The following is a 57,671-nucleotide window of genomic DNA, read 5'->3' as shown; positions in this document are numbered from 1 at the left end:
GACGGCTAATGCCGAGGCATTCTCCTATTATGCCGCCTTTGGCGCTATCTTCATGATGGGCGTTAACCTTTTCTTCAGTCTTGAATTCGGCTTGGCATTGGTCTCATCGGGGCTGATCTTCGCTTTTTTTCTGCTGTCGCTGACGGAATTTCACTACAGTGCCGCCTACTGCCTGGCCTTCACCACCTTCTATCTCTGCTGTTTCGTGTTCACCTCCTATGTGAACTGGAAACTGAACAAGGAACGTTTCAACGTCTTCCTCAATGCCAGGGAAGCGGAGCTGCAGCAGCGCCAGGCGACCGAACGCGGCGAGGCGCTTCTGCGGCTTTCCATTACCGATTCCCTGACCGGAATGGAGAACCGAAGAGCCGCCGATATAAGACTGAAACAGTTTTGGGATCGCTGGCGCGAGAAGGGTGCGGCATTCGCCATCCTGCTGGTCGATGTCGACTTCTTTAAGAAGTACAATGATTATTACGGCCATCAAGAGGGTGATCACTGCCTTGTGACGGTTGCCAATGCGCTGTCGAACATCGTCGCTCCACTCGGGGCGACTGTCGGACGTTATGGCGGTGAGGAATTCATCGTTATCCTCGATCTGGAGAGCAGTTCGGATGCGCTGGCTCTGGCGGATGCCATCTGTCAGGGGATCGAAGCTCTCGATATCGTCCATGCACAGCGTCTGGATGGCTTCCGGCATGTCACGGTGAGCGTCGGGGCGACCATTACGAGAGACGTCGCCGGCGCGAAGCTGGAGAACGTGATCAACGAGGCCGACCGTGCGCTGTATTCGGCAAAGGCGAGCGGCCGCAATTGCGCGCGGATATTCGATCCGAACGAGCTGCCCGGCGGCGATGCGAGCGAGAATATCGCAGCCATTCTGAAGATCGCCATCCAGCAGAACCTCGTCTCGCTGGTCTATCAGCCGATCCAATATCTCCAGACCGGAGAGATCGGCGCCTATGAAGCACTGATGCGCCTGCAGTTGCTCGATGGGTCGAATGCTTCTCCGGCGGTCTTTATCCCGATAGCGGAGCGCACCGGCGCCATCATGGAGCTCGGCTATTGGGCGATCAGACGGGCCTGCTGCGATTTACTTACCCGCGACATTGTCGACACGGTCAGCATCAATGTCTCCCCGATCCAGCTGCGGGCTCCTGGCTTCGCCGCGCAGGTGGCCGCTATTCTGGCGGAAACGGGCGTTTCGGGTCACAGGGTGGCGTTCGAGATCACCGAGGGCGTCGATATGGAGATACGCCCCGATGTCCTCGACAGCATTCAGGATCTGAAGAAGCTCGGTATCAAATTCTGGCTGGATGATTTCGGCACAGGTTTTGCCGGGCTGTCATGGCTTCGCCTGATGGAGTTCGAAACCGTCAAGATCGACAAATCCTTCCTGCATGACGCGGCAAGCAACGATGGCGCGAAGATCCTTCTTGAAGACATCATCGGTCTGGTGCGCAATCGTGGCCATCGCATCCTGGTCGAGGGCGTGGAGGACGAGGAGCAGCTCACTCTGGTTAAATCCTTTGGCATCGATGCCGTTCAGGGGTACCATATCGGCCGTCCGGCACCGGCACTCAAGCATCCGATTACGATGATGCATACGGGTCGCCGTCGTCTGCAGGCATCGGCCTGAAGAGCAGACCATCTCCAGGTCCAGGGTGATGAGAATGGCAAGCGTCGATCTGTCCGAGATCTACCGAGGCTATATTGCCTGCCTGAACAAGCAGGATTGGTCGAATCTCGGCAAATTCGTCCATGAAGACGTGCACTACAATGGCGGCTATATCGGCCTATCAGGCTATCGGCAAATGCTCGAAGGCGATTTTCGCGCCATTCCCGCTCTTCATTTCGATATCACTCTACTGATCTGCGAACCGCCACGCGTCGCAAGCCGCCTGCAATTTGATTGTAGGCCGACGGGAATGCTGTTCGGTATGGCGGTGAACGGCAGAAGAGTGCGGTTTGCCGAGAATGTCTTCTATGAGTTTCTGGACGGGCGGATCCGGAACGTCTGGTCTGTCATCGACAAAGCCGCAATCGCAGCCCAGCTCTAGGACTTCTTCCCAAGGCGCAACGCCATGAAGCCTGCCACGAACGCCGCGAGGCCGCTTGCGATAATCGGGCCGGAATAGCTTCCGGTATGGTCGAAAATAAAGCCTGCTGCAGTCGGCCCGATCAGGGCTGCTATACCCACGGCCGAATAGAGATATCCTATAACGGCACCAATTTGGCGTGTGCCGAACAGGTCGGCGGCGACAGCCGGATAAAGGCCGACGCACCCGCCATAGCTCGTGCCGAAGATCAGCGCGAACAAGGTCAGCTGGATCATGCCTGATGCTGACGCCCATATGGCAAAGGAGGCAGCGACTGCAAGGGTAAGCGATGCCAGCAGTTGCCGGCGGCCGAAACGATCTCCTAGGCCTGCCAGAAAGAAGCGGCCGATGACGTTGCCGACACCGATAACGCTGACAAGGGCGGTTCCGTCCTGAATGGAAAGACCCATGTCGCGGGCGGCGGCCACGATATGGACGTAAGGGATGAAGGTGCACAAAGAGGACAGGAGAAGCACGATATAGAAAAGCCAGAACCGTCCGTCGCGCCATACTGCGGGGAGCGCATGGTTGCCTGCGTGAGCCAGGGACGGGATCGTATTGTCTCGGCGCTTGCGGACAAGCAGTGCCGCCGGCACGCCAAAAACCGCGAAGATGCAGGCAAGCCCAAGGAAACATCCCCGCCAGCCGATGAAGGGAAGAGCCTGGCCGCTGGCAAAGGGCAGGATCAAGGTGCCAAGGCCAATCCCGGCCGTCGCGATGCCCGACGCCTGGCTTCGTTTGTGGATAAACCAAGATTGCACTGCTCCAATCGCCGGAACATATGACAGGCCGATCCCAAACCCGACGCCGAAGCCATACCAGATATAGAGTGCGGTCAGAGATCCGGCACGACTGGCGCCGATATAGCCAACGATCATTGCTCCTAGTCCCAGAAGAACCAGGCTGCGCGGCGACCATCTCTCGGCGAGAGGCCCGGCAATCGCGCCGAGCGAGTAGAAGAGAAATGCGGAAATGGAGAAGACGAGGGCGATCTCGCCGCGAGACGCGCTAAACTCCGCAGCAAGCCCCGGCAAGGTGGCGGAGAAGGAGTAGGCGGCTCCGAACGTCACGGCCGTCAGCACATGGGTAGCGGCAACGACCTTCCATCCGTCCCGCGTATCGGCTTCTTCATGGTCACGCGAAAGGGCAAGGTCGGACATTATCGGGCTCGGCAAAAGATCGTGCTGCCGGTCAATATGGCCCAAGGGGCCACGCTCGAAAAATGAATAGTGCTAATGGCACTATTCATTTCTCTTGATCCATCCCGCAGTTAATGGACAGGGCTATTCGCGAATTGCCTGCGAGGCGGCCAGATCGGTCTCGATGAAGATGCAGGATCGATCGGCCGTTTGAAGAAGCGTATCGGCGACACTTCCGTAGGACAGGCTGCCACTGGCTCGCTTGCTGACGCCAAGCACGATCAGATTATAGCCGCCGCTGCGCGCATGGCGCAGGATCGAGAGTTCCGGAGATGGTCCCTGCTGGACGACCTTCTCGACCTCGACGCCATAGTAACCCGCGATCGCGCCGACCTTGTTGAGAACATCCCATTGGTCATTGCCTCGGTCGCTGATGCGCGGAATAGCTCTGACCTGCCGTGGTTCAACGATCAGCAGCAGGGTGCAATGGGCTCTCGCCGCCTTCGCAATCGCAAGCCCGAATTCGGCTGCCCGGATGGAGCGTTCGGTGCCGCTGACCGGCAGCAGGATCCTCAGGCCTTGAGGGCGTTCGGGAAGCATACCGCGCGCTGTCACGATGGCCGAGGTTCCCTGGAAGGCGGAGGTCATGATTTGCAGGGCTGCGCTGAAACGCCCGTCTTCGCCCATCGAGGGTTCGATGCCCGTGAAGAGGAGATCGTGGCCGGTGCCCGAGACATCTTCGAGTATGGTTTCCAGAGTGTCGTTCTTTTCCCTAACCGTAACATGGATATCGCTTTCGCTGGCCATATCCTGCTTCGGCGAAGCCGACGCAAGCAGATCGGTCGCGCATTGCCTCAAATCGTCGGCGACGGCTCGACCTTGCGACGCTGCGACTACCGTCGTCGTACCATTTGGATCGTTTGTCGCGTCGCCGGGTTCCCGGATATCCAGGACGGTGACAGGCATCTTGCGCGTCACGGCGAAGAAGGCGGCGATCCACGTGGCGAGGCGGCTGCTTTGCGAGCCGTCCACGGTCAACAGGATGCGTTCGAAATTTCCGAGGAAGCTTTCGCTTTCGAATTCTTCACGTTCGAGCCGGTCACGTTCCTCTTCGCGCAGTGGCAGGCGGGCAAGCGCCCAACGAAGCGTTGGCGGCATCGCCATGGTGGTGATGACGGCCATGGCGACAATGATGGAGAAGAGTTTCTCGTCCAATACGCCGACGGACAGGCCTATGGTCGCGACGATGACTTCCGTCGATCCTCTGGCGTTCATGCCGCAGCCGAGCGCCAGGGCCTCGGATGCCGAATAGCCGCCAAATTTGGCGGCGGCAAAAGCGCCTCCGAACTTGCCGATGCTGGCTATGACGACGACAGCAGCCGTCAGCAGCAAGATGGAGGGATCGGCAAGCACGGTGAGATCGGTCTGCAGGCCGGTCAGTCCGAAGAAGACCGGCATGAACAGTGCCGTCGTCAAGCCGCGAAGCTGCACGTCGATCTGTCGGGTAAGGATCGGAGACTCTCCGACGAGAATGCCGGCGACGAAGGCGCCGAGCACGGTATGGACACCGATGAGATTGGTGATGATCGCCATCCCGCCCATGATCGCAATGATGGCGCTGAGCACGGGCAGGTCGCTGCGAAAATTGTCGTTGGTCCAGCGGATGATCTCGAACACGATCCGCCGCCCGACGGTAAAGCTCACGGCCATGAAGGCCAGCGTACCGATCACGCTGGTTGCCAGCGTCGTGAGATCGACGGTCCCTTTTTCCGCAAGGCCAAAGGTTATGGCGATGATGACCCATCCAACCGTATCGTCGATGATGGCGGAGGCGACGATCAGCTGGCCGATGTTCCGGCGCATGAAGTCCATCTCGCGCACAACGGAAGCGACGATCTTCACCGAAGAGATGGAAAGCGCAGTACCAAGAAAGAGAGATGTGACCAGCCGTTTTTCGGGATCAGGAAGAAAGGCGTCCGGGATGAGCTCGCCGAGTGCGAAGCCGGCCGCAAAGGGAATGACGATGCCCGTCAGGGAGACGCCGGCTGCGGATTTGCGCAGGCGTTTTGCAAGGCCGAGATCGGTCTCCATGCCCGCGAGCAGCAGGAGAAAGAGGATGCCGAGCTGACCGATCGCATCGGCCATGCTCTTCTGTGCTTCATCCGAAGGAAAAAGGCTCGCCTGCGCATGCGGGAAGATCAGGCCGAAGAAGGAGGGGCCGAGAATGATGCCGGCAATGATCTGACCCATGATCGACGGCTGGCCGATGCGCACCATCAATTCGCCGAGCAATCTGCCCGATACGACAAGCAGAATGATCTGGACCAGAAACAGCCCTTCCGAAGGGTGGCTCGCCTTCTGCCCTTCGGCGGCGAAGGCGGATTGCGCAATCGACAGCAACAGGGTGATGGCAATGAGAATGATAAGGGCGCTTGGCGGAAATGATTTTAAGACATTCTGGCGTGACGGCATGGACTGATCCCACTGAGCAGCAGGAAAAACGCGCCAGAGCCTTTGCCGTTCCAGATTTTATCGTTGGCTGCAGCCTTCAATAACCCGGCGTCGGGTTTCAGCCGTGAGCATGGTCCGCCGCTCATGTGGCGACGGACCCTGGCTGGTCGGAACGATCAGACCCGTTCCAGCGCGATGGCAATCCCCTGGCCGACGCCGATGCACATGGTCGACAGCGAATAGCGGCCGCCGGTTTCCTTCAGTTCCAGAGCCGCGGTGCCGGTGATGCGGGCGCCCGACATGCCAAGGGGATGGCCGAGCGCAATGGCGCCACCGTTGCGATTGACGCGGGCGTCGTCATCGGCAATTCCGAGTTCACGCAGCACGGCAAGTCCTTGCGAGGCGAAGGCCTCGTTGAGTTCAATGACATCGAACTGTTCCTGGCGTAGGCCGAGCCGGGCCATCAGCTTGCGCGATGCGGGAACCGGGCCGATGCCCATGATGCGCGGGGGCACGCCCGCGGCCGCGCCGCCGAGGATACGGGCGATCGGCGTCAGACCATATTTTTTCGCTGCCGCTTCGGAGGCGATGATGAGTGCGGCAGCGCCATCATTGACGCCGGAGGCGTTGCCGGCTGTCACCGTGCCGCCTTCCTTCTTGAAGGGCGTGCCGAGCTTGGCAAGCGCTTCCATCGAGGTTGCACGCGGATGCTCATCCTTGCCGACGATAACGGGTTCGCCCTTGCGCTGCGGGATCGTGACGGGGGTGATCTCTTTTGCGAGCCGACCGTTTTCCTGAGCCGCGGCTGCCTTTGCCTGCGAGCGGACGGCAAAGGCGTCCTGATCCTCGCGGCTGACCTTATAATCTTCGGCGACGTTCTCGCCGGTCTCCGGCATGGAGTCGACGCCATACTGCTTCTTCATGATGGGATTGATGAACCGCCAGCCGATGGTGGTGTCATAGATCTCGGCATTGCGCGAAAAGGCGCTCTCGGCCTTGGGAATGACGAAGGGTGCTCGCGACATGCTTTCGACGCCACCTGCGATCATCAATTCAGCTTCGCCGGCGCGGATGGCACGGGCAGCAGCAATGATGGCATCCATGCCCGAGCCGCAGAGCCGATTGATCGTTGTGCCCGGCGCCGAGATCGGCAGGCCGGCAAGCAGGCTTGCCATGCGCGCGACATTGCGATTGTCCTCACCGGCCTGGTTGGCGCAGCCATAGATCACGTCGTCGACAGCTTCCCAATCGACCGAGCCGTTGCGCTCGATCAGCGCCTTTAGCGGCACCGCGCCGAGGTCATCAGCACGAACAGAGGACAGCGATCCGCCGAAGCGGCCGATCGGGGTGCGGATATAGTCACAGATGAAGGCTTCGGTCATGGTCTTCTCCCTACTGCGAGTCGCGCAAAATCTACGGCGATTACGATAACGACTTGCGAATTATTATAAGCTTAAAGCATATCGGGCGAACCTGAAAGATGGCAGCGCGCTTTAAAGCGTCGGCACGACGAGGTCGGCAACGGGGCGGTCTGTATGCAACGGCGCACCGGTCATCGCCTGCAGTTCGTCCATCGTCATCGCAGCGAGCTTTTCGCGCACGACGAAACCCTCCTTGGCAATGTCGATGACTGCATGGCTCGTATAGATGCGGGTGATGCAGCCGACACCAGTCAGCGGGAACGTGCAGGCCTCCACCAGTTTCGGCTTGCCGTCCTTGGTCACATGCTCGGTGATGACGAAAACCTGCTTGGCGCCGTGCACCAGGTCCATGGCGCCGCCGACGGCAGGCACGCCCTTCGAGCCGACGCGCCAGTTGGCGAGGTCGCCATTCTGCGCCACCTGATAGGCGCCGAGGATCGCGATATCGAGATGGCCGCCGCGCACCATGGCGAAGCTATCGGCGTGATGGAAGAAGGAGGCGCCCGGCTTCAGCGTGACGGCCTTCTTGCCGGCGTTGATCAGATCCCAATCTTCCTCGCCTTCCGCCGGCGGCTCGCCGAAATTCAGGATGCCGTTTTCGGTGTGGAAGATTGCCTGACGACCTGGAGGCTGGTAGCGGGCGACCATTTCCGGAAAACCGATGCCGAGGTTCACATAGGCGCCATCTTCGATATCCTGAGCCGCCCGCCAGGCGATCTGGGCATTAGAGAGCTTGATGTCTTCGCGTGTGTCGATGGTCATACGTATGCCACTCCGGCTCGAATGAGATTTTCTTCCTGTTGGGGATCAGCGACTTCCACGACGCCGTTGACGAAGATGCCGGGGGTAATGATGTGCTCCGGATCGAGCTCGCCGGCGGCAACGATTTTCGAGACCTGCGCGATCGTCCTGGTCGCGGCCATGCACATCAGCGGATTAAAATTGCGGCCTGCCTTGTTGTAGATGAGATTGCCCTGCACATCGCCGACTTCAGCCTTGACGATGGCGAAATCGGCCTTGAGCCAGCGCTCCTGAACATAATGACGGCCGTCGAATTCCGCGATGACCTTGCCGTTGGCGAGTTCGGTGCCGTAGGCGGTCGGCGTATAAAAAGCCGGGATGCCGGCGCCGCCGGCACGGATGCGTTCAGCGAGGGTCCCTTGAGGCACCAGCTCCAGCTCGATTTCGCCGGCCAGATAGCGGTCGGTGAAGGCGCGCGGATCGGATGAGCGTGGGAAGGAGCAGATCATCTTCCTGACCATGCCCGCGTCGATCATCGCCGCGATGCCGATCCGTCCGTTGCCGGCATTGTTGTTGATGACGGTCAGGTTTTTTGGGCCCTTGTCTATCAGCGCATGGATGAGTTCGATCGGCGCCCCGGAGCCGCCGAATCCGCCGATCATGACGGTGGCGCCGTCGCCGATGTCGGAGACGGCGGCTGCCGTGCTCGCAATTGTCTTGTCCATGCGGATTCTCCCATTTGCCATCGCCGGCGGATTAAGACGATCCGTCCTCTTCTTTCGAATAGATCAGCATGGGCTGGGCGGCAATCATTTTGTGCGTTATTTGACATTTGTTCATATATCGCACAAAATAAAGCCAAAATTGAGGATCTGAAATGCGCGAAACGGATTTCGTCAGCGGCTTTGCCAAGGGATTGAAAGTCATCGAGGCCTTCGGCGAGACGCGGCAGCGCCTGACGATCGCCGAAGCATCGAAGCTGACCGGGCTCGATCGCGCCACCGTTCGCCGCTCGCTGCTGACACTCTCCGAACTCGGCTATGCTGTTTATGACGGAAAATTCTTCACGCTGACGCCGAAGATCCTTCGGCTCGGCCATGCCTATCTTGCCGCAACGCCGCTGCCGATCATCATCCAGCCGTATCTCGATCGGCTGGCCGAGCGCGCCGGGCAGAACGCTTCGGCCTCGGTGCTCGACGGGACGGAAGTCGTCTATATCGCCCGCGCCTCCCAGCGCCGGGTGATGTCGATCAACCTGACGCCGGGCAGCCGCCTTCCAGCCTTCTGCGCTTCAATGGGCCGTGTTCTGCTGGCCGCTTTGCCGGAAAGCGAGGCGCGCGCGGTGCTTGGGCGGACCGATCTCAAGGCGAACACGCCGAATACCAAGACCGATCCCGAGGAGTTGATCGCCGAGTTCCGCCGGGTGCGGGAACAGGGCTATGCCGTCATCGACCAGGAGCTGGAAATCGGCCTTTGCTCGATCGCCGTGCCGGTGGAAAACGATCGCGGCCAGACCGTGGCGGCGATCAATATCGGGGCTCCAGCCGCTTATGTCGCCGCTGCCGAGATGGCGGAGCGGTTTCTGCCGCTACTGAAGGAAACGCAGAAGGCGCTGCGGCTGGTGCTGCCGTAGTCTTTGAGGCTTAGGGGCCATCCTCGTCCTTCGATAAGCTCAGGATGAGGATGGAGCAAGCGCGAAGGGATAGAGCAAGCAGTGCTTTTGCCGCCGCTTACGGTCCTTGACGATGGTGGCGGAGCGAGAAGACCAGCCCCATGGTGAGGAGGCCCAAAGGGCCGTCTCGAACCACGAGGGCGGGTGATCGCCTGATTTTTTCGCTCAGATTGCCATGCTCACATCCCCAGCCTCTCCCGCTCCCCGATGCGCCAAGCCCGCGGCGTTTCACCCGTCTGCTTGACGAAGAAGCGTGAGAAATAGGCGGGATCGGCAAAGCCGAGGCGATAGCTGATTTCCTGGACGGTCGCGAAGGTGAAGACCAGTTCGCGCTTGGCCTCATCCAGCAGCTTGCGTGAAATCAGTTCATGCGCGCCGTGTCCCGTCCGGCTGCGCACGATGCGGCTGAGATGGGCAGGGGAAATGCCGAGGCTTTCAGCATAGAAGGCGGCCGGCTTGTGCGAGCGGAAGTGGCGCTGGATGAGGCCTTGCAGCATCTCCATGCGGCGCTCGCTCTCGTCGCCCGGATTGGAGCCTTCATCGGCCTTTTGGGCAATCCGGGCCGTCAGCAGCAATGTGGATGTCAGATAGGCTTCGAGCAGATCGTTGCGGCCGTTGCGGTGGCTGGCAAATTCCTCGCCCAGGCGTCTCAGCGTGCTGGCGACGTGGGCCGCGTCGTCGTCGCGGGTGTCGAGCAAGGTCAGATGCGGATCGGCAAGCCATGCTCCGAGCCTGCTGCGATCGCCGGGAGACACCTTCAGATGCGAGATCAGCACCGTGATGACAAAGCCGTCTATATCGCGCGAAAACCGGAAGCCGTGATTGAGGTGCGGCGGCACGGTAATAACGGCGGGTGGCGTGATGGCATGGGAAATTCCGTCAAAGACGGCATCGCCCGAGCCGGCATCTATGTACAAGATCTGGAAAAAGCTCTCATGCCGATGTGGACGGATTTCCCAGTGATGGAGGCTGCTGCGGGAGGGGATCGTCTCGCAATGCAGCCAGAAATCAGGCTTTCGGCCGGTATTTTCGCCATAGAGCTCATAGGTCGGCACGTTCTTCGCCATGGCACTCCTCCCTCGCCATGTTCGATTTGTGCAATTTCATGACCGAAATGTCCATTGCGGATCTGCGATGCGGCGAACAGACTCGAAGCAAGAAATACGCATGGGAGGAGACGATGCGCACTCAAGTCGCCATTATCGGTTCGGGGCCGTCCGGGCTGCTGCTCGGCCAGTTGCTGACGGAGGCCGGCATCGACAATGTCATTCTCGATCGTGTTGGCAAGGATTACATTCTCGGCCGCGTCCGCGCAGGGGTTCTCGAGGAAGGCACGGTGCGGCTGCTGGATCAGGCGAAGGCCAGCGCGCGCCTGCATGCCGAGGGCCTGCCGCATGATGGTTTCTCCCTTGCCTTCGATGGACGCGATCATCGCATCGATCTTCATGGTCTCACGGGTGGCAAGCGGGTTGTCATCTACGGCCAGACGGAGATGACCCGAGACCTGATGGCCCGCCGCGAGGAAAGTGGCGCTCCGAGCATCTACAGCGCTGCCAATGTCCAGCCTCACGATTTCGATGGCGATACGCCCTATCTGACCTACGAGAAGGATGGCGTTTCCCATCGCATCGATTGTGATTTCATCGCCGGCTGCGACGGCTTTCATGGCGTCAGCCGCAAATCGGTTCCGGAAAAGGCGATCCGCAGCTTCGAGAAGGTCTACCCCTTCGGCTGGCTCGGCATGCTGGCGGAAGTGGCGCCCGTCAATCACGAGCTGATCTATGCCAACCATCCCCGCGGCTTTGCGCTCTGCTCGATGCGGTCGATGACGCGCAGCCGCTATTACATACAGTGTCCGCTCGACGAAAAGGTCGAGGACTGGAGCGACGACCGCTTCTGGGACGAGCTGCGCCGTCGACTGCCGGCCCACCATGCCGAGGCTTTGGTCACCGCACCCTCTTTTGAAAAGTCGATCGCGCCGCTGCGCTCCTTCGTCGCCGAACCCATGCGTTTTGGCCGTCTGTTCCTCGTTGGCGATGCCGCCCATATCGTGCCGCCGACCGGCGCCAAAGGGCTCAATCTGGCGGCGAGCGACGTGCATTACCTGTTTTCAGGTCTCGCCGAACATTATCAGGATCGCTCCAATGCGGCGCTGGACGCCTATTCCGCCCGCGCGCTTGCCCGGGTCTGGAAGGCTGTGCGCTTCTCCTGGTGGATGACGACGATGATGCATCGCTTTCCCGATACAAATGATTTCGACCAGAAGATCCAGGAAGCCGAACTCGATTATCTCACCCATTCGCGCGCTGCCTCGACCGCGCTGGCGGAGAATTATGTCGGCCTGCCGTTCTAGGCAAAAGAATTACGGCGATACGCTTCTATTGATCCCATTCGGTGCGCGTGAGCGCGCGATCGAAGAATGCCGGGATTTCTTCGCCAAGTTGCTTCAGAAATTCCGTGCGATCGAAGCCGGGCGGGTTGGCGCTGATGTCGCCATCCAATGTCTGAATCGGGGCGCTCGCTGTGTTCATGAAGGCGAAATGCCCGGCATTGGCGATGACGCGATAGGCAGCTCCGGGAATGTTCTGCCCGATCCATGCAGCGTGAAAGCGTGGCGGCAGCCAGCGGTCCTTTTCCGCGGCGTAGATCAAGGCCGGCACGGTGATGGCCCTCAGGGATTGCTCGGTGAACATGACGCCGACGGGCGCCATGGCGACGATCGCGCGGATACGCGGATCGGCGGCCGACTCGAGCACAAGTGGCGCCTGCATTTGGCTGATGTCGCGGACCATGCCGCAAGAGATCGGGTCTTCCGCGGCGTCCTTCGCGCAATGGGCGCCGAACTGGGATAGATCGACCCGCCCTCCCGCCAAGGCAACCACTGTGTAGCCGCCGGCCGAGTGCCCGGCGGCACCGATCCGCGGACCTTTGGCATCCGTCGCGATGCGGTCCTTCCATTCGGGATCCGCAAGCAGCGCGTCGATCAGGCGCGAGACCTGGCGGGGCCGCTCCGTGAAGTAGGTGCCCAGCGGCTTTTGCCACAGCGAACCGTCCTGGTAATTGTCGCCCGGGTGACGCAGCGCCGCCACTAGATAGCCGTCCCGCGCGAGGGCCTCGGCCAAGCTGCTCTGGCCGAATTCCGAGCCGCCGGTCCCGTGGCTGATCACGATGAGGCCTTTGGTCTTTGCCTCCGGAGCGGCCATGGGGGTCGCACGGACCGTGAATGACCCCACCATGATCGCGCGCGTGGGCGCCTGCGTCGGGTAGTACAGAGCGACCGGGATCTTCTCGGAATTCGTGATGGAGGGGGGCACCTCGTAGGGCCGCCAGCCTGCCTCGGCTGCTCTTGCTGCGCCGAAGAGCAGGCCCATCACCATCGGTATGCTGCAGAACAGCAAGGCGCCCGAGCGCAGCCGCTTGTAAATCGCTGATGTCATTGATCCACCTCTTATGAGCCGCTATCCTGTTAGGTAAGGGCAGCCGAGCAGGTCGAGCCCGATTTCGCGAACGGTAGGGTTTATTCGCCAGTGACCATTCCCGGCCTCCTCTCGGCGACTGCGCCCCTTCAGTGGCGCCGTCCCGCCGTCATCTTGCTCCCGCTGGTCGTCGCGGCAGCGCTCGCCGTAACGGGTGCGTTCGGTACCTATGTCAGCATGACGCTTCCGCTTCGCCTGTTGCATTTCGTCGGGGTCGCCATTGCCATCTGCGCGATCATCTTTGCGCTCTGCGGAATCGTTCAGCGATTTTGGTTCGATGGTGCATTGCCGTTTTGGGCGATGCTCGCGATTGGCGCCATCACGGCTCCCGCCGGCGGCTGGATCGTTCTCGAGGCCTTGGGCTTATCGGCGCCTCGGGCGCTCTCGCACGTCACCTATGCCGAGCTGACCACCCAGGTGCTGCTGTCCAACCTCGCGATCGGAAGTCTCGGCTGGACCTTGCTCCGGCAATCCCGCCCACAGAGCACCGCATGCGAGGCGCAGCAGCCGCCACATCCGAATACCGACCAAGCGTTGCGCGCGAAGCTTCCGGTCGGAATCCGCAGCGCCGCCATCCTCGCCCTGAGCGCCGAAGACCATTACGTCAGGGTATGGACCGACCGTGGCGAGGCCTTGATCTTGATGAATCTGGCGGCCGCAATTGCGGCGCTCGGCGAGAAGGCTGGCGTGCGTGTCCATCGCTCGCATTGGGTGTCGCGTCGGCTTGCCGAAAAGGCGTCGATGGAAGGCTGCCGGCGCAGCATCCGCGTTGATGACGATACGGTGCTGCCGATCAGCCGTTCGGGACGAAAGCTGCTGAACAAGGTCTGGACGGGCTAAAGGAGTCCGGCTGGAGTTGCGGCAATGGTGCATTCAATCCATGTTAGATGCGTCGCGCCGATTAGCAGCCGAATGCGCTTCATCTGCGCCTGCGACAGCCAAAATGAATCGCTCATGACGGCTCCTGTTCGCCGCCATGGAATCAATCCCGCACTCATCATGCAAGAAATTTGATTGGTCGTGAGCCTAGAGCTTCCTGGCGACTTCGCTCGCCGCTTCCCGGATCGTCTGCATCAGGATCGACAAAGGCAAGGTGGGGATAGCGTCCGTGCGCATGGTCAATCCCACCGGCCCCTTCGTCTCGCTGGTGTCGATCGGCAGCAGTGCCAGCAAGCCGTCATCGACATCGCCGGCCACGACGCCGGCCGATATGATCCAGATGGCATCGCTTTTGCGAACGAAGGCGCGGCCGAAGGAGTCGGACACCGTCTCGATCTGGTTGGGCAGTCCGCCGGCGCCGTTGGCGATCAAAAAGCTCTCGACGAAGGGGCGGATGATCGAGCCGCGCGTCGGCATAAGGATCGTGTAGCGGTTGAGATCGGAAAACAGCGACTGCTTGGCGGAAAGCAGCGGATGGCCGGCCCGGACAGCGAAGACGACCTGTTCGGAATAGAGATGCTCGAAGGAAAAGCCTGTCATCTTGTCGGGGCTTGCCAATCGGCCGACGACGAGATCGAGGTCGCCGATGCGCAGTTGCTCCAGCAACACCGCGTTCTCGCCAGTGACGATCTTGATGCGACTCCAGGTCTCCTCCTTGAGAAACAGGTCCATCGCTCGCGGCATGATGCGTGTCGAGACCGTCGGCAGCGCGCCGACGCGGATCGGTGGCGCTTCGCCGGACCGTTCCTGCGAAACGGAATCGAGACCCTGCCGGAGCGCCGTCAGCGCAGCACCCGCATGGCGGAGAAAGACTTCGCCGTAGCGGGTGATGCGGATGCCACGCCCGTCGCGCTCGAAGACGTCGACTCCGAGCGCCTCTTCCAGCTCGCGGATCGTCTTGGTCACCGCCGGCTGGCTCACGTTCAGCAAGCCGGCCGCCTTGATCACGCTTTTCTGGCGTGCAACCTCGACAAAGGTCTGCAGATGGCGGAACTTGATGCGTGCGTCGAGCATGCTCACTCATAACCGTGGAGTTATCGTAGAGCAAAGAAATATCATTTTACCTAACCAGATTATACATCCAATCTCGCGTCCGAGGAGATTTCCAGTGCAGTTTGCCCGCATCAACGACGTCACGATCCACTATCAGATCATTGGCGGCCCCGCCGACAAGCCGGTTCTTGTCTTTGCCAATTCGCTCGGCACCGATTTCCGGATCTGGCGGGACGTGATCGTGCGTCTGGCGGGCGATTTCGCCATCGTGCTTTACGACAAGCGCGGCCACGGCCTCTCCGATCTCGGCCAGCTGCCTTACTCGATCGAGGATCATGCCACCGATCTTGCCGGCCTGCTCGATTTCCTCTCGGTCAAGAATGCTATCATCTGCGGCCTGTCCGTCGGCGGGCTGATCGCGCAGTCGCTCTATCAGCGGCGTCCGGATTTGGTGCGGGCGCTGATCCTCTGCGACACCGCCCACAAGATCGGCACGGCCGACAGCTGGAACGCCCGCATCGCCAAGGTCGAGGCTGACGGTATCGAATCGATCGTCGATGCGGTCATGGAGCGCTGGTTCACGCCCGCCTTCCGCCGCCCGGAAAACATCGCCTTCGCCGGCTATTGCAACATGCTGATCCGCCAGCCGGTCGCAGGCTATGCCGCCACTTGCGCGGCACTTCGGGATGCCGATCTCACGGAAGCCGCGGCCAAGATCGCGGTGCCCACCATCTGCATCGTCGGCGATCAGGACGGCTCGACCCCGCCCGAGCTGGTGCTATCGACGGCAAAGCTCATTCCGAATGCACGCTATGAAGTGATCAAGGACGCGGGCCATATCCCCTGCGTCGAACAACCCGAGACGTTGACCGAAGTCATCCGTGCCTTCATCGACGTCGTCCTGCGTGGAGAACAAGCCTGATGAATGACCCCACCGCGCCATCCGGGCGTTATCTGCAGGGCATGGCGACACGCCGCGCTGTGCTCGGCGACGGCCATGTCGATCGCGCCCAGCAGGCTGTGACGGAGTTCGACCAGCCTTTCCAGGAGCTGATCACCGAAGCGGCTTGGGGCCATGTCTGGTCGCGCCCGACGCTGAGCCGCCGCGAGCGCTCCATCGTGACGATCGCGCTGCTGGCGGCACTCGGCCAGGACGACGAGGTGGCGATGCATGTGCGGGCCACAAGCAATACCGGCGCCACGCGCGACGACGTCTGCGAGGCGCTTCTGCATGTGGCGATCTATGCCGGCGTGCCGGCGGCAAACCATGCGATCAAGATCGCCAAGCAGGTTTTTGAACAGATGGACGCCGAACAGGCGGCATGAAGCGAGGCAGACATGTCCGATAGAAGCAACAGCAAGCCCGAGACCGGCGCCTTTTTCGCGAGAAACCGCGCCTGGCATCCGCCGGCTTTTGCGCCGGGTTACAAGACCTCCGTGCTGCGCTCGCCACAGCGCGCATTGCTGTCGCTCGACGGCACGATCTCGGAAATCACCGGGCCGGTCTTTGGCCATTCCATACTGAACGAACTCGACAATGACCTGATCCATAATTTTGCCAAGCCCGGCGAGAGCGCCATCGGAGAGCGGATTATCGTGCATGGCCGCGTGCTCGATGAGCGCGGCCGGCCGGTGCCGGGTGTCCTGCTCGAATTCTGGCAGGCCAACGCCGGCGGCCGTTACCGCCACAAGAAGGAAACCTACCTCGCGGCGATTGACCCGAATTTCGGCGGCTGCGGCCGCGCCATCAGCGATGACGAAGGTCGCTACGCTTTTCGCACCATCCGTCCCGGCGCCTATCCCTGGCCGAACGGCGTCAACGACTGGCGCCCCGCGCATATTCACTTCTCCGTCTTCGGCCACGGCTTTGCGCAACGGCTGATCACGCAGATGTATTTCGAGGGCGATCCGATGATCTGGAAATGTCCGATCGTCGGGACCATCCCCGACAAGCAGGCGATCGAGCAGCTGATTGCGCCGCTCGACTGGGGCAACACGATCCCGATGGATGCCCGCGCCTATAAATTCGATATCGTGCTGCGCGGTCGCCGTTCGACCCTGTTCGAGAACCGGCTGGAGGGCAATTGATGGTACAGGAACTCGGCTACCTCAAGGAAACGCCGTCGCAGACGGCAGGCCCTTATGTCCACATCGGCCTGACGCCGAACTACAGCGAGATCGGCGGCGTCTACGAAACCGATCTCGGCTCCACCATGGTCAACGACAAGACGCTCGGCGAGCGTATCACGGTGACGGGCAGGGTCCTCGATGGCGCGGGAGCGCCGGTCAAGGATGCTGTCCTCGAAATCTGGCAGGCCGACAGCGCCGGCTTCTACAACAGCCCCTCCGAGCTTCGCGGCACGGCCGATCCGAATTTTACCGGCTGGGGGCGTTGTCCGACCAATTCGGTCGACGGCGTCTTCCGCTTCGAGACCATCAAGCCCGGCCGCGTTCCCTTCAAGGACGGCCGCAGGATGGCGCCGCACATCACCGTCTGGATCGTCGCCCGCGGCATCAACATCGGCCTGCACACCCGCATGTATTTTCCGGAGGAAGCTGCCGCCAACGCGGAAGATCCATTGCTTGCCCGTATCGAACACAAGGAGCGGTTGGCAACGCTGATCGCTCACAAGGAAGGCTCCGGCTACACCTTTGATGTCCATTTGCAGGGCGACAAAGAGACGGTTTTCCTCGATATATAGGCCATGAGCGTTTCTCCTTTCGATCACCCCTTTCTGTCCGGTCTCCTCGGTGACGAGGAGATTTCGGCCTACTTCTCGGCCAAGGTGGATATCCGCGCGATGCTCGCCTTCGAAGCGGCGCTTGCCAAGGTGGAGGCCCAGCATGGACTGATCCCACGGACTGCGGCTGACCATATCGCCGATATCTGCGCGGATTTCGATCCCGATCTGCAGAGCCTGAAGGCGGCGACCGCGTCCGACGGCGTTGTCGTGCCCGATCTTGTCAGGCAGCTGCGCAAGGCGGTCGGTGAGGATGCCGGCAAACATGTCCACTTCGGCGCGACAAGCCAGGACGTCATCGACACCAGCCTGATGCTGCGACTGAAGGCAGCCACCTTTATTCTGAGCGGCCGTCTCTTCGCCGTATCGTCTGCGCTTGCCAAACTGGATGAGCGCTTCGGGTCGAACAGGCTGATGGGCCGAACCCGGATGCAGGCGGCAATCGCGATCACCGTCTCCGATCGGCTGCGGGCATGGCAGCATCCGCTCGATCAGTATCGCGATCGACTGACGCAGGAACACTTCCCGTTGCAGTTCGGCGGTGCGGCGGGCACGCTCGAAAAATTCGGCGGGAAAGCGGCCGAAATCAGGGGTTCGCTTGCGCAGGCGCTTGGATTGACAGATGAGCCGCAATGGCAAAGCCAAAGGGCGCGCATTGCCGAGCTGTCGGGATTGCTCTCCATGATTTCGGGCAGCCTCGGCAAAATCGGCCAGGACGTCGCCCTTATGGCGCAGGCGGGCGACGAGATCGAACTTGCCGGCGGCGGTGGCTCCTCCGCCATGCCGCACAAGCAAAACCCGGTCGCCGCCGAAACGCTTGTCACGCTTGCCCGCTTCAATGCCGTTCAACTTTCGGGCATTCATCAATCGCTGGTGCACGAGCAGGAGCGCTCTGGCGCCGCCTGGACGTTGGAATGGCTGCTGCTGCCGCCTATGGTGGTGGCGACGGCGGCATCCCTGCGTCATGCCCTGCAATTGATCGGCATGATCAAGCGCCTGGGAGCTGCAGCGGAGTAGGATATTTACCGCTAATCATAACCGACTAGGTATGGATGGAAGGTTTTATTTCATTTTACATCACCTTTTCCTATGAGAAATTGGCGATGATCAGGATTTAAACGATCAAGGGCGGCACAAGAAACGGCTGCCGGGAGGAGAAAAATGAAACGGTTTATCTTGGCCGCCCTTGCGGCCGTTGCCCTTGGTGGCTCTGCCTATGCCGACACGATCAAGGTTGGTGTCATCGGTCCGTTTTCCGGCCCGTTCGCCTTGCAGGGCAAGAATTTCAAGGCCGGCATCGACGCCTATATGGCAATGAACGGCAAGAAGGTCGGCAATGACGAGGTGGAGGTGATCTACCGCGACGTGCCGCAGGCCGATCCAGCCCAGTCGAAGGCGCTGGCCCAGGAACTCGTCGTCAAGGAGAAAGTTCAGTATCTCGCCGGCTTCTACTTCACGCCGGATGCGATGGCCGTGACGCCGATCCTCAAGCAGGCCAATGTGCCGATGGTGATCTTCAATGCCGCGACATCGGCGATCGTCACCAAGAGCCCGCTGGTCGTGCGCACCTCGTTCACGACCTGGCAGACATCGACCCCGATCGCCAAGGTCGCCTATGACGGCGGCGTGAAGAAGGTCATCTCGGTCGTCAGCGATTACGGCCCAGGTGTCGATGCCGAAAATGCCTTCAAGGCCGGCTTCGAAAAGCAGGGCGGCGAAGTGGTGCAGGCAATCCGCATGCCGCTGTCGACCAACGATTTCAGCCCGATCATGCAGCGCATCAAGGATTCCGGCGCGCAGGGCGTCTTCGCTTTCCTGCCCTCCGGCCCGACGACCCTCGGCTTCGTCAAGGCGTATAATGAAAATGGCTTGAAGGCTGCCGGCATCAAGCTCTTCGCGCCGGGTGACCTGACGCAGGAATCCGATCTGCCGGCGCTCGGCGATGCGGCACTCGGCATGCAGACGACCTTCCACTATGCGATTTCGCATGACTCGCCGGAAAACAAGGCCTTCGTCGCCGCCGCCGACAAGGCAATCGGCAACCCGGCCGAGCTGACCTTCCCGGCCGTTGGCGCTTTCGACGGCATGCATGTCATCTACAAGATGATCGAGGCGACCGGCGGTAAGCAGGATGCGCAGAAGGCCGTCGATGCCGTCAAGGGCCTGTCCTGGGTCAGCCCGCGCGGCCCGGTCACCATCGATGCCGAAAGCCGGCATATCACGCAGAACATCTATCTGCGCGAAGTCGCCAAGGGCGACGATGGCAAATACTACAACAAGGAAGTCCAGACCTTCGAGAAGCAGGGCGATCCTGGCCTTGCGGCAGCGAAGTAGGACGCTTCTGAACCAGACCGCCTGAACGGAAGGTCTCCGTTCAGGCGTGTGACCAAAGCGGCCGCGCAACACCAAACGGACCAGCGATATCAATGCAAACCGTGCTCAGCATAGCAGTCGATGCCCTCGCTTACGGCATGGTGCTGTTCGTCATCTCGATCGGCCTTTCCGTCACCATGGGGCTGATGCGCGTCGTCAATCTTGCCCACGGCGCTTTTGCCATGATCGGCGGTTATATCGCCTCCTATGCGGCGCGCGATCTAGGTCTGGGCTACGGCGCGGCCGTGCTACTGGCTGTCGCCGGCACGGTCATCATCTCTATCCCGATCGAACGGCTGCTCTATCGCCGCATCTATGGTGCGCCTGAGCTGACGCAGGTGCTGATGACGATCGGCATCACCTTCTGCATCATCGGCATCGCCAACTATGTCTTCGGCCCGACCCTGAAGACCATACCTTTGCCGAACAGCCTGCAAGGCTCGGTCGATCTCGGCTTCCGCACTATCGGCACCCATCGCATCTTCGCGATCGCCTGCGGCCTCATCGTCGCTTTGGCATTGTGGTACACGATCGAGAAGACCTCCTTCGGCGTCAAGCTGCGCGCCTCCGTCGACAATGCCGCGATGGCCGCTGCCCTCGGGGTTCGCACAGAGATCGTCTACGCGGTCAGCTTCGCCATTGCCGTTGGACTTGCCGCCTTTGGCGGCGTGGTGGGGGCGGAACTGCTGCCGGTCGAGCCCTATTATGCCCTGCGCTATATGGTGACCTTCCTCGTGGTCGTTTCCGTCGGCGGCGCCGGTTCCATCTCCGGCGCGCTGCTCGCCTGTCTCATTCTCGGCTGCATCGACACGACGGGTCGTTACCTCATGCCGGAATATGGAGAATTCTTCTTCTATCTGGCCGTCATTGCCATTGTCTGCGTCTTCCCGCGCGGCTTTGCCGGGAGAATGAAGTAACATGGCCCTGACGCTTGAAAGAGAGGCCGCTCCGACCGTGACCAGACATCGTACATTTGGGCAGGATATCATCGCGGTCGCGGTCATCGTCCTGTTGGCCGCCGCGGGTTACCTGTTGTTTCCGGATAATCTCGCGCTTCTCACCCGGCTGATCGCGATCGCGCTTCTCGTCCTGTCGCTCGATCTCGTCACCGGCTATTGCGGTGTGGCGACCCTTGGTCACGCGGCACTGTTCGGCGCCGGCGCCTACGCAGCCGGCATCGCCTCGGCCCATTACGGCATCAACGATCCGCTGCTGATGACGCTTGCCGGCATCGCGGGCGGTGCCGTTGCCGGCTTGGTCTGTTCCATCGTGATTTTGAGGGCGCACGGCCTGCCGCAGCTCGTGCTCTCGATCGCGCTGATCTACCTCTTCCACGAATTCGCCAACAAGGCTTCGAGCTGGACCGGCGGCAGCGACGGGTTGTCCGGCATTTCGGCCGATCCTCTGTTCGGTGTTTTCGAGTTCGATCTCTATGGGCACACGGCTTATCTCTACGGCGTCGCGCTATTGCTGATCGTGCTCGTGCTTTTGCGCTTTCTCGTCCGTTCGCCCTTCGGCATGCTCTGCCGCGGCATCCGGCAGGACCCGCTGCGCATCCGCGCCATGGGCGCGTCGCCGAAAGCGGCGCTCGTGAAGATGTATGTCATTTCCGGCGCTGTTGCCGGCATCGGTGGCGCCTTGACCGCGATCTCGACGCAGGTCGTCGGCCTCGACAGCCTGTCCTTCACGCAATCGGCCGAAGCACTGGTCATGCTCGTGCTCGGCGGCACCGGTTCGCTGTTCGGCGCCCTTGTCGGGACGCTGATCTTCATGCTGTTCGAGGATTATGTCTCTGCCGCCAATCCCTTCCATTGGCTGACGATCGTCGGCGCGCTTCTGATCCTCGTCGTTCTGTTCGCACCAAAGGGTATCTACGGCACGGCCGCTGCCTATGTGGTTCGTCGCAGGGAGGCGCGGGCATGAGCGCGATTTTCGAGGTCAGCAATCTGAAGAAGGCGTTCGGCGGCCTGACGGTGACGAACAATGTCAGCCTGTCGATGGCGCCGAGCGACCGCGTGGCTTTGATCGGCCCGAACGGCGCCGGCAAGACCAGCTTCGTCAATCTCGTGACGGGCAACCTACAGGCCGATTCCGGCGAGGTGCGTATCGCCGGGCAGAACGTCAACAAGGTCGATGCCATCGGCCGCGTCCGGCGCGGGCTGGTGCGCTCGTTTCAGGTGACGCGGTTGTTTCAGGACATGACGCCGGCCGAGCATGTCGGCATGGCGGTGCTGCAGCGGACGGGGCGCTCCGGCCGTATGTTTGGCAATTTCCTCGCCATGCGCGATGTCATGGCCGAGACGGAGAAGCTGCTCGGCACGCTTGGGCTTGCGGCACTTGCGCACCGCAAGGTCAGCGAAATCGCCTATGGCCAGCAGCGGCTCCTGGAGATTGCCGTTGCCATGGCGCTGAAGCCGAAGGTGCTCTTGCTTGACGAACCCGCCGCTGGCGTGCCGCAGAGCGATACCGGCCGCATCGAGCAGGCGCTGGCCGATCTGCCCGCAGATCTCGCCGTGCTGATGATCGAACATGACATGGACCTCGTCTTCCGCTTTGCCAAACGGGTGGTGGTGCTCGCCGCCGGCACGATCATATTCGACGGGTCGCCGAAAGACGTGACGCAGGATGCGCGTGTGCGCGAAGCCTATCTGGGGAGCTACGCCAATGCCGGCCACGCCGCTTGAAGTGGAAAATCTGTCGGCCGGTTATGGTCCGACGCGCGTGCTGGAAGGGGTTTCTTTTTCCGTGCCGGCCGGCGGCCGGCTTGCCGTGCTCGGCCGCAACGGCATGGGCAAGAGCACGTTGCTCGCCACCCTTGCCGGCCAGACCCGTCGTTATGACGGTCGCATCCGGCTGGGTTCGGCTGATATTGCCGGCCTGCCGAGCGCCAGGCGTGCCCACCAAGGCCTCGGCTACGTACCGCAGACGCGCGACGTCTTTCCGACGCTGACAGTCGAGGAAAATCTCTCCGTTGGGCTGAAAGGGCGGCCGAAGAGCGCCCTGCAGGAAGCCTACGATATGTTCCCGCGGCTGAAAGAGCGCCGCAGAAACCTCGGCGGCCAGCTTTCCGGCGGAGAGCAGCAGATGTTGTCGACTGCCCGCACCATCCTCGGCAAGCCCTCCGTCCTGCTTCTGGACGAACCGCTGGAAGGGCTGGCCCCCGTCATCTGCGAAGAACTGATGGCGGCCTTCGCCAAGCTCGCCAAGGCGGGCGACATGACAATCCTGCTGGTGGAACAGCGCATCCAGAGCGCGCTGGATTTTGCCAGCGACGTCATCATTCTCGAGCGCGGCCGGCTGGCCTGGAAGGGGACGCCCGAGGCACTTGCGAGCGACCATCATGTCGTCGAACGCCTGCTCGGCGTCGGTGGCCTGCACTAAAAGAAAACCGCTCAAAACAAGTTGACGCTGTCGCGACCCAAAGCCTATCGTTCCCTTCTGGATCGTAGTCTGAAGCCGCATGGCGTGACCGAAGGCATGATGCGATGCCGGCGCCTAGACCGATGCAGATACAGGGAAGACTTGTCCTTACATCTTTGGAGGAAGAGATGCCTGACAAACCTGCAATCGTCCTGGTTCATGGTTTCTGGGGTGGCGCGGCTCATTGGTCGAAAGTGATCCTCGAGCTCAACCGCCTTGGTTACACCGATCTGCACGCGGTCGAAAATCCGTTGACCTCGCTTGCCGACGACGCCGAACGCACCCGCAAGATGGTCAAACAAATATCCGGGCCTGTCGTCCTCGTCGGCCACTCCTATGGCGGCGCGGTCATAACCGAGGCGGGCGATCTGCCGAACATAAAGGCTTTGGTCTACATCGCAGCCTTTGCGCCGGATGCAGGAGAAAGCCCAGGCGGCATCAGCCAGGCAAAGCCACCGGCCGCTTTCGAGAACATTGCGCCCGACAGCGACGGCTATCTCTGGATCAAGCCTGACAAATTCCGGGATAGTTTCTGCCAGGATCTGACGGCGGATGAAGCGCTCATCATGGCCGTGACACAGAAAGCTCCGCTTGGAAGCACCTTCGGCGATACCGTCTCCGACCCGGCCTGGAAGAAGAAGCCCTGCTATTATCAGGTGTCCACGGCGGATCGCATGATACATCCGGACAATGAGAGAATGATGGCCGCGCGCATGAAGCCGGTGAAGCAGATCGAACTGGATGCGAGCCATGCCTCTCTCGCCTCGCATCCGGTCGACGTTGCGGCATTGATTGTCGAGGCTGCCAAAAGCTGAGGCGTAAGTTCAGAGCTAAAACCGGCATGATATGTGCGAGAGCGACGAGCCTTGAGTTCGCCGCTCCTGCCAGAATGCGGATTTGGCTGGGTATCCAATCCAATTCATGTTGACGACAAAACGTTGACAATTTATCGATATATTATCATCGTTGTTGGCGTCGTTCTGCTGGAGGCGGGTTTGTCGGAGAATAGTTCGGGTTGTTGGGATTTCTGGATCGATCGCGGCGGTACGTTCACCGACGTTGTCGGGCGCGATCCGTCTGGTGCTCTCCATGCTCGCAAGGTCCTTTCGGAAAATCCCGAGGCCTATCGCGACGCCGCCGTTCACGGTATCCGCCTGCATCTTGGTCTCGGTAAGGGCGAGCCGGTTCCCGAAGGCACCATCGGCGAGGTGCGCATGGGCACGACGGTCGCCACCAATGCGCTGCTCGAGCGCAAGGGCGAGCGCCTTGCTCTGGTGACGACCAGGGGTTTCCGCGACGCGCTGCGCATCGGCTATCAGGAGCGCAAGAAGATCTTCGCGACCGAGATCGTCAAGCCGGAAGCGCTTTACGAAGATGTCGTCGAGATCGAGGAACGCGTGCTTGCCGACGGCACGGTCGAGCTCGCTCTGGACGAAAAGGTTGCTGAAGCCGCGCTGCGCGACCTTCTTGCCAAGGGATACCGCTCCGTCGCCATCGTCTTCATGCATGCCTATAAATTTCCGGCGCATGAGGCCGCGGTCGCCAAAATTGCGCGAGCCATCGGTTTCGAGCAAGTCTCCGTCAGCCACGAGGTTTCGCCGCTGATCAAGCTCGTCGGCCGTGGTGATACCGCTGTGATAGACGCCTATCTCTCGCCGGTGCTTGGCCGCTATATCGGCCAAGTCTGCGATGAGCTCGATGTCGAGCGCACTGGTGCGCGCGTCATGTTCATGATGTCGTCGGGCGGCTTGACCGCTGCTGATATGTTCCAGGGCAAGGATGCCATCCTCTCCGGCCCGGCCGGCGGTGTGGTCGGCCTTGCAAAGACCGGCGAACAGGCGGGCTTTGCCAATGTTATCGGCTTCGACATGGGGGGCACCTCCACGGATGTTGCTCATTTCGACGGCGAATATGAGCGTACCTTCGAGACGGAAGTGGCGGGCGTGCGCGTCCGTGCGCCGATGATGCTCATCCATACCGTGGCCGCAGGCGGTGGCTCGATCCTGCATTTCGATGGCGATCGCTTCCGCGTCGGTCCGGATTCCGCCGGTGCCTTTCCAGGCCCGGCCTGTTACCGCAATGGCGGCCCACTGGCTGTCACCGATGCGAATGTCATGGCCGGCAAGTTGCTACCGGAATTCTTCCCCTCCATCTTCGGGCCAAACCAAGATCAGCCGCTCGATGTCGAGACCGTGCGCGCCAAGTTCGCGGCGCTCGCAGCCGAAATCGGCGATGGACGGAGCCCGGAAGACGTCGCCGATGGCTTCATCCGCATCGCCGTCGCCAATATGGTCGAGGCGATCAAGAAGATCTCGGTGCAGCGCGGCTATGATGTGACGCGCTACGCGCTCAACTGCTTCGGCGGCGCCGGCGGGCAGCATGCCTGCCTGGTGGCCGATGCGCTTGGGATGAAGAGCATTCTTTTGCATCCTATGTCCGGCCTTCTGTCCGCCTATGGCATGGGCCTTGCTGATATCAGGGCCACGCGCCAGAAGGCGCTCGGCGTTTCCCTCGATGATGCCGCCCCCGCCGCCATCGCATCGCTTGGCGGCGAATTGCGCGGCGAATGCGTGCCCGAGCTGGAGGCGCAGGGCGTTGCAACGAGTGAGATCAAGACGATCCAGCGCGCTCATATCCGCTATGCCGGCACCGATACCCTGTTGGCGGTCGAGACGACTTTCCCGGAGATCGATGCCCCTGCGCGGCTACGCAGCCAGTTTGAGACGCTGCACAAGCGCCGCTTCGGCTTCGTTGCCGAGGACAAGCCTCTGGTCGTTGAGGCCGTCGAAATCGAAACGATCGGCGGCGCGGCTGCCGATGTCATGGTCGAACTGGACGCTGTCGTCGAGGGTGAAGCACAAGCCGCACGGCGCACATCCTTCTATTCTGGCGGCGCAAGCCATGACGCCGCCGTCGTCCTGCGTCGGGCGATCAACCCCGGCCAGACTGTTACCGGCCCGGCCATCATCATAGAGCCGAACCAGACGATCGTCATCGAGGACGGCTGGCAGGCGCAGCTGACCGCGAGGGATCATATCGTTCTCAAGCGCATCAAGGCGCTGCCGGAGCGCAATGCCATCGGCACCAAGGCCGATCCCGTCATGCTGGAGATCTTCAACAATCTCTTCATGTCGATCGCCGAGCAGATGGGCATGACGCTGCAGAACACCGCCTATTCGGTCAACATTAAGGAGCGGCTGGATTTCTCCTGCGCCGTCTTCGATGCCGAAGGCAATCTGGTCGCCAACGCGCCGCATATGCCGGTTCATCTGGGCTCCATGGATGCCTCGGTCGCAACCGCGATCCGTGAAAACGCAGTCATCCATCCGGGCGACGTCTTCCTCATAAACGCGCCCTACAATGGCGGCACGCATCTGCCCGACCTCACCGTCTGCACGCCAGTGTTCGACGATGCCGGCCAGACGATCCGCTTCTGGGTCGCGAGCCGCGGCCATCACGCCGATATCGGCGGTATCTCGCCGGGATCGATGTCACCGCTCGCCACCCATATCGAGGAAGAAGGCGTCTATATCGACAATTTCAAGCTGCTCGATCGCGGCCGCTTCTGTGAGGCGGAGCTTACCAAGCTGCTGACGGGTGCCTGCTATCCGGTGCGCACGCTCGCGCAGAACATCAACGATCTCAAGGCCCAGGTCGCCGCCAACGAAAAGGGCGTGGCCGAGCTGAAGAAGATGATCGCGCTTTTCGGCGAGGATGTCGTCGACGCCTATATGGGTCACGTTCAGGACAATGCCGCCGAGAGCGTGCGCCGCGTCCTCGACCGTCTCTCGGATGGCGAATTCAGCTATGAGATGGATCAGGGCTGCAAGATCGTCGTCAGGATTTCGATCGACAAGGACAAGCGCGAGGCAACGGTCGATTTCACCGGCACGTCGGCGCAGCGCCCGGATAATTTCAATGCGCCGCAGCCGGTCACCCGCGCTGCCGTGCTTTATGTCTTCCGTGTTCTGGTCGAGGCGGATATTCCGATGAATGCCGGCTGCCTCCGGCCGATCCGCATTGTCATCCCTGAAGGAACGATGCTGACGCCGAAATATCCGGCCGCCGTCGTCGCCGGCAATGTCGAAGTCAGCCAGGCCGTGACCAACTGCCTGTTCGGCGCGGTCGAGGCGCTTGCCGCTGCTCAGGGAACCATGAACAATCTGACCTTCGGCAACGAGACCTATCAGTACTACGAGACGATCTGCTCCGGTGCGCCAGCCGGTCCGGGTTTCAATGGTGCCGATGCCGTTCACACGCACATGACCAATTCGCGCCTGACCGATCCCGAAATCCTCGAGACGCGTTTCCCAGTCGTACTGGAGGATTTCCACATCCGTCCGAATTCCGGCGGGCGTGGCAAGTGGAACTCCGGCAACGGCACGCAGCGCACCATCCGTACGCGTGAGAAGCTGGAATTTGCCGTTCTTTCCGGCCATCGGCGGGTGGCGCCCTTCGGTGTCAAGGGCGGTGAAGCCGGGCAGACCGGCCGCAACTATGTGCGCCGCAACGATGGCAAGATCGAAGAACTGATCGGCTCGGCGCATACCGTACTCGAGGCGGGCGAGGCCTTCACAGTCGTCACGCCCACCGGCGGCGGCTATGGGAAGCGGGACGCATAGGAACAGGATCGCAAAGCCGGGCGATAACCGACCGCTCGGCTTCTTCAATCCGCAGGTAGTTTGATCCGGTTCGAAGGAGTTTTCAGGTGACGTCCGAGGAAAAGAGCAAACGGCGTGAATTGATCGTATCGTCAGCCCATCTGGCGGGTGGCAGCTCACCTGCTTTGTCGGAGCTGGAATACGGGTCGATCCTCTTTTCCCATGCCTTCAATCGCTGGCTGGTGCGCTGCATGGCCGCGGCCGGCGTGCCCGGCCTTTCGCCGATCGAAATCCTGATCATTCACTCGGTGCGGCATCGCGACCGGCCGAAGACGCTTGCCGATCTCTGCCTCGTGCTCGATATCGAAGATACGCATGTCGCCAACTATGCTATCAAGAAGCTTGAGGCGGCAGGCCTCGTCAAAAGCGGCAAGGCGGGCAAGGAAAAGACCATCCGGGTGACCGACAAGGGCCTGGACGCGCTGAAGCGCTATACCGAAATTCGCGAGCGGCTGCTTGTCGAGGCCACGAAAGTATCCGGCCTCTCGCAGGATGGCCTCTCCGACATTGCCTCGCATCTCAGGGCGTTGTCCGGCTATTACGAACAAGCCGCACGGTCGGCCGCTACGCTGTAAGATAAAAGGGCGTGCAAGTGTCTCCCAAATCTTCCTGACCCCTCCCAAGTTCGCTTTTCATTGCGAACTAATATAACTTGGGTTGCCGGCGTCACACGCAAAATCCCGCCTCTTATCTATTCCGCCATTTCATACCTATATTAGGTCTGTGCGATCCGTTGGCGGCAATCCGCCCAACGATCTGTGTCGGTCGACCGATGAGATCCAGTTTTTACCACTGCACGACTTTTAGAAATTGCTGGCTTCGCACGATAGCAAAAGTGTGCTTTTTTTGACCGAAAGGGGAATGGTGTAAAAACTTCCATGAACAACGATAGTTTTGAGCTGAAATTTTGGGGCGTGCGGGGGAGCATTCCTGTATCGGGACCGGAATTTGAGCGGTACGGCGGTAATACGTCGTGCATTGAGTTACGGCATGATGGCAGGCATATCTTATTCGACGCCGGGACCGGTTTGCGCGAAGCGGCCGCCTCCCTTGCCAAGGAAGGGGTCCGCAACATCGATCTCTTCTTCACCCATTCGCACTACGACCACATCATCGGTCTGCCTTTCTTCAACGCGATCTATGATCCGCGCGTCAGCGTCGATCTCTGGTCGGGCCATCTGGCGGGAAAGACGACGACGCGACAGCTGATCGGCCAGTTCATGCGGCCACCATGGTTCCCCGTCGAACCCGATATCTGTCGCGCGGCGATGAATTTCCGTGATTTCGCCGCCGGCGATACGTTGAAGCCGCATCCGGGCATCGTTATCCATACGACGAGGCTGAACCATCCCGGCGGCTGCATTGGTTATCGCATCGAATGGGCGGGCCGGGTGATCGCCATGGTCTATGATACCGAGCATGTGGCCGGGCGGCTGGATGAGGCCGCGCTCGAGCTGATGGCCGATGCAGACCTTGCCATCTACGATGCGACCTATCTCGAAGCGGAGATGCCGAAATATTTGGGCTTCGGCCATTCCACATGGCAGGAGGGCATCAAGCTCGCCAAGAAGGCCGGCGCCAAGCGGCTTGCCATGTTCCATCACGCGCCCGGCCGCACGGACCGCGAGCTGGATGACATGCAGCGTGATGCGCAGAAGAGTTTCCCCGAAGCGTTCTTCGCCTTTGACGGGCAGTCGCTGCAGCTCTGAGGCGGCGTTTGGCCACAGGCATCCGTTGTTAGGCAAGGCGACAGCTTGTAGACTGGAACGACACGCTGGAGGTTGCAAACATGGCCGTCAAACGGATGGACAATGTCGGAATCGTCGTCGAAGACCTCGCAGGGGCGATTGATTTCTTTCGCGAACTTGGCCTTGAGCTCGAAGGTCAGGCCACGATCGAAGGAGAGTGGGCCGGGCGTATCACCGGGCTGGGCGATCAGCGCGTAGAGATTGCCATGATGCGCACGCCGGACGGCCACAGCCGGCTCGAGCTCTCCCGGTTCCTCGAGCCGGCTATCGTCGCGGATCACCGGAATGCACCGGTCAACGCTTTGGGCTATCTCCGCGTCATGTTTGCCGTGGACGACATCGACCAGACGCTCGAAAGGCTCCGCATGCGCGGCGCGCAGCTCGTCGGCGAGGTCGTCCAGTATGGCAACGCATATCGGCTCTGCTACATCCGTGGGCCTGAAGGGCTTCTCATCGGACTCGCCCAGGAACTCGGCTGAGCGTAATACGACCACTAAAGTACGAAATGGCCGACCGGCCGCCATTCGATGGCGGCATGGCCGGCCGTCTCCTCGAACAGCGTCTCGACGAAATCCCAGGCGAGATCGTCGTGGGCGAGGTGGTGCGTCATTACCCCGATCGGTTCGTCGTGACCGTCGAAACGGATCCGGAGTTCTTCCACGAGACGTCCGATCACTTCGGCATGCGGTAAACCGCCACGTACGCCGTGCCATCTCATGATGTCGATATGCGTGTTGATCAAGCCGATGGGGGTCTGTTTTGCCAATCCGAACACCGAGACGGCGCGATAGCCGAAGGGGGCGAGATGCGGCAGCAGCGCATCATCGATCCGGTTCCACGGCGGTACCAGCAGCGGGACGAACTGCTGCGGGTAAAGGGTCTTCAGCTTATCGAAGCCGCGGTGCAATTCGTCTAGCACGATCGATTGCGGCCGATGCAGACCGAGTTCCTGCTTCTTGGTCTCGTCAGGAGCATAGTTTTGATGCGTCCAGCCATGCACCGTGGCGGTGACGCGGCTTTCCCGCGTCAGACGTTCGGCGAGTGCCTCGCCCGTTGGTCCCGGAATGATCGCAAGAGCCATCGGCACGTCGAAACGATTGGCAAGCGATAGAAGTCGGTCGAGAGCTGGGGTCGGCTCGATGGCGTCGTCGTCGCGGAACCAGAGTTTTACCTTCCGTCCCGCTTCGCTCCATCGCCGCAGCTCGTCGCGCAGGGGCTGCCAATCGGCTCTATCGCTCATAATAGGTGTCTCCCAAATGGTTTCGAAGAATGGTTTCCAACTGCGTCGACGCGGCGGTCAATGAACGCTCCTGATGCACGAAGTCATAGGCTGCGTCTGCCATGGTCTGCCGCAGGTTCTGATCGTTCAAAAGCCGAGCGATGGCGCCGGCATAGGCCTCGATATCGCCGTCTGGCGTTAGAAGTCCTGTCTTGTCCGCCATCACCACTTCCGGCACGCCGGCCGTTGCCTGCGCGATGACGGGCAGGCCCGCCGCCTGCGCCTCCAGATAGGCGAGGCCATAAGCTTCGTTGCAGCCGGGCCAGACGTAAAGGCCGGCGGTCGCCAGCTCTTGCGCGATCTCTGCGGTGGAACGCTCTCCGCGCCAGATGATGCGGCTTTCGCCAAATGTAGAAAACAACGACCTTGCCTCGGCCCGCATTGGCCCGTCGCCGATGATAGTGAGGGTCCAATCCTGATCGCGGATAAGATCGAGCGCGCTCGCCAGCATGACGTAGCTGTCAAACTTGTCGCCCTTCCGCAGCATCGCCACGGCAATCAGCCGTCGCGGATCGGGGGAGGAGCGGGCAAAGGGTGCGGTATCGATGAAGGGCAAAAAGCGCTCGTAGCGGCCATTGGGGATTGCATCGAGCAGACCGATCCGGTCCCGCTCGGTAAAGCACAGATTGACGGTGGCAAGCCTTACCGCATCGGCAATAAGACGCTGGTTCTCGCTCCAGCCGGTCTCGTCATGACGGCGGGAGTAGGAAGCCTCGGCCGTCACATAGGGAATGCCCAGCCTCCTGGTGACGGATGGACCGATGAGATCTGGTGTCTTGTAATAGGGATGATAGGTGAACCACAGATCGGGTGCCGTCTCACTCCGCCAGCGCTCGATCAGACGACCTGTTTCGGCCTGCGCCTGCCGGGCGACCTCCATGCGTGGGTCGGCTTCCGGAGTGGGCGTGAAACTGCGCAGTTCGGACGCGACTTCGACTTGATGTCCGGCCATCTTCAATACCGCTATGATCTGGCGCGCCATCAGTCGGTCGCCGGATGGGACCGGATGGGCGGGAGACTTCAAGGGGGCGTAAAAAGCGATCTTCATGATGTCGTCGCACAGTTGACGATTAAGTGATAACAGGAACCCGAATTGTGAGAGGATTGCCCGAATTCCGACCGGTTGCGTGACAATAAGGTCCCTGCTTCAAAAAGCCGCATCCTCGACAGCGTGCGGCGTTGCGGCTAGATGAATAGGCGATAGCCGTTTTCCTATCTGTTGTGAACGGGCAATATACATTGGGTTTGATGACCATCGAGGCAAGAAAGCCAATCATTACCGATCGCCTCGTGCGAAAGCTCCGTCTCGGATCCGGTTTGATCGTTTTTGCCTTCGTGATCATGCATCTGGCCAATCATTCCCTCGGGCTGATCTCGCTCGGCATGGCCGAACATGCTCAACGTTGGTTCATGGCCGTGTGGCGCAATCCGGTCGGAACCGTGCTTCTCTATGGCGCGCTGATTCTCCATATCCTGCTGGTGCTGCGGATGCTTTACAGGCGCAGAACGCTCGTCATGCCCGCCGGCGAAGCTTTTCAGATCGTAACCGGTCTATTGGTACCTCTGCTGCTGATCGACCACATCATTGCGACGCGTATCGTCCATGAGGTCTACGGCTATCACGATACCTACAAGGCGATCGTGCGCAGCCTGTGGGTTACGTCGCCATTCAATGGCGTGCGCCAGTCGCTCGTCCTTTTGATCGTTTGGCTTCATGGATGTATCGGCGTTCATTTCTGGCTGCGCTACCGCCCCTGGTACACGGCGATCGCGCCCGTCATTCTGTCGCTTGCCATCGTTTTGCCGGTTCTCGCTTTGCTCGGCTTTGCCGCAATGGGCAAGACTGTGGCCCATGAGGTCGCCCAGGAGGATGAGCGCGGCTATCCCGGCGGCTACTACAGCGACATGCGGAGCTTCGGCGAGTCCGGTTCGGCGCCGGGCAGTAAAATGGCGGTAGCCCTATGGCCGTATCGCGCCGGCTTCTATGGGGCCTTCAGCCTGTCGATCGCCGCTCTTTTCGCCTTCCGGGCGCATCGCAGACTAAGAGAACGGCAATATCAGGTCGCTATCCGTTACGCCGGCGGTGAAGTGGTGCACGCACCACGCGGTTTCAGCGTACTCGAGGCAAGCCGTCTCGGCGGCATCCCGCACTACTCGGTCTGTGGCGGCAAGGGGCAATGCTCCACCTGCCGAGTGCAGATTATCGAGGGGGCGGAAAACCTGCCACCGCCTGAGCCATTGGAGCAGAAGACCTTGAACCGTATCGGCGCCACGCCGGATGTCAGGCTCGCCTGCCAGTTGCGTCCGACCGGCAATGTCAGCGTTGTGCCGCTGCTGACGCCGATGGCCGAGGCGACCATTCCGGTCTATACCCAAGCTGCAAGTCCTGGCCGCGAGCGGGAGATCGTCGTCTTCTTCTGCGACCTGCGCCATTTCACGTCGCTGACGGAATCGCGGCTGCCCTTCGACATCGTTTTCCTGCTCAATCGCTATTTCGCCATCGTCGGCCGCATCATCGAGGAAAATGGTGGCCGGATGGACAAGTTCATCGGCGATGGCGCTATGGCCCTCTTCGGCCTTCGCACGACCCCGAAAGAGGCCAATCGTCAGGCATTGAAGGCGGCCGCCGCGATCATCCGCGAGATCGATAAGCTCAGCGACGAACTGGCCGACGAGCTGACGGCGCCGCTTGAGATCGCCATCGGCATCCATACCGGCCTCGCTGTGGTGGGCTCGATGGGGTATGGCACCGTCAAGAACGTGACGGCGATCGGCGATACCGTCAATGTCGCCAGCCGCCTTGAAAGCGTCGCCAAGGAGTTCAACACCGCGCTCGTCTTTTCAGAACCGGTGGCACAGCTTTCGGAAGCAGATATTGCCGGCACCGAAAGCCGTGAGATCGCCGTCAGAGGTCGGGGCGAGCCCTTGCGGGTCTACATCGTCTCGAAGGAAGCAAGCGGCCACTTTGCCTGATTTTCCGATACCGGAGGCGGCGATCTTCTCCGTTTGCAGTGGAATGGCGCTGGTGTAGGGATTGCGCTCATGTTCGACCGGAAGATCCTCACAAGAAAATACTGGAAGCGAGCCTTTCGCCGCAAGCGCGATGCGATCGCTACGCGTCTCTTCGACACCAGGCTTGGCCGCGACATCCTTGTTAGTGCGCTCGGTCCTCGCGTGAAGACCATGACGGTCGATTGCGGCGATCACGTCCTCAGTTTCTCGCCGGCCGACTACATCGGCCGCAAGGTTTTTCGCAAAGGGCATTTCGAGCGCGATCATGTCGACCGCCTGCTAAGCGTATTGCGCGAGCGCGGCCCGCTGCGCAAGGGATCGGCGCTCCTGGAACTCGGCGGCAATATCGGAACGCAGACCTGCTATTTTGCCCTCAGCGGCGCCTATGACCATATCGTCAGCGTCGAGCCGGATCCGCGCAATTTTCGCCTGCTGGCGGCCAATATCGCCGACAACGGCCTGCAGGAGATGGTGACGACAGTCAATTGCGCCGCTGGCGATCGCGAGGGGCAGCTCGATTTCTACCTCAACCACAAGAATCACGGCAAAAGCAGCGCATTGCGGCAGGGTTCGACCGACGAGAAGATCTCGGTGCCTGTCCGGCCGATCGGCGATATTCTCCTGCAGGCGGGCGTCGATCCCGCCGATATCGGGCTGATCTGGATGGACATCGAGGGCTATGAGCCGGTTGCCTGCCGTTCGATGAGCGCGCTGATGGCCCGCAAGGTGCCGCTCTACATGGAATTCACGCCGGCCTTCTACGGCAAGGATCAGACCAAAGACTTCATCGCCGAACTCGCCAGACACTACAGCGAATGTCTCGCCTTCTTCGAAGGCGGCGAGCAGGTCATGAAGGTGCCCGAACTGCCCGTCGAGGGCGAACAGTTCGACGTTCTGTTTCTGCGCTGAGCCTATTTGCGCCGATAGATGAAATAGCGACCGTCCTTGACGGTCGAGGGCAGGGGCAGCGCCTCGAGATCTGGATGATCGAGGGGAAGACCGCTGACCGCAAGCCCGCCCGATGCCAGCACGCCAGCCATGATCTCGGGCAGCCAGGTCAATGTTATCGCATCCTTGTCTTCGTAGCCGGTGCCGATGTCGGCATGGGCGAGTGAGGCATTGGCGCCGATGAAGGTTTTCGCCGTGTCCCCGATCTCGCCGAGAACGAGATTGTCGGCCGACGGCATCGAAGGACCGTAGGCATTGATTGTCCGGTCGAAGGCAATAATGCGGCGATCGGGAAAAAGTTCGCGCAGGTGATCGAAGGTGCGGCCATTGCCGAGACCGAGCTCCAGCACCGGGCCATCCAGCGTTCTCACCTCGTCGGCAACGGCATTGAGGATGTCGCGCTGCGCACTGAGGCGGCGAATGAAACTATCCAGGCGGCTCATCGTATTTGAAGTATCCTTGGCGTCTTGTGCCTCTCCCGCAGTGGGCGTAGCACGGCGGGTATCGCTGCGTCGACCGCCTGCTGGCTTTTCGATGCATTTGCTGTAGGGATAGATTGTCGCGGCGCTCAATGAAGGGGGACATCATGGCCGAGCCATCCAATGATGATTTCTTCCATAAGCTTGCGGGTTTCACGCGTTTCGAAGGTGTGACCGACAGCGCCCATTACCAGCCCCTCCCGGACGACTGGCTGATTGCGGTCGCCGATATCGTCAGCTCGACGAAGGCGATTGCCGCTGGACATTACAAATCGGTCAATATGGCAGGTGCCAGCGTGATTTCCGCTGTGCTTAACGCTTTGGACCGAGGCGACTATCCCTTCGCCTTCGGCGGGGATGGTGCATTGGTCGCCGTCCCGCCTTCCGGCGCGGAACGGGCGCGGCAGGCGCTTGCGGCGGTGCGCAGCTGGGTGATGGAGGAGTTGCAGCTCGATCTGCGTACGGCTTTGGTGCCGATGGACGCCATTCGCGGCGAGGGGTTCGACGTGCGGGTCGCCCGCTTCAGTCCGAGCGATTATGTTTCCTATGCCATGTTTTCCGGCGGTGGCACGAGTTGGGCGGAGCGGCAGATGAAGGCGGGCCGTTTCATCGTCGAGGCGATGCCGGCCAAGGCGGAACCCGATCTGACGGGCCTTTCCTGCCGCTGGAATCCAATCAAGGCGCAGAATGGCGAGATCGTCTCGATTATCGCCATTCCCGGCGATGCTGGAGGCGGTCCGAAATTTCAGCAACTGGTTGCCGATATCATTGCCATATCTGCGGAGCAGAGCCGCGACAGCCATCCCGTCCCGGTCGAAGGTCCGACGCCGGCATTGAGCTTCGGCGGTGCCGATATCGAAGCGCGAGCGTTGGCCGCCCCGGCCAATCGCTGGTGGCGCAAGCTTGTCATCGATGCCCAGATCGTCCTTGTCTGGGTTCTCGACAAGTTCGGGGTGAGGACGGCAACCTTCGATGCCAAGATCTACCGGCGTGATCTCGCGGCGAATTCCGATTTTCGCAAGTTCGACGATGGCCTGAAAATGACGATCGATGTTGACGCCGCGCATCTTGAGCGCATCGAGGCGCGCTTGCGCCAGGCCGAGGCGGAGGGTGTCTGCCGTTTTGGTCTGCATCGCCAGGATAGCGCGTTGATGACTTGTTTCGTGCCGACCCCGCTCATGCGCGACCACATGCATTTCATCGACGGGGCGAGCGGAGGTTATGCGATGGCGGCCATGGCGCTGCGGGAAAAGAGGCCGCCCGAGCTTGCCGCGGGCGAGTGATCTTCGATTGCCATACGCGGCTGGCCATCGGTTTCAGTTGTGATTTTTATCGACCTATTTCGGTTTAGCCCATTGTTTCAGCTGAATATGCGCCTTATCTGAAAGAGAACAAAACGAGAGTCTCCGATTGCGACGGCTGTCGTTTTGCTGCATTTCTGGTGCGGGGGCGTGAGAGATGCAGTCGATTTTTCCGGTGCCCGCGCGATCCAGGGGTAGCAAGGGAACGCGTTGGTGCCGTTGAATGATTGTTTCATCCAGCCTTGAACGATAGGCCGGAAATTCCGGAAGTGGGCATCGGCGAAGAAGCCGGCGCTCCATGGCCGGCGAGACATCGGGCATTGCAAGATAGGCCGCGGGGACAATGACTATTCACTCGAGTGTTTCTGATCTTCTTCTCGATAAAGTAGCGGAATGGCTGACACAGGCGGCGCTGACGGGCGAAAACCTCGAGACAATCGTTCGCGGCTTCTGCGAACGCATGGCTGCGACGGGGATGCCGCTCAACCGCGTGCATTTGACCTTTTCCATGCTTCACCCGCTCTATGACGCGCTCGGCTTTACCTGGCGGCGCGCCGGCGGTCTGATGATCGAGGGCTACCGGCATGGAAACGAGAAGCCGGAACGCTTCGTACAGAGCCCCTACTATTACCTCCTGTCCAACAATCTTCAGCACCTGCGTCGCCGGATCGACGTCGACGGTGCCGTCGAATTTCCGATCTTCGAGGATCTGCGCAAGGAGAAGGTCACCGACTACATGGCCTTCGTGCAGACTTTCGGCGCGGGCTCGGTGCAGGGCATGATGGGCTCCTGGTCGACCGACAGCATCGGCGGTTTCAGCGAAGAGATGATCGGCGCGTTGATGCGCATGCAGAACCATCTGGCGATGGCCGCCAAAATGGCGGTCCTCGGCAAGCTCGCCAACAATATGTTGACCACCTATCTCGGCGGCGATGCCGGAAAGCGCGTGCTGAACGGCCAGATCCGCCGCGGCGACGGCGAGACGATCCGCGCGGCGCTCGTCATGGGCGACATGCGGCAATCCACGGTCTATGCCGAAAAGGAAGGGCGCCAGGCCTATATCGATACGCTGAACGAGTTCTTCGATGCGATCGCAGCGCCGTTCAATCGCAATGGCGGCGAAATCCTGAGCTTCCTTGGCGACGGATTTCTTGCCGTCTACCCATGTGGGCGGCACAAGGACCCGTCAAAGGTGGCTTGCGAGGCCGCACTTTCGGCCGTTTTCGAGGCGCAGCGCCGTGTCACGGCACTCAACAGCGATCGCCAGTCGCGCAATTTGAGCGAAGTGCGCTATGGGATCGGCCTGCATGTCGGCAACGTCATGTTCGGCAATGTCGGCTTGAGGGACCGGTTGACGTTTTCCGCCTTCGGCGCGGCAGTCAACGAGGTCGAGCGGCTACAGTCGCTGACCAAGAAATATGCGACCGAAGTCGTCGCGAGCCAGGCTTTCTCCAGCTACACCGATTGCGAATGGGGAAAACTGGGAGAAGAGAAGCTGCGCGGCGTGCGCCAGCGCTTTACCGTTGTCGCCCCGAAAGCCGGGACACCAGCCAATGGTGCGCTCGAGATCTTTCAGGAAACGGCACCGGACAGCCTCTCCGAGGCCGAGCAGGTCATTCTCTTGCACAGGGATGCCAAGAAGTTCGAGAACCGTCTTCAAGTTGAAAACCTGACTCCGTAACCCCAGATACGCCCCGCTTCAGCATAAGCCGATATATCACTGGAAAGACGACAGTTTTTTTACAGTTGCGGCATTGCTTTGACCAGCTAGACACCCGTTATGGCCTACGTTAGTGTGCCGTATAAGGCCACAAAGGTCATGTGAGCGGGAAGTAATATGTATGGCGTCAGGGACTGATCTACTGCGTATTGAGAACCTCGACGTCTCATTCTCCCTTTACGGGGATAGTCTGCGCGTCGTAAAGAATGCCGGCTTGAGAGTGCTTCCGGGCAAGGTTACGGCGCTGGTCGGCGAATCCGGCTCCGGCAAGTCGATCATCAGCCAATCGATCATGGGCATCCTCCCAACGGCGGCGAAGGCGACCGGCCGGATTCTGTTTACCGATCCGCTCAACGGTCAGACGACCGATATTCTTCAGCTGCCGCGCGACGGCGTCGCGATCCGCGGGCTGCGTGGCGCGCGCATGGCAAAGATCTTCCAGGAGCCGATGACCTCGTTGTCGCCGCTGCATACTGTCGGCAACCAGATCAGTGAAGCGCTTCGCATTCACAGTGCAGGCACCAGCAGAGCCGAGCAGCGCGAAAAGACGGAAGAGATGCTGAACCTCGTCGGGTTTCAGGATCCGGTTCGCACTTTCGACATGTATCCCTTCGAGCTTTCCGGAGGCATGCGCCAGCGCGCGATGATCGCCATGGCGCTGATCTGCAATCCGGCGCTGCTGATCGCCGATGAGCCGACGACGGCATTGGATGTCACCATCCAGGCGCAGATCCTCGGCCTGCTGCGCAATCTCCAGCAGACGTTCAACATGGCTATGCTGTTGATCACTCATGATCTCGGCGTCGTTGCGAACATGGCCGACGAGGTCGTGGTCATCTATCACGGCGAGATCATGGAAGCAGGTCCGGTCGACACGATCTTTCGCCAGCCGCAGCATCGCTATCTGAAGGCGCTGATGTCGGCGGTTCCGCATTTCGACATGAAGCCGGGAGAGCGATTGAAGTCCCTGCGGGATGTCCCGGTCAATCTCGGCACTTTCTCCGGCAAGAAGAAGCTTATCGGCAACGGTGTGCCGGCTGCGGGCACGGCGCCCGATGTCCTGCTCAGCGTGCGCAATCTGACCAAGACCTACACCTCGAAGGCCGGCGGGCTGTTTGGGCGACGGGAGGGCACGAAGTTCCGTGCGGTCGATGATGTCAGTTTCGATATTCGCCGCGGCGAATGTCTCGGCCTGGTCGGGGAAAGCGGTTGCGGCAAGACGACGGTAAGCAAGATCCTGATGCGGGGTGTCACCGCTGACAGCGGTTCCGTGAGCTTCGATGACGGCAGCGGCAAGATCGATGTGCTAGCCGTCAAGGGCGACGAATTGATGGACCTGCGCACGAAGATCCAAATGGTTTTCCAGGACCCGGTCTCTTCGCTTTCTCCGCGCATGACCATCCGTAACATCCTGAGCGAACCCCTGGAAATCCACGGGCGTGGCGACAGCGACGAGCGCAAGGAGAAGGTCAAGGCGCTGATGCAGGCGATCGGGCTCGACAAGCACTATTTGAGTCGCTATCCGCATAGCTTCTCCGGCGGCCAGCGCCAGCGCATCGGAATTGCACGCGCTTTGGCGCTAGGCCCGAAGCTTCTGATCCTCGACGAGCCCGTCTCGGCGCTCGACGTGTCCGTCCAGGCGCAAATCCTGAATCTCCTCAAGGATCTGCAGAAAGAACTCGGCCTGACCTATCTGTTCATTTCGCACAATCTCGCCGTGGTCGACTATATGGCCGATCGGATTGCCGTGATGGCGCGTGGACGCATCGTCGAAATCGCGCCGCGCGAGATCATCCTGCGCGATCCAGTTCATCCCTACACACGCTCGCTGCTTGCGGCGGTGCCATTCCCCGATCTGGACCGTCCGCTGAATTTTTCTGCCCTGAGCAGCGAAGGCGCGGCGGCCAAGCAGAAGTGGGGGCCGCAATTCTCCGAGGGAGCGGACGGAGATCTGGCCTATGCCGATTTGGGTGGGGGGCATTTCGTGCGCGCCCGCCGGGGTCTCGGTGTCCAGGAGCTGCGCAAATGATCAATCGGCGCACCTTTCTCGGCCTTTTGGCCTCTACCGTTCTGCCTCAGCCCGTTCTCGCAGCCGACGTCGACAACGAGCCGGAATATTTCGCCGATTGGCTGAGGGCCGGCCAGATGCCGCATCTTGCCAGGCGTTTGCCGAAATTCCCGCGTATCGTCAACGTCGCGGCCATGGGCCGTACGCCGGGTCAATATGGCGGCTCCGTGCGCACCATCGTCGGCAGCCAGAACGATATCCGCTTCATGACGATATATGGCTATGCCCGTCTCGTCGGCTATGATCGTACCCTGTCGTTGCAGCCTGATATTCTGGAGTCATTCACCTCCGTCAACGACATGGTCTTCACCTTCAAGCTCCGCGACGGACATAAATGGTCGGATGGACATCCTTTCACGGCCTATGATTTCCGCTATTGGTGGGAAGACGTCATCCTCAACAAGGAGCTGACACCGGGTGGTGGTGCCTTGGAGCTGCGTCCGCACGGCAACCTGCCGCGCTTCGAACTGCTCGATGAACTGACGGTGCGTTATTCCTGGGATGATCCAAATCCCGATTTCCTGCCGATTCTGGCCGCGCCGCAGCCGCTCGTCATCGCCGGGCCTGCGCATTATCTGAAACAGTTCCACAAGAAATATCAGGACAGCATTCGCCTTTCCTCACTGATAAAGGAAAACCGCGCCAAGAAATGGCAGGACCTTCATATCAAGATGGCCCGTTCCTACCGGCCGGAAAATCCTAACCTGCCGGTACTCGATCCCTGGCGCAATACGACCGCCCCGCCGGCCGAGCAATTCGTCTTCGAGCGCAATCCCTATTTCCATCGCGTTGACGAAAATGGCCGGCAGTTGCCCTATATAGACCGGATGATCCTGAACATCAGCTCTTCCGCGATCATCGCCGCCAAGACCGGTGCGGGAGAAAGCGATCTGCAGGCAAACGGCATAGATTTCAACGACTATACCTTCCTCAAGGAAGCGGAGAAGCTCCACCCGATCAAGGTCAATCTCTGGAAAGCGGCGCGCGGGTCGCGGGTTGCACTATTTCCCAATCTGAACAGCGCCGATGCCGTATGGCGGGACGTTCTGCGCGATGTGCGCGTGAGGCGCGCCCTGTCGCTGGCGATTGACCGCCATGAGGTCAACATGGCCGTCTTCTACGGCCTCGGCACCGAAAGCGCCAATACTGTCCTGCCGGACAGCCCGCTCTACAAGCCGGAATATGCGTCGGCCTGGATTGCGCACGATCCGGATCAGGCCAATGTGCTGCTGGACGCCGCCGGTCTTGCCAAGCGCGATGTAGATGGCATTCGCCTGTTGCCGGACGGGCGGCGCATGGAAATCACGGTGGAAACACCGGGCGAAAGCCCGCTGGATGCGGATGTCCTGGAACTCGTCACCGATCACTGGCGCAAGGTCGGCATTGCGCTGTTCACGCGTGTATCGCAACGCGACATTTTCCGCAGCCGCGCCATGGGTGGGCGTATTCTGATGTCCTTGTGGTACGGCCTGGATAACGGCGTGCCGACAGCGGACATGAACCCGGCAGAACTGGCGCCGACAACCGACGACCAGATGCAGTGGCCGCTCTGGGGCATGTACTATCTTTCGCGTGAGACGCAGGGTGTTGCGCCCGATGTTCCGGAGGCAGCCAACCTCGTCAAGCTGCTTCGCGAATGGGAGGCGGCGGCCTCTTCCTTCGAGCGTGCCGAGATCTGGCACGAAATGCTGTCGATCTATACGGACCAGGTTTTCTCCATCGGCCTCATCAACGCCACGCTGCAGCCGATCGTACATTCGGCACGCATGCAGAACGTACCGGAAAAGGCGCTTTACGGTTTCGATCCAACCTGTTTTCTCGGTGTCTACATGCCGGATACCTTCTGGATGAAGGAGGATCGCCGGAATGCTTAGATATATCCTTTGGCGCATCGCGGTGATGATCCCGACACTGATCGTCATTTCGATGCTGGTCTTCACGATCATCCAGCTTCCGCCCGGAGACTTCTTCGAAAGCCAGATCGCCGAGCTGCGCGCTCAGGGTGAGACGGCGAACCTTCAGGAGATCGACAATCTTCGTCACGAATATGGCCTCGATCAGCCTATGCCGCTTCAATATGTCCATTGGGTTGCCGGAATGCTGCATGGCGATTTCGGCTATTCCTTCGAATATCAGCTGCCGGTTTCGGATGTCGTCGGCGACCGCTTGTGGCTGACTATTCTCGTATCGATGACGACGATTCTCGTGACCTGGCTGATCGCCTTCCCGATCGGCATCTATTCCGCCACCCATCAATATAGCTGGGGCGATTACGGCCTGACCTTCCTTGGCCTGCTCGGCATTGCCATCCCGAATTTCATGCTGGCGCTGATCCTGATGTATTTCGCCAATGTCTGGTTCGGCGTGTCGATCGGCCATCTGATGGATCAGCAATATCTCTCGCAGCCGATGAGCTGGGAAAAGGCGCGCTCGATCCTGTCGCATCTGTGGATTCCGGTTATCATCGTCGGCACGGCAGGGACGGCGGGCATGATCCGCCGTCTTCGCGCCAATCTGCTCGACGAGATGCAGAAGCAATATGTCATCACCGCACGAGCCAAGGGGCTGCATCCCCTGAGGGCTCTGGTGAAATATCCGCTACGCATGGCGCTGAACTTCTTCGTGGCCGATATCGGCTCCATCCTGCCGTCGATCATTTCGGGCGCCGAGATCACCGCCATCGTGCTGTCGCTGGAGACGACCGGCCCGATGTTGATCCGCGCCCTGCAAAGCCAGGACATGTATCTTGCCGGTTCATTTCTGATGTTTCTCGCCTTCCTCAATGTTATCGGCGTGCTGATCTCGGATATCGCGCTCGGCTTTCTCGATCCCCGTATCCGCTTGCAAGGCAGGAGCACAAAGTGAGCGTATCCCTGCCAAAACCCGGTGCCCCCCTGGAGCATTACGTCTCGAACGCGGCTTTCGATCCGGATCAGTTCGAAGCCATGTCCGCCGGCCAGCAGCGCTATTACATGGCTTCGCAGAAGAAGCTGATGTGGTGGAAGTTCAAAAAGCACAAGCTTGCGCTCGCCTCCGGCATCTTTCTGCTGTTGGCCTATGGCATGATCCTGATTGCGGAGTTCCTGGCGCCCTACGGGCTGCACAGCCGCAATGTCGATTACATCCACTCGCCGCCGCAGATGGTCCATTTCTTCGACAAGGGCGAGTTCGTCGGGCCGTTTGTCTACGGCCGGAAAATGACGCTCGATATCGATACGCTGCGCCGAATCTATACCGAAAACCCGTCGGACGTGCAGCCGATCCGCTTTTTCTGCCGCGGCGACGCCTATCGCTTCTGGGGCTTGGTGGATTCGAACCTCCATCTGGTCTGCCCTTCCGTCGGTGGGCAAATGTATCTGCTTGGAACCGATCGTCTGGGTCGGGACGTGCTGTCGCGCATCATCTACGGCGCGCGCATATCCTTGACGATCGGGTTGATCGGCATAGCGATCAGCTTCGTGCTCGGTGTCGTTATCGGCGGTCTGGCAGGTTATCACGGCGGTCTTTTCGATCTCCTCGTTCAGCGCGTGATCGAGGTGCTGCAATCGCTGCCGAGCCTGCCATTGTGGATGGCGCTGGCGGCGATCATGCCCGTGAGCTGGAGTCCGATCATCGTCTATTTCGGCATTACCATCATTCTCGGCATTCTCGACTGGACCGGCCTTGCACGCGCCGTGCGCTCGAAGCTTCTGTCCCTGCGAGAGGAGGACTATGTGCTTGCCGCACAATTGATGGGCGCAAGTACGCGCCGTATCATTGGCCGCCATCTCGTTCCCGGCTTCATGTCCCATCTGATCGCCACGGCAACGATCTCGGTTCCGAGCATGATTCTCGGCGAAACCGCGCTCAGCTTCCTCGGATTGGGGCTTCGCCCGCCAATCACGAGCTGGGGCATTTTGCTGACCGAGGCAAGGAGCGTTAGCGTCATCGCCTTCTATCCATGGCTCCTTTTCCCTATGATCCCGGTGATTTTGGTCATTCTGGCGTTCAACTTTTTAGGAGACGGCTTGCGCGATGCCGCCGATCCCTACAAATAGCAGGATGAACGGCGAAGACAGGATTGCAATTCGAGAAGCGGCCCGCGGATGTCGTTTGCCGACATACCGCGTATAACTTTCACCCCCAGAGGTTTTTGCCTATGAAGCGGCGCTTAGAAGATGCTCGAATCCTCATGTATAGCCACGACACGTTTGGTCTGGGCCATCTGAGGCGGTGCAGAACGATAGCCCATGCGCTTGTCGAGGACTATCGCGGTTTGAACGTGCTGATCATTTCCGGCGCGACGATCGCCGGGGCATTCGATTATCGTGCTCGTGTCGATTTCGTCAAAGTGCCGAGCGTCATCAAGCTGCGCGACGGCGAATACACGTCTATGGCGAGCCATGTCGCGCTGCAGGAAACGCTGAAGATGCGACAATCGATCATTCGCCATACGGCCGAAACCTTCCAGCCCGACGTTTTCATTGTCGACAAGGAGCCGATGGGGCTGAAAGGCGAAGTCGAGGAGACGCTGACCTATCTCAAGGCGCGGGGCACAACGCTCGTTCTCGGCATGCGCGACGTCATGGATGCGCCGCACCTGCTGGAAGCCGAATGGAAGAAGAACAACGTCCTGCAGAAGATCGATCAGTTCTACGATCGCGTCTGGGTCTATGGCCCGCCGGATTTTCACGATCCGCTCGTCGGCCTCGATGTTCCCTCCGGCGTGCGCCGGAAGATGGAGTTCGTCGGCTTCCTGCAGCGCAGCGTTTCCACTCTGGGCACGAAGTCGGAACATGTGCCTGACGAGGATTATATCCTGGTGACAACGGGCGGCGGCGGCGACGGAGCCGATCTCGTCAGCGATGTCATCGCCGCTTTCGAGGAGGATAGCTCTCTCACGCAGAAGACGTTGATCGTGCTCGGCCCCTATATGCCCGCCAAGGAGCGCGGCCAGCTTTTGGAACGCGCCAGCAAGATCAGCTGTCTGCAGGTCATCGAGTTCGACAACAAGATGGAAGAGCTGATTGCCGGCGCCAAGGCCGTCGTGGCCATGGGCGGCTATAATACCTATTGCGAAATTCTGTCCTTCGACAAGCCGGCGCTGATCATCCCACGCACGCGCCCGCGCGAGGAGCAACTCATCCGCGCGCAGCGGGCAAGCGAGCTCGGCCTCGTCGACATGCTGCTGCCGGAAGAATCTGCCGATCCGAAGCAGCTTGCCGCTGCCCTCAAGCGCCTTCCGAACCAGGCGCCGCCTTCGGCGAGCAACAGCAACATGCGGCTGGAAGGGCTCGTGCATATTTCGCGCACCGTCGGCGAATGGTTCGATGATCGCGAGCGCTATACGCCGCTATCGATCGTTGCCGAGTAGATCACCGGAACCTGTCGATGCGGAAGAAAATACTGGTGGTCCTGAAAGGCTATCCCCGCCTGTCGGAAACCTTCATCGCGCAGGAGCTGCTCGGCCTGGAGAAGGCCGGCTTCGACCTGACGCTGATTTCGATGCGCAAGCCCACGGACAAGAAGCGCCATCCTGTCCATGACGAGATCAAGGCGCGCGTCGTCTATCTGCCCGAATATCTGCACAACGAGCCGCTGAGGGTGCTTCGCGCCTTCGTTGCCGCTCTCGGCAAGCCGGGGTTCAAGCCGCTCCTGAAGCAGTTCTGGACCGATCTCAAGCGGGATATCACGCCGAACCGCGTGCGGCGCTTCGGTCAGGCCTTGGTGCTGGCGCATGAATGGCCCGATGGCGGCGAATGGCTGCATGCGCATTTCATCCATACGCCGGCCTCGGTAACGTCCTATGCCAGCATCATGACCGGTATTCCCTGGACGTGTTCGGCCCATGCCAAGGATATCTGGACGTCACCGGACTGGGAGCTCTCGGAAAAGCTCGGCCGCGCCCGCTGGACTGTGACCTGCACGCGCACCGGTTTCGAGCACATGCGCGACCTAGTCGGAGCGGACGACAGGGTCCATCTGAGCTATCACGGTCTGGATCTCGATCGCTTCGGCTCCTTCACCGGCGAACATTCCAGCCGCGATGGCAGGGACGCTTCCGATCCCGCTTTTATCCTCAGTGTTGGACGTGCGGTGGAGAAGAAGGGATATGACGTGCTGCTGAAGGCGCTGGCATTGCTGCCCGGCGATCTCACTTGGCGCTTTACCCATATCGGTGGTGGCGATGGTCTGACGAAACTCAAGGCATTGGCCGATACGCTTGGCATCGCCGACCGCATCACCTGGAAGGGTGCGCTGGCACAGGAAGACGTTCTTGCCCATTATCGCCAGGCCGATATCTTCGCGCTCGCCTGCCGGGTGGCCGCCGACGGTGATCGTGACGGGCTGCCGAACGTGCTCGTCGAGGCCTCGAGCCAGCGTCTTGTCTGCGTCTCCACCAATGTTTCCGGCGTTCCGGAACTCCTCGAGGATGGCGCGAATGGGCTTGTCGTTCCTTCCGAGGACCCGCAGGCGCTCGCCGTGGCGCTGGAATCCGCCATTCGCAACCCGGCACTGCGCCACAGGCTGGGCGAAGCGGCCGAAAGGCGGGTGCGCGAGCATTTCGACTATCACGCCAGCATCCGGCAACTGACCGGGCTGTTCGAGGAGCAATGGCAGAGAGAAGATCAATGGCGGAAATCCGCATGACAGCTTCGGATAGCTCCCCCTTGCGGGTCTTTTTTTACGTTCAGCATCTGCTTGGCATCGGCCATCTGGCGCGGGCGAGCCGCATCGCCAGTGCGCTGGCGAAAGACGGCTGCCAGGTGACGGTGGTCACCGGCGGCGTGCCGGTGAACGGATTTCCGGGGGCGGACGTTACCTCCGTCACCTTGCCGGCCGTGGTTGCGAGCAGCGCCGGCTTCTCCGGTCTTGCCGATCAGTCTGGCAAGGCCGCCGGCGAGGAGTTCCTGTCTCGGCGTCGCGACTTGCTGCTGGAGGCGTTCCGGCGAGCGGCGCCCGATGTCGTCATCATCGAGGCCTTTCCCTTCGGCCGCAGGCAGATGCGTTTCGAGCTTCTGCCGCTGCTCGGTGCCATTTCTGAAGCCAATCCAAAGCCGAGGCTCTATACCTCGGTGCGCGATATTCTGCAGCAACAGAAGAAACCGGGGCGCGACGAAGAGACGGTCGGCCTGCTTCGCGACCACTTTGATGGCGTGCTCGTCCATGGCGATCCGCATTTCGTCCGGCTGGAAGAGACCTTTCCCCTGACCGAGGCGATCGCCGACAAGATTGTCTATACGGGTCTTGTCGCACCCGCTTTGCCGCCGGAACCGGTCGAAACCTTCGACATCGTCGTTTCGGCCGGCGGTGGCGCTGTCGGGCGCGACCTCATCCGTGCCTCGCTGGAAGCGGCAAGCCGCGTCGCGACCGATCGCCGCTGGCTGTTGATCGCCGGGCCGAACCTGCCGGAACAGGATTATGCCGATCTCGCCATGGATGCGCCTGGCAATGTCGAGCTCGTTCGCTTCCGCAAGGATTTTCCCTCGCTTCTGCGCGGCGCCGAGCTTTCGATTTCGCAGGCCGGCTATAATACGGTCGGTGATCTTCTCGTGGCCGGCTGTCGCGCCATTCTGGTTCCCTTCACCGCCGGCGGCGAGACGGAGCAATCCGTCAGAGCCGAGCGGCTGGAGAGATTGGGGTTGGCATTGGCCCTGCAGGAAGCGGGATTGACGACGGATATGCTGGTCGAGGCCGTGAGGACGGCGCTGTCCCGACCCAAGCCAGGCAACCCGGATATCGATCTTGGCGGCGCCGCCAGAACATCCGCCTTTCTGCGTGAGGTCAGGTAGCGACGTGTGCGGCTGATATCGGGGACATCCTGTCGTTTTATCCTCCTGGATTCCCGCAATCTTGTGATATAAATCGAAAAATCGATGAATCGGGAGGAGCGTGGACGAAAGACCGGGCGGAGTCCCCTTTCACATATGGGGCCACGTATCCGTAACGAAACCTTCCCGCATCTCTGCAACATCGGTGCCGGCATCGCGCTGGCGCTGGGCGTTGAATTTGAAAGCCTGCAGTAAGCAATGGAAAAAAGCCTAGCGCGCTATATTTGGTCGAATACCCGGCTGGAGCAGATCTGGATACTGCTCGTCGTCGCGGCCTCGATGATCCCGTACTTCCTGTCCTTCGACTTGCCGAAGCAGATCGTCAACGGACCTATTCAGGGCAAGGGTTTCGAACATCCCGGCGATACGCAGACCTTCATGCACATCGCCTTTGATGTGCCGCTCATCGGCCATGTCGAGATTTTTCAGGGCCTGCAGCTGACGCGCATGTGGATGCTCGTTGCGCTGAGCATGGTGTTTTTGGCCCTGGTCGTCCTCAACGGCCTCTTCAAGCTCTATATCAACACCTACAAGGGACGGTTGGGTGAGCGCATGCTTCGCCGCATCCGCTTCGAGCTGATCGACCGGGTATTGCGGTTTCCGCCGGCGCATTTCAAGCGGGTGAAGCCCGCCGAAATCGCCACCATGATCAAGGACGAGGTGGAGCCCATGGGCGGCTTCACGGGCGATGCCTTCGTGCAGCCCGCCCTTCTCGGCGGCCAGGCGGTAACGGCGCTCGTCTTCATCATCATGCAGAATTTCTGGCTCGGCATGATCGCTGCCGCCATCGTCGCTGTGCAGGCGATCGTCATTCCCCGCATGCGCAAGCGGCTCCTGGAACTCGGGCGCCAGCGCCAGCTGACGGCGCGCGAGCTTTCGGGCCGCGTTGGTGAGATCGTCGACGGTATCGGCACCATCCACGCCAACGACACCACGAACCTGGAGCGCGCCGATATCGCCCAGCGGCTCGGATTGATCTTCTCGATCCGCTACGATCTCTACCAGTGGAAGTTCCTGGTGAAATTCATCAACAACTTCCTTGCTCAGGTAACGCCGTTTCTGTTCTACCTGATCGGCGGCTTTCTGGCGCTGCAGGGCCGCCTGGACATCGGTCAGCTCGTCGCCGTTATCAATGCCTATAAGGATCTGCCCGGCCCGCTGAAGGAACTGATCGACTGGGATCAGTCACGTCAGGACGTTCAGGTGAAGTACAATCAGGTGGTCGAGCAGTTCAGCGTCGACAATCTGATCGATCCGAAAATCCAGGTGGTTTCGCCGGCGCCGGCCGCTCGCATCACCCATTCCCTCGTTGCGACCAACCTCACCGTCGTCGATGACAGCGGTGCGCGCGTGCTGGACCACGTTTCGGTTGAAGTTCAGCCCGGTGAAAAGGTGGCGATCGTCGGCGACAGCGGCGCGGGCGGCGAGTATCTCGCAGAGGCATTCGGGCGCCTGATCTGGCCGGACAGCGGCCGCATCTCGATCGATGGCCGCGATATTCTGGAATTACCGGAATCGCTCACCGGGCGGCGCATCGCCTATGCTTCCTCCGAGACATTCTTCTTTCACGGTACCTTGCGCAGCAATCTCCTCTATGGCCTCAAACATGCGCCGCTGGTTGCCCCTGTCTATAGCGAGGACGAGGCCGCAAAGGCCAAGTGGAGCATGGCAGAGGCCCGGCGTGCGGCCAATCCGGAATTCGATCTCAATAGCGATTGGGTCGATTATGCCGCTGCCGGCGCAACGGGACCGGACAATATTTATTCCGCCATCCGTCCCGTTCTCGATGCCGTCGCCATGTCGCAGGATATTTTCGACATGGCATTGCGCTCGAATGTCGATGCTGCCGCGCATCAGGATCTGACATCGCGCATTGTCGAGCTGCGGCAGGCATTGCGGTCGCGGCTTGAGGAGGAAAAACTCGAGGATCTGGTGGTTCCCTTCGAGTTCGATGCCTACAATCTGCAGGCGACCGTCGGTGAAAATTTGCTCTTCGGTACGCTGAAGCGGCCGCAGATGACCAATCGCAAGCTGGCGGCAAACCCCTACTTCCAGCAGATTTTCGCCGAGACGGGCCTGGTGTCCGACTTATACGATATGGGTCTCGAGATCGCCGAAAACGCAGTCGAGCTCTTTACCGACCTGCCGCCGGACCACCCGTTTTTCCAGCAGCTGACTTTCATGACGGCGGAGGACATCCCGACCTACGAGGCGCTGCTGCAGAAGCTGAACGGCAAGGGCTATGAGGCGGCGGCCGACGACGAGCGTGCCGCCATCATCCGCCTGAGCTTCTCCTATATCGAGCCGCGTCACCGCTTCGGCCTTCTGACACAGGTGCTCATGGAAAAGATCGTGCAGGCGCGCGCGAAGTTCTATGAGAATATTCCGGCCGATCTCGCCAAGGTCATCGAGCGCTACGATCCGGAGCGCTTCACCGCCTCCGCTACCTTGATGGATAACGTGCTGTTCGGCCGTATCGCTCATCAGCAGGCGAATGCGCCGGAACGTATCCATCAGATCATGTACGATGTGTTCGAACGCCTCGGCATGCAGGATGGCGTTCTGTCGATCGGCCTGGATTTCGATGTCGGCTCTGGCGGCAAGCGCCTGACGAACGTGCAGCGCCAGAAACTCAATCTCGGTCGTGCCCTTTTGAAACGGGCCGATTACATCATCTGCAACCGCCCGCTGCCGGCGCTCGACCATCGCATTCAGGATCAGATTGCGAGGGCTATTCTGGGCGAGTTCGATAGCGACGGCTATGCACCGGCGATCATCTGGGTCCTGTCCAATCCTAGCTTTGCCGAATTATTCGACCGTGTTTTGGTCTTCGACCATGGCAGCCTTGTCGAAAGTGGCTCCACCACCGATCTTTTAGAGAAAAACGGTATGTTCAAAGAACTGTTATCGTAATATCCTATCTCAACAGTGGCGTCTGGGGCCGAACACTGGGGGTACCGAAGCTCATGCTTCTGAAGGACGAAGTTGAAATGCTGAAGCGGGTGCCGATTTTTTCGCGCATTGCACCCGCAAAATTGAAACTCTTGGCGTTTACGTCCGATCGGGTCAGCTACAATGCTGGCCAAACCCTGTTTCATCAGGGTGATCAAGGTGATGCGGCCTATGTTGTTCTTTCAGGAACTGCTGATATTCTCGTCGATAGCCCAGCCGGCGAGATCAAGGTTGCCGAAGTCGACCTCAATTCCATCGTCGGCGAAATCGCCATCCTCTGTGACGTTTCCCGTACCGCTACCGTAAAGGCGACCTCCAGGCTCGAAGCGCTGAAGATCAGCAAGGAACATTTCCTGAAGCTGCTCAGCGATTTTCCCGAAATGGCCGTCGAGATCATGCGCGTGCTGGCGGATCGCCTGAACCACACGACTTCCGAACTGACCGCCGTCCGCAGCCGCCTCAACCAGCCACATTCGATGTCCACCCATTGATATCGAAAGGCCACGCGCCCGTGCTTTGAGAGGCGGGCGCCCCATTTCAATATGGCGAACCCAATTCCGAAATATGCGCGGCCCGAATATGAGCGTCGGTTTCTTGTGTGCAACATTCCGGACCTTTCCGAAACAGCATTTCGGATGATCGAGGATCTCTATCTGGATGACACCAGGCTGTGGCTGCGCAAGATCACGCATCATGATGGGGTTATGCAGTATAAGCTCTGCAAGAAATATCCCAGTGAGGGCAATGATCCCCTCGCAATCGTCAATATCTATCTGACATCGCAGGAATATGATCTCCTATCGACGCTGGCCGGCAAAGTCGTCCGGAAGAAGCGATACGACATTGTTGCGTCGGCACATTGCATCGATGTCTTCGAAGATCACCTCGCCGGCCTGGTTCTATGTGAATTTGAGGCGGAGTCTGCCGCAGGCCTTGAGACCTTCGCGCTTCCGCCGTGGATCGGTCGCGATGTGTCGGACGATCCGTTTTTTGCCGGAGGCTGCCTTGCATCAATTGATGCAACGCAATTGGCGGCGAAACTGTCAACTCTCCGGTCTCGTGCTCGATAGCGAGTGTCGAAATCAATCCGACCGTGTCGTTGAAGACAGAGATGTGAAGGACCTCGCGTCGTAGATGGCAGTTGGCGCGATTTGCCTGCCTTTGACGGTCAAGCCGTCGGCCTTGGCTCGATAGCAAGGCCGACGTTTGGTCTTACTTTTCTCTATTTTCCGTAAGTCAGGACCGTGAACGTATTCGGGAAGAACGTGTTGGCATAGAAGGGAGAGACTGCCGTCAGGATCTTCTTGGAGGCATCGGCGCTACCCTCGGCCGTGATGGCATAGATCGCCTTGGTTTGCCGATCCATCGCCATCGTACGAACGCCGGCGCGGGTGCCGAGTGTTTCCAGCGGCTTGTAATCGTCGGGGCCATCGACCTCAAAAACGTTGAGATTGGCGCTCACGCCATTTGCAGTGAAGATGCGTTTTAGATCAGCATCGTAAACGATGCTGTCGGTTCCTCCGCCAATCTCGGCACTGTAAACTATCTTGCCGCTATTCCCATCAAGTACGACGAGAGAGGGCTTGATGGTGTCGTGTCCGCGACAGCTGATGTAGACGCGCTCGTCCGCGGCATTGACGGTCACTGCGGTGGGGTGACCGCAAGCCGGGGCAGTGTCATAGGTTGCAACAATCTTTCCGGCCTTGGTGTCGATCTTGTAGACTTTATCGAGATCCTGTGCGGCGAGAAAAAAAGCGGTCTTGCCGTCACTATCGGCACCTTCGACCTTTTTGCTCGGCACCTTCAGGCGACCGACTTCCTTGAGTGAAGGGACATCCAGCATAATCAGCTCGGTACCGTCTTGCCCGGCGCCCATATTGAGCACAAGACGTTTGCTGACGGGATCATAGTGGCTGGTGTCGAGATCCTCACCAACCTTGATCGGTGCCTGGGCCTCCAGCGTCGAAATCTTGAACGGCGTGATCGTGCCATCCTCATTGTTGGAAATGCCGAGATCGAATTCGGGGATCAGCACGGCGCCATCCGAACTATCGGTCGCTGTCTTATCAATCACCTTGATGACTTTATCGGCAGCAGGATCGAAGACCTGCAAACCTTCCTTGCGATGCCCCAGGAAAACGTGATGTGTGGCTGAATCGACCGACACATAGTCATAGCCTGAGCCCTTGCCTTCGATCGTGGTGGCATGCTGCTGGTGCCAACCATCGAATGCGAATGCCGGCGTCATCATAAGTAACGTGAGTGCAGTTGTGGAAATTGCCAAGCTCGACCTTATCATCCTATTCCTCCTGATAAGTTTGCCATTCCCCCCGGGCGCAGCAAGCTAACAGACGAAGCTTTCAACCAGCTTTCATCAAGGAGCCCTTGGGTGCTCGGCGCATCCAAGGGCTCCTTGATGTTTTTCGGGAACATGCGATGTTCAGCAGTCTGAAGACGATCAAGTGCGCAATCGATGGCAGAGCAACTACGAAACCACGCATGGCGCCAAATGCGGAATGCCACACAGATAGAGGAGGCTCCCGTCATGGCTTGCCCGACGAGCCGAACTGCTCCAAATCGCGATTTCTTTTAGGTCTTAGATCAACCCACGCCGTGCGAGGTTGCGCATCAGATGCGAAGCTCCGAATATCCAGGGTGGGCATTCGGTCGACAGCCGCACGCGGTTCTTCAGCGATCCCAGCTTGTCGTTGGAGATGGTGACGATGTCGCCGACCTTGTGGGTGAAGCCTTGGCCGGGCGTGTCACGATCCTCGACTGGTGCAAAAAGCGTCCCCATGAACAGCACGAAGCCGTCGGGATACTGATGATGGCGGCCTATGGTCTGAGAGACGAGGTCGAGCGGATCGCGGCTGATTTCCTTCATCGACGAGCGGCCATGCAGCACATAGCCATCCTCGCCTTCGACCTTCAGGTCGAGATCGGCGTTGCGCACGTCATCCAGAGTGTAAGTCTCGTCGAACAGGCGGATGAACGGCCCGATAGAGCAGGAGGCATTGTTGTCCTTGGCCTTGCCGAGGAGCAGGGCGGAGCGGCCTTCCACGTCGCGCAGGTTGACATCGTTGCCGAGGGTGGCGCCCTTGACCCGGCCTTGGCTGTCGACCGCCAGCACGATTTCCGGCTCGGGATTGTTCCATTTGGAGATCGGATGCAGACCGACATCTGCGCCGAGGCCGACCGAGGACATGACCTGCGATTTGGAAAAGACTTCCGCATCCGGTCCGATGCCGACTTCGAGATATTGCGACCAGACACCTTCCTCGATCAGCGCCGCCTTGACCTTGGCCGCTTCCGGCGAGCCTGCCTTGAGGTTGCGCAGGCTGTCGCCGATCAGCGCCGTCACCTTGCCGCGGATTGCTTCGGCAAGGTCTGGATTGCCGGCGGCGCGTTCTTCGATGACACGCTCCAGCATCGAGCGGGCAAAGGTGACACCACAGGCCTTGATCGCCTGCAGGTCGATGGGGGCGAGAAGATGGATGGACGAGGCATCGACCCTGGTTGCCAGCAGATCGTCGAGCTTGGCGACGGCCTCGCCTTTCTGCGCGCGAACGAAAGCCACCGGATCATCTTTTTCCAGAAGGTCGCGCATGGTCGGCGCTTCCTTCGAGGTGATGTCAAAGAGCGTGCCGTCGCGAAGGGTGACGAGAGCGGGGCCTTGCACTTCCGGGCGCCAGATGCGGCCGACGAATGTTCCGGTGGTGAATGTGTTCGAGCTGGCCATGTCGTTCGTCTCCTCCAAACTGCGAGCGTTTCTAGCGCAGTCGATCCCGCTTTGCCATCTGTTATGACGGCATCATTCGCTGCATTTTGGATTTTCATCTTTTCTCAGCAGCTAAAAATGTAAGGCCCCGCGGCGTCACCGCGAGGCCCTTTGGGCCGCAAGCCGGGAGAGAGTGGCTTTACGCGGCCTGAACCTTGCGATTGCCGCGTGCCCATTCCGGCAGCCAGTCGCCGTGGGTCGCCAGCAGTTCGTCGACCAACGACCAGATCTGGTCGAGATCGAGCTCTGCCGCGGTGTGCGGGTCCATCATCGCGGCGTGGTAGATGTGCTCGCGGTTTTCCGTCATCAGAGCCTTCACCGTTAGCTCCTGCACGTTGATGTTCGTGCGGATGAGAGCGGTCAGCTGCGGCGGCAGGTCGCCGACATAGGTCGGCTGGATGCCGGAAGCGTCGACGAGGCAGGCGACCTCGGCCGCACAATTAAAGGGCAGCGAGGTGATGCAGCCATTGTTGCGGACGTTGCCGTAAATGACGGAGGGTTCGCCGGTCCAGACCGAGTTGATGATCGAGGAGGCATATTCCTTCGATTGCTTGACTTCGATCTTCTCGGCGGTGCGATATTCCTCGGCCTGGTTCTTCCAGCGCGCCACCTGCTCGATGCAGCGCTTCGGATATTCGTCGAGCGGAATGCCAAACTTCTCGATCAGGTCCTCGCGGCCTTCCTTGATGAAATAGGGTGTGTATTCGGCGAAATGCTCGGAGCTTTCGGTGACGAAATAGCCGAGGCGGGTCAGCATTTCATAGCGCACCTTGTTCGGGCAGCGCGGGTTCCAGCCGGGCTTCGGCGCGCGTCCTTCGCGATAGGCGCGCACGAGATCCGGATAGAGGTTGCGATAGGAACCGTCAGGCTGGCGATGTTCGAATTCGAGGTAGAAGGCCATATGGTTGATGCCGGCCGAACGGTAGCGGATCTCGTTGTAGGGAATGTCGAGATCGTGGGCCAGTTCCATCGCCGTGCCCTGCACCGAGTGGCATAGGCCGACCTGCTTGATGGTTGGATACTTCTCGCCGATCGCCCAGGTGTTGATCGCCATCGGATTCACATATTGCAGCATGATCGCATTCGGGCAAACGGCGAGCATGTCCTCGCAGATCTTCCACAGATGCGGAACCGTGCGCAGGCCGCGCATGATGCCGCCGACGCCGAGCGTGTCGGCGATGGTCTGGCGTAGTCCATATTTCTTCGGCACATCGAAATCGGTGACGGTGCAGGGCTCGTAGCCGCCGATCTGGAAGGCGACGACGACGAAATGCGCGCCATCGAGCGCCTTGCGCTGGTCGGCAAAAGTCTCGACCGTGGCCGAGGCGCCGAGCGTCGAGGCGAGCTTGCGCGCGACGATGGCGCTTTCGTCGAGCCGCTGTGGGTTGATGTCCATCAGCGCGATCCGCGCGCCAGCGAGGGCCGGACGTTGCAAGACGTCGCCGATGATATTTTTCATGAAGACGGTCGAGCCGGCGCCGATGAAGGTGATCTTGGGAGTCGCTGTCATTTCAAAATCTCCTGGATGCTATGAAGCTACTTCGAACGCCGCTCTGACAAGGCGTTCTGTGTAAGCGGTCTTGGGATGGGACAGAACCTCTTCGACCGGCCCTTGCTCCATGATCTTGCCATGCTGCATGACGATGACGCGATGGCAAAGGGCGCGGACGACCTTGAGGTCATGTGAGATGAAAAGGTAGCTCAGGCCTTTCTCGTCCTGCAGCTTGCGCAGGAGATCGATGATCTGTGCCTGGACGGAAAGGTCGAGCGCCGAGGTCGGCTCGTCGAGCAGAATGAATTCCGGCTCGAGCGCGATGGCGCGCGCAATCGCGATGCGCTGGCGCTGGCCGCCGGAAAATTCATGTGGGAAGCGCGAGAGAATGTTGGCCGGCATGCCGGCGCTGACGAGCGCCTCCTTGACGCGCTCCAGCCGCTCTGCCTTGTTGGCGCCGAGATTGTTGACCACCAGCCCTTCGGAAATGATCTGGCCGATCGTCATGCGCGGATTGAGTGACGAAAAAGGGTCCTGGAAGACGATCTGCATGCGCGAGCGTAACGGCCGCATTTCGGCGCGCGATCGGCCATGGATCGGCTGTCCATCGAAGAAAATCTCGCCGCTGTCGGCATCGATCAGGCGCAACAGCGCCTGGCCGAACGTGGTCTTACCAGAGCCGGATTCACCGACGAGGCCGAGCGTTTCGTGGCGGCGCAGCTCGATGTTGAGGCTGTCGACGGCGACGAGTTCGCGCATATCAGGCTTGAAGAAGCTGCCGTGGCGTAGCATGAACGCCACTTTCACGGACTTGCCTTCGAGCACTGTGTCGCAGTTCGGCGGCAGCGGTTTTGCCTGTCCACGCGGCTCCGAGGTTAGGAGATGCTGCGTATAGGGATGCTGCGGATTGGCGAAGAGGGCTTCGGTCGTGTTGTGCTCGCGCATCTCGCCATGCTG

49 protein-coding genes (2 of these 49 only partly in view) are annotated in these 57,671 nt (G+C 60.3%); 34 read left to right on the top strand and 15 right to left on the bottom strand.

Annotated elements, in window-relative coordinates; all coding sequences use genetic code 11:
• Positions 1-1,639, top strand: the 3' portion of a protein-coding gene (locus tag GA0061103_RS03620; protein ID WP_245304644.1) for a putative bifunctional diguanylate cyclase/phosphodiesterase. Its footprint begins 305 nt before the window's first position; 1,639 of the gene's 1,944 nt are visible here — the last part of the coding sequence; its start codon lies off the left edge, out of view; its stop codon occupies positions 1,637-1,639.
• A gap of 34 nt (positions 1,640-1,673) precedes the next feature.
• Entirely contained in the window at positions 1,674-2,060 is a 387-nt protein-coding gene (locus GA0061103_RS03615) for an ester cyclase (RefSeq protein WP_092707157.1), read from the top strand.
• Here the strand turns inward: GA0061103_RS03615 and GA0061103_RS03610 are convergent.
• The 5 genes from GA0061103_RS03610 to GA0061103_RS03590 form a co-directional block, all read right to left on the bottom strand.
• Positions 2,057-3,259, bottom strand: coding sequence for an MFS transporter (locus tag GA0061103_RS03610; protein WP_092707155.1), 1,203 nt, complete (start codon positions 3,257-3,259; stop codon positions 2,057-2,059). The genes GA0061103_RS03615 and GA0061103_RS03610 overlap by 4 nt on opposite strands.
• 123 nt (positions 3,260-3,382) lie before the next feature.
• Positions 3,383-5,710, bottom strand: coding sequence for a cation:proton antiporter domain-containing protein (locus tag GA0061103_RS03605; protein ID WP_092707153.1), 2,328 nt, complete (start codon positions 5,708-5,710; stop codon positions 3,383-3,385).
• A gap of 155 nt (positions 5,711-5,865) precedes the next feature.
• Positions 5,866-7,071: a 3-oxoadipyl-CoA thiolase gene (gene pcaF, locus GA0061103_RS03600; protein ID WP_092707152.1), complete on the bottom strand. Its 1,206-nt coding sequence runs from the start codon at positions 7,069-7,071 to the stop codon at positions 5,866-5,868.
• 111 nt (positions 7,072-7,182) lie between these two features.
• On the bottom strand, positions 7,183-7,872 hold the full coding sequence (locus tag GA0061103_RS03595; protein WP_167376516.1) for a CoA transferase subunit B: 690 nt from the start codon (positions 7,870-7,872) through the stop codon (positions 7,183-7,185).
• Complete coding sequence (locus tag GA0061103_RS03590) at positions 7,869-8,576, bottom strand: 3-oxoacid CoA-transferase subunit A (RefSeq protein WP_092707148.1); 708 nt, start codon at positions 8,574-8,576, stop codon at positions 7,869-7,871. Before GA0061103_RS03590 ends, GA0061103_RS03595 begins: the two co-directional genes overlap by 4 nt.
• Before the next feature lie 152 nt (positions 8,577-8,728).
• Between GA0061103_RS03590 and GA0061103_RS03585 the strand changes: the two genes are divergently transcribed.
• The gene (locus GA0061103_RS03585) at positions 8,729-9,484 is read left to right on the top strand and encodes an IclR family transcriptional regulator domain-containing protein (RefSeq protein WP_092707146.1); all 756 of its coding nucleotides are present in this window, start codon (positions 8,729-8,731) and stop codon (positions 9,482-9,484) included.
• Positions 9,485-9,702: 218 nt separating this feature from the next.
• Here GA0061103_RS03585 and GA0061103_RS03580 read toward each other — a convergent pair whose 3' ends face one another.
• Positions 9,703-10,590 carry a helix-turn-helix domain-containing protein gene (locus tag GA0061103_RS03580; RefSeq protein WP_092707144.1) on the bottom strand — a complete coding sequence of 296 codons (888 nt, stop codon included), beginning with the start codon at positions 10,588-10,590 and terminating at the stop codon, positions 9,703-9,705.
• Positions 10,591-10,703: 113 nt separating this feature from the next.
• On the opposite strand from GA0061103_RS03580, the gene pobA reads away from it, so the two are divergent.
• A complete protein-coding gene (gene pobA / locus GA0061103_RS03575; RefSeq protein WP_092708592.1) occupies positions 10,704-11,876 on the top strand; it encodes a 4-hydroxybenzoate 3-monooxygenase in 1,173 nt (390 codons plus the stop codon).
• Positions 11,877-11,901: 25 nt separating this feature from the next.
• Here pobA and GA0061103_RS03570 read toward each other — a convergent pair whose 3' ends face one another.
• Entirely contained in the window at positions 11,902-12,960 is a 1,059-nt protein-coding gene (locus GA0061103_RS03570; protein ID WP_092707142.1) for an alpha/beta hydrolase family protein, read from the bottom strand.
• Positions 12,961-13,050: 90 nt separating this feature from the next.
• Between GA0061103_RS03570 and GA0061103_RS03565 the strand changes: the two genes are divergently transcribed.
• Complete coding sequence (locus tag GA0061103_RS03565; RefSeq protein WP_092707140.1) at positions 13,051-13,839, top strand: LytTR family DNA-binding domain-containing protein; 789 nt, start codon at positions 13,051-13,053, stop codon at positions 13,837-13,839.
• Positions 13,840-14,025: 186 nt separating this feature from the next.
• On the opposite strand, the gene pcaQ is transcribed toward GA0061103_RS03565, so the two are convergent.
• Positions 14,026-14,952 (bottom strand): pca operon transcription factor PcaQ, encoded by a 927-nt coding sequence (gene pcaQ, locus GA0061103_RS03560; RefSeq protein ID WP_092707138.1) that lies wholly within the window; start codon positions 14,950-14,952, stop codon positions 14,026-14,028.
• 94 nt (positions 14,953-15,046) lie between these two features.
• Here pcaQ and pcaD point away from each other — a divergent pair, with 94 nt between their 5' ends.
• From pcaD to GA0061103_RS03485, 15 genes are all read left to right on the top strand, one after another.
• Complete coding sequence (gene pcaD, locus GA0061103_RS03555; RefSeq protein WP_092707136.1) at positions 15,047-15,853, top strand: 3-oxoadipate enol-lactonase; 807 nt, start codon at positions 15,047-15,049, stop codon at positions 15,851-15,853.
• The gene (pcaC, locus tag GA0061103_RS03550) at positions 15,853-16,257 is read left to right on the top strand and encodes a 4-carboxymuconolactone decarboxylase (protein ID WP_092707134.1); all 405 of its coding nucleotides are present in this window, start codon (positions 15,853-15,855) and stop codon (positions 16,255-16,257) included. The genes pcaD and pcaC overlap by 1 nt, the downstream gene beginning before the upstream one ends.
• Before the next feature lie 12 nt (positions 16,258-16,269).
• The gene (pcaH, locus tag GA0061103_RS03545; RefSeq protein WP_092707132.1) at positions 16,270-17,019 is read left to right on the top strand and encodes a protocatechuate 3,4-dioxygenase subunit beta; all 750 of its coding nucleotides are present in this window, start codon (positions 16,270-16,272) and stop codon (positions 17,017-17,019) included.
• Positions 17,019-17,633, top strand: coding sequence for a protocatechuate 3,4-dioxygenase subunit alpha (gene pcaG, locus GA0061103_RS03540; RefSeq protein WP_092707130.1), 615 nt, complete (start codon positions 17,019-17,021; stop codon positions 17,631-17,633). Before pcaH ends, pcaG begins: the two co-directional genes overlap by 1 nt.
• Before the next feature lie 3 nt (positions 17,634-17,636).
• Positions 17,637-18,689, top strand: coding sequence for a 3-carboxy-cis,cis-muconate cycloisomerase (locus tag GA0061103_RS03535; RefSeq protein ID WP_092707128.1), 1,053 nt, complete (start codon positions 17,637-17,639; stop codon positions 18,687-18,689).
• Between the two features lie 144 nt (positions 18,690-18,833).
• Complete coding sequence (locus GA0061103_RS03530) at positions 18,834-20,006, top strand: ABC transporter substrate-binding protein (protein ID WP_092707126.1); 1,173 nt, start codon at positions 18,834-18,836, stop codon at positions 20,004-20,006.
• Between the two features lie 92 nt (positions 20,007-20,098).
• On the top strand, positions 20,099-20,962 hold the full coding sequence (locus tag GA0061103_RS03525) for a branched-chain amino acid ABC transporter permease (protein ID WP_092707124.1): 864 nt from the start codon (positions 20,099-20,101) through the stop codon (positions 20,960-20,962).
• Position 20,963: 1 nt separating this feature from the next.
• Positions 20,964-21,968, top strand: a complete 1,005-nt coding sequence (locus GA0061103_RS03520; RefSeq protein WP_092707122.1) for a branched-chain amino acid ABC transporter permease — start codon at positions 20,964-20,966, stop codon at positions 21,966-21,968.
• On the top strand, positions 21,965-22,729 hold the full coding sequence (locus tag GA0061103_RS03515; RefSeq protein WP_092707120.1) for an ABC transporter ATP-binding protein: 765 nt from the start codon (positions 21,965-21,967) through the stop codon (positions 22,727-22,729). The genes GA0061103_RS03520 and GA0061103_RS03515 overlap by 4 nt, the downstream gene beginning before the upstream one ends.
• On the top strand, positions 22,710-23,426 hold the full coding sequence (locus tag GA0061103_RS03510) for an ABC transporter ATP-binding protein (protein WP_092707118.1): 717 nt from the start codon (positions 22,710-22,712) through the stop codon (positions 23,424-23,426). Before GA0061103_RS03515 ends, GA0061103_RS03510 begins: the two co-directional genes overlap by 20 nt.
• A gap of 167 nt (positions 23,427-23,593) precedes the next feature.
• A complete protein-coding gene (locus GA0061103_RS03505; protein ID WP_092707116.1) occupies positions 23,594-24,280 on the top strand; it encodes an alpha/beta hydrolase in 687 nt (228 codons plus the stop codon).
• Positions 24,281-24,460: 180 nt separating this feature from the next.
• A complete protein-coding gene (locus GA0061103_RS03500; RefSeq protein ID WP_092708589.1) occupies positions 24,461-28,087 on the top strand; it encodes a hydantoinase B/oxoprolinase family protein in 3,627 nt (1,208 codons plus the stop codon).
• 86 nt (positions 28,088-28,173) lie between these two features.
• Positions 28,174-28,701 (top strand): winged helix DNA-binding protein, encoded by a 528-nt coding sequence (locus GA0061103_RS03495; protein WP_092707114.1) that lies wholly within the window; start codon positions 28,174-28,176, stop codon positions 28,699-28,701.
• 303 nt (positions 28,702-29,004) lie between these two features.
• On the top strand, positions 29,005-29,835 hold the full coding sequence (locus GA0061103_RS03490) for an MBL fold metallo-hydrolase (protein WP_092707112.1): 831 nt from the start codon (positions 29,005-29,007) through the stop codon (positions 29,833-29,835).
• 80 nt (positions 29,836-29,915) lie between these two features.
• Complete coding sequence (locus tag GA0061103_RS03485; protein WP_092707110.1) at positions 29,916-30,353, top strand: VOC family protein; 438 nt, start codon at positions 29,916-29,918, stop codon at positions 30,351-30,353.
• 14 nt (positions 30,354-30,367) lie between these two features.
• Here the strand turns inward: GA0061103_RS03485 and GA0061103_RS03480 are convergent, their stop codons facing one another.
• Together GA0061103_RS03480 and GA0061103_RS03475 are read right to left on the bottom strand one after the other, a co-directional pair.
• Positions 30,368-31,114 (bottom strand): polysaccharide deacetylase family protein, encoded by a 747-nt coding sequence (locus GA0061103_RS03480; protein ID WP_092707108.1) that lies wholly within the window; start codon positions 31,112-31,114, stop codon positions 30,368-30,370.
• A complete protein-coding gene (locus GA0061103_RS03475) occupies positions 31,104-32,201 on the bottom strand; it encodes a glycosyltransferase family 4 protein (RefSeq protein WP_092707106.1) in 1,098 nt (365 codons plus the stop codon). Before GA0061103_RS03475 ends, GA0061103_RS03480 begins: the two co-directional genes overlap by 11 nt.
• Before the next feature lie 200 nt (positions 32,202-32,401).
• On the opposite strand from GA0061103_RS03475, the gene GA0061103_RS03470 reads away from it, so the two are divergent.
• Both GA0061103_RS03470 and GA0061103_RS03465 read left to right on the top strand, forming a co-directional pair.
• Positions 32,402-34,126, top strand: a complete 1,725-nt coding sequence (locus GA0061103_RS03470) for an adenylate/guanylate cyclase domain-containing protein (RefSeq protein ID WP_092707104.1) — start codon at positions 32,402-32,404, stop codon at positions 34,124-34,126.
• A 69-nt stretch (positions 34,127-34,195) separates the two neighbouring features.
• Positions 34,196-35,074, top strand: coding sequence for an FkbM family methyltransferase (locus GA0061103_RS03465; protein ID WP_092707102.1), 879 nt, complete (start codon positions 34,196-34,198; stop codon positions 35,072-35,074).
• 2 nt (positions 35,075-35,076) lie between these two features.
• On the opposite strand, the gene GA0061103_RS03460 is transcribed toward GA0061103_RS03465, so the two are convergent.
• Positions 35,077-35,556 carry a class I SAM-dependent methyltransferase gene (locus GA0061103_RS03460; protein ID WP_092707100.1) on the bottom strand — a complete coding sequence of 160 codons (480 nt, stop codon included), beginning with the start codon at positions 35,554-35,556 and terminating at the stop codon, positions 35,077-35,079.
• 143 nt (positions 35,557-35,699) lie between these two features.
• On the opposite strand from GA0061103_RS03460, the gene GA0061103_RS03455 reads away from it, so the two are divergent.
• From GA0061103_RS03455 to GA0061103_RS03400, 12 genes are all read left to right on the top strand, one after another.
• Positions 35,700-36,875 carry a DUF3095 domain-containing protein gene (locus tag GA0061103_RS03455; RefSeq protein WP_092708587.1) on the top strand — a complete coding sequence of 392 codons (1,176 nt, stop codon included), beginning with the start codon at positions 35,700-35,702 and terminating at the stop codon, positions 36,873-36,875.
• A 361-nt stretch (positions 36,876-37,236) separates the two neighbouring features.
• Positions 37,237-38,574 carry an adenylate/guanylate cyclase domain-containing protein gene (locus GA0061103_RS03450; protein WP_092707098.1) on the top strand — a complete coding sequence of 446 codons (1,338 nt, stop codon included), beginning with the start codon at positions 37,237-37,239 and terminating at the stop codon, positions 38,572-38,574.
• Positions 38,575-38,734: 160 nt separating this feature from the next.
• Positions 38,735-40,642 carry an ABC transporter ATP-binding protein gene (locus tag GA0061103_RS03445; protein WP_092707096.1) on the top strand — a complete coding sequence of 636 codons (1,908 nt, stop codon included), beginning with the start codon at positions 38,735-38,737 and terminating at the stop codon, positions 40,640-40,642.
• Complete coding sequence (locus GA0061103_RS03440) at positions 40,639-42,555, top strand: ABC transporter substrate-binding protein (RefSeq protein WP_092707094.1); 1,917 nt, start codon at positions 40,639-40,641, stop codon at positions 42,553-42,555. The genes GA0061103_RS03445 and GA0061103_RS03440 overlap by 4 nt, the downstream gene beginning before the upstream one ends.
• Positions 42,548-43,546: an ABC transporter permease gene (locus GA0061103_RS03435; RefSeq protein WP_092707092.1), complete on the top strand. Its 999-nt coding sequence runs from the start codon at positions 42,548-42,550 to the stop codon at positions 43,544-43,546. The genes GA0061103_RS03440 and GA0061103_RS03435 overlap by 8 nt, the downstream gene beginning before the upstream one ends.
• Entirely contained in the window at positions 43,543-44,718 is a 1,176-nt protein-coding gene (locus tag GA0061103_RS03430) for an ABC transporter permease (protein ID WP_092707090.1), read from the top strand. Before GA0061103_RS03435 ends, GA0061103_RS03430 begins: the two co-directional genes overlap by 4 nt.
• Before the next feature lie 101 nt (positions 44,719-44,819).
• A complete protein-coding gene (locus tag GA0061103_RS03425; protein WP_092707088.1) occupies positions 44,820-46,034 on the top strand; it encodes a glycosyltransferase family protein in 1,215 nt (404 codons plus the stop codon).
• A gap of 11 nt (positions 46,035-46,045) precedes the next feature.
• Complete coding sequence (locus tag GA0061103_RS03420) at positions 46,046-47,311, top strand: glycosyltransferase family 4 protein (RefSeq protein WP_208603493.1); 1,266 nt, start codon at positions 46,046-46,048, stop codon at positions 47,309-47,311.
• Positions 47,308-48,453 (top strand): glycosyltransferase family protein, encoded by a 1,146-nt coding sequence (locus GA0061103_RS03415; RefSeq protein WP_092707084.1) that lies wholly within the window; start codon positions 47,308-47,310, stop codon positions 48,451-48,453. The genes GA0061103_RS03420 and GA0061103_RS03415 overlap by 4 nt, the downstream gene beginning before the upstream one ends.
• A 237-nt stretch (positions 48,454-48,690) precedes the next feature.
• On the top strand, positions 48,691-51,405 hold the full coding sequence (locus GA0061103_RS03410) for an ABC transporter transmembrane domain-containing protein (protein ID WP_092707082.1): 2,715 nt from the start codon (positions 48,691-48,693) through the stop codon (positions 51,403-51,405).
• A gap of 53 nt (positions 51,406-51,458) precedes the next feature.
• Complete coding sequence (locus GA0061103_RS03405; protein WP_047631808.1) at positions 51,459-51,935, top strand: cyclic nucleotide-binding domain-containing protein; 477 nt, start codon at positions 51,459-51,461, stop codon at positions 51,933-51,935.
• 144 nt (positions 51,936-52,079) lie between these two features.
• Entirely contained in the window at positions 52,080-52,514 is a 435-nt protein-coding gene (locus GA0061103_RS03400) for a CYTH domain-containing protein (protein WP_141694416.1), read from the top strand.
• A 152-nt stretch (positions 52,515-52,666) separates the two neighbouring features.
• Here GA0061103_RS03400 and GA0061103_RS03395 read toward each other — a convergent pair whose 3' ends face one another.
• The 4 genes from GA0061103_RS03395 to GA0061103_RS03380 form a co-directional block, all read right to left on the bottom strand.
• Positions 52,667-53,743: a YncE family protein gene (locus tag GA0061103_RS03395; protein WP_141694415.1), complete on the bottom strand. Its 1,077-nt coding sequence runs from the start codon at positions 53,741-53,743 to the stop codon at positions 52,667-52,669.
• A 297-nt stretch (positions 53,744-54,040) separates the two neighbouring features.
• On the bottom strand, positions 54,041-55,183 hold the full coding sequence (locus GA0061103_RS03390) for a fumarylacetoacetate hydrolase family protein (RefSeq protein WP_092707076.1): 1,143 nt from the start codon (positions 55,181-55,183) through the stop codon (positions 54,041-54,043).
• 178 nt (positions 55,184-55,361) lie between these two features.
• The gene (melA, locus tag GA0061103_RS03385; protein ID WP_092707075.1) at positions 55,362-56,732 is read right to left on the bottom strand and encodes an alpha-glucosidase/alpha-galactosidase; all 1,371 of its coding nucleotides are present in this window, start codon (positions 56,730-56,732) and stop codon (positions 55,362-55,364) included.
• Between the two features lie 18 nt (positions 56,733-56,750).
• Positions 56,751-57,671, bottom strand: partial view of an ABC transporter ATP-binding protein gene (locus GA0061103_RS03380; protein WP_092707073.1) — the 3' portion only. 750 nt of this gene lie beyond the right edge of the window; 921 of the gene's 1,671 nt are visible here — the last part of the coding sequence; the start codon falls outside the window, past its right edge — the gene reads right to left on this strand; the stop codon is at positions 56,751-56,753.

This window comes from Martinezella multihospitum, from assembly GCF_900094585.1.
GTDB classification, from domain to species: Bacteria; Pseudomonadota; Alphaproteobacteria; order Rhizobiales; family Rhizobiaceae; genus Rhizobium; species Rhizobium multihospitium.
Note: the sequence above shows the minus strand (reverse complement) of the source record. Positions and strands in the feature narration are given on the sequence as shown.

Bases quoted from the DNA above. Each gene is read 5' to 3' on its own strand.
- GA0061103_RS03615 (WP_092707157.1), top strand. From the start codon at position 1,674: ATGGCAAGCGTCGATCTGTCCGAGATCTACCGAGGCTATATTGCCTGC.
- GA0061103_RS03610 (WP_092707155.1), bottom strand. From the start codon at position 3,259: ATGTCCGACCTTGCCCTTTCGCGTGACCATGAAGAAGCCGATACGCGG.
- GA0061103_RS03605 (WP_092707153.1), bottom strand. From the start codon at position 5,710: ATGCCGTCACGCCAGAATGTCTTAAAATCATTTCCGCCAAGCGCCCTT.
- pcaF (WP_092707152.1), bottom strand. From the start codon at position 7,071: ATGACCGAAGCCTTCATCTGTGACTATATCCGCACCCCGATCGGCCGC.
- GA0061103_RS03595 (WP_167376516.1), bottom strand. From the start codon at position 7,872: ATGACCATCGACACACGCGAAGACATCAAGCTCTCTAATGCCCAGATC.
- GA0061103_RS03590 (WP_092707148.1), bottom strand. From the start codon at position 8,576: ATGGACAAGACAATTGCGAGCACGGCAGCCGCCGTCTCCGACATCGGC.
- GA0061103_RS03585 (WP_092707146.1), top strand. From the start codon at position 8,729: ATGCGCGAAACGGATTTCGTCAGCGGCTTTGCCAAGGGATTGAAAGTC.
- GA0061103_RS03580 (WP_092707144.1), bottom strand. From the start codon at position 10,590: ATGGCGAAGAACGTGCCGACCTATGAGCTCTATGGCGAAAATACCGGC.
- pobA (WP_092708592.1), top strand. From the start codon at position 10,704: ATGCGCACTCAAGTCGCCATTATCGGTTCGGGGCCGTCCGGGCTGCTG.
- GA0061103_RS03570 (WP_092707142.1), bottom strand. From the start codon at position 12,960: ATGACATCAGCGATTTACAAGCGGCTGCGCTCGGGCGCCTTGCTGTTC.
- pcaQ (WP_092707138.1), bottom strand. From the start codon at position 14,952: ATGCTCGACGCACGCATCAAGTTCCGCCATCTGCAGACCTTTGTCGAG.
- pcaC (WP_092707134.1), top strand. From the start codon at position 15,853: ATGAATGACCCCACCGCGCCATCCGGGCGTTATCTGCAGGGCATGGCG.
- pcaH (WP_092707132.1), top strand. From the start codon at position 16,270: ATGTCCGATAGAAGCAACAGCAAGCCCGAGACCGGCGCCTTTTTCGCG.
- pcaG (WP_092707130.1), top strand. From the start codon at position 17,019: ATGGTACAGGAACTCGGCTACCTCAAGGAAACGCCGTCGCAGACGGCA.
- GA0061103_RS03535 (WP_092707128.1), top strand. From the start codon at position 17,637: ATGAGCGTTTCTCCTTTCGATCACCCCTTTCTGTCCGGTCTCCTCGGT.
- GA0061103_RS03530 (WP_092707126.1), top strand. From the start codon at position 18,834: ATGAAACGGTTTATCTTGGCCGCCCTTGCGGCCGTTGCCCTTGGTGGC.
- GA0061103_RS03525 (WP_092707124.1), top strand. From the start codon at position 20,099: ATGCAAACCGTGCTCAGCATAGCAGTCGATGCCCTCGCTTACGGCATG.
- GA0061103_RS03520 (WP_092707122.1), top strand. From the start codon at position 20,964: ATGGCCCTGACGCTTGAAAGAGAGGCCGCTCCGACCGTGACCAGACAT.
- GA0061103_RS03515 (WP_092707120.1), top strand. From the start codon at position 21,965: ATGAGCGCGATTTTCGAGGTCAGCAATCTGAAGAAGGCGTTCGGCGGC.
- GA0061103_RS03510 (WP_092707118.1), top strand. From the start codon at position 22,710: ATGCCGGCCACGCCGCTTGAAGTGGAAAATCTGTCGGCCGGTTATGGT.
- GA0061103_RS03505 (WP_092707116.1), top strand. From the start codon at position 23,594: ATGCCTGACAAACCTGCAATCGTCCTGGTTCATGGTTTCTGGGGTGGC.
- GA0061103_RS03490 (WP_092707112.1), top strand. From the start codon at position 29,005: ATGAACAACGATAGTTTTGAGCTGAAATTTTGGGGCGTGCGGGGGAGC.
- GA0061103_RS03485 (WP_092707110.1), top strand. From the start codon at position 29,916: ATGGCCGTCAAACGGATGGACAATGTCGGAATCGTCGTCGAAGACCTC.
- GA0061103_RS03480 (WP_092707108.1), bottom strand. From the start codon at position 31,114: ATGAGCGATAGAGCCGATTGGCAGCCCCTGCGCGACGAGCTGCGGCGA.
- GA0061103_RS03475 (WP_092707106.1), bottom strand. From the start codon at position 32,201: ATGAAGATCGCTTTTTACGCCCCCTTGAAGTCTCCCGCCCATCCGGTC.
- GA0061103_RS03470 (WP_092707104.1), top strand. From the start codon at position 32,402: ATGACCATCGAGGCAAGAAAGCCAATCATTACCGATCGCCTCGTGCGA.
- GA0061103_RS03465 (WP_092707102.1), top strand. From the start codon at position 34,196: ATGTTCGACCGGAAGATCCTCACAAGAAAATACTGGAAGCGAGCCTTT.
- GA0061103_RS03460 (WP_092707100.1), bottom strand. From the start codon at position 35,556: ATGAGCCGCCTGGATAGTTTCATTCGCCGCCTCAGTGCGCAGCGCGAC.
- GA0061103_RS03455 (WP_092708587.1), top strand. From the start codon at position 35,700: ATGGCCGAGCCATCCAATGATGATTTCTTCCATAAGCTTGCGGGTTTC.
- GA0061103_RS03450 (WP_092707098.1), top strand. From the start codon at position 37,237: ATGACTATTCACTCGAGTGTTTCTGATCTTCTTCTCGATAAAGTAGCG.
- GA0061103_RS03445 (WP_092707096.1), top strand. From the start codon at position 38,735: ATGGCGTCAGGGACTGATCTACTGCGTATTGAGAACCTCGACGTCTCA.
- GA0061103_RS03440 (WP_092707094.1), top strand. From the start codon at position 40,639: ATGATCAATCGGCGCACCTTTCTCGGCCTTTTGGCCTCTACCGTTCTG.
- GA0061103_RS03435 (WP_092707092.1), top strand. From the start codon at position 42,548: ATGCTTAGATATATCCTTTGGCGCATCGCGGTGATGATCCCGACACTG.
- GA0061103_RS03425 (WP_092707088.1), top strand. From the start codon at position 44,820: ATGAAGCGGCGCTTAGAAGATGCTCGAATCCTCATGTATAGCCACGAC.
- GA0061103_RS03415 (WP_092707084.1), top strand. From the start codon at position 47,308: ATGACAGCTTCGGATAGCTCCCCCTTGCGGGTCTTTTTTTACGTTCAG.
- GA0061103_RS03410 (WP_092707082.1), top strand. From the start codon at position 48,691: ATGGAAAAAAGCCTAGCGCGCTATATTTGGTCGAATACCCGGCTGGAG.
- GA0061103_RS03405 (WP_047631808.1), top strand. From the start codon at position 51,459: ATGCTTCTGAAGGACGAAGTTGAAATGCTGAAGCGGGTGCCGATTTTT.
- GA0061103_RS03400 (WP_141694416.1), top strand. From the start codon at position 52,080: ATGATCGAGGATCTCTATCTGGATGACACCAGGCTGTGGCTGCGCAAG.
- GA0061103_RS03395 (WP_141694415.1), bottom strand. From the start codon at position 53,743: ATGATAAGGTCGAGCTTGGCAATTTCCACAACTGCACTCACGTTACTT.
- GA0061103_RS03390 (WP_092707076.1), bottom strand. From the start codon at position 55,183: ATGGCCAGCTCGAACACATTCACCACCGGAACATTCGTCGGCCGCATC.
- melA (WP_092707075.1), bottom strand. From the start codon at position 56,732: ATGACAGCGACTCCCAAGATCACCTTCATCGGCGCCGGCTCGACCGTC.